Source organism: Exiguobacterium sp. s35, assembly GCF_018617535.1.
GTDB classification, from domain to species: Bacteria; Bacillota; Bacilli; order Exiguobacteriales; family Exiguobacteriaceae; genus Exiguobacterium; species Exiguobacterium aestuarii.
On sequence record NZ_JACSKI010000003.1, the window covers coordinates 1 to 57,671 of the forward strand.

Consider the following 57,671-nt stretch of genomic DNA (forward strand, 5'->3'; position numbering starts at 1 on the left):
GTTCCCATGCCGAACACGGAAGTTAAGCGTCTCAGCGCCGAAAGTAGTTGGGGGATCTCCCCCTGTGAGGATAGGACGTTGCCAGGCAAACGGTGGTTCTGGAGCATTCGCTCAAGGGCCGCCGTTTTTTCTTATCATCGATTCAGTTTAGTGGAAGAGAGGACGTAAGAAATGGCTAAGAAGATCAAAGTATATGTCGAACCAAATGAAACGGTCAGCGAATGTTTAGATCGAATCAACGAAATGGGTTATCGTCCTATACGCCGCATTGAAAAGCCCGTCTTTGAGCAAACGGGAGCCAAAGATGAACCTGTCCATTCCCATCAATCGATTTTATTTGAATGCGTCTCTAAAGAATCCTAATGCCAAGCCGTCACACGACTCTGTGTGACGGCTTTTTTTATGTCTCAAAATGAATGCTCACGCTCAAAGCATCGATCTCCAAGCGTATCCAATAAAGTTTGAGCACGTTTCTCTATCTTTATAGGAAGGTTTTCTTTACTAAAGTACTCAAGAGCCAAACTTTCACCATCTTCCATGACGAGTTCTCCAAGTACTCCTTTTGCTTGGTATAAATGAATGACACCGTATGTCTCGTCTCCGTTCGGATATTTAAAGTAACCGTCTGGACCGGAAAAGACTTGGATTAATTCAAATTGCTCAGCGAGAAGCCCAGTTTCTTCTTTCAATTCTCGTGCAGCGACTTCTTCCAATGTTTCCCCGAGTTCCATCGATCCTCCTGGTAAACCCCAATCAAGTGTATCCGATCGGAATTGCATCAGTACCTCTTGCTTTTGATTGATGACCAAAATGGTCGCTCCCACACTGATGATTGGGCGATTCCCAATCACTTCACGTAGACCTGCGATATAACTCATCTAACTCCCCCTTTTTCAATAGCATACATTATCAGAGAAACTTGCGCCGATAATATCAAAAAAGCGAACGATAAATATTCAGACAATTAAAATGTTCGCAGTTTATTGACATGTTTTCAAAGAACAAGGTACGATAGGCGTGTGAGATAGGAAAAATAAATAGTGCTCCATATAATCGCAAGGAAATGGCTTGCAAGTTTCTACCTGATCACCGACTCTGATCAGACTATGGGGTGTAGCTGACGTGTATTTGTCATGCCTATACCCTAAACTGATTGCTCGGTTTAGGGATTTCTTTTTGTAAGGGGGACATTTGGAATGAACGCAGTGGTTGGAGTAATTATGGGTAGTTCATCTGATTGGGAGACGATGAAACATACTTGTGACTTGTTAGATGAGTTACAGATTCCATACGAGAAACAAGTTGTCTCGGCTCATCGAACACCAGACCTTATGTTCGAATATGCGGAAGAGGCACGAAGTAGAGGCATTCAAGTTATTATCGCTGGTGCTGGTGGCGCAGCTCATCTTCCTGGAATGGTGGCTGCTAAAACGACACTCCCTGTCATCGGTGTCCCAATTCAGTCCAAAGCACTCAATGGAATGGATTCACTACTATCAATCGTTCAGATGCCTGCGGGAGTGCCAGTAGCAACTGTGGCAATCGGTAAGGCTGGCGCGACGAACGCGGGACTACTCGCTGCTCAAATTCTCAGTATTCACTCCAAAGAAATCACGCAGCGACTTGAATCGTTTCGGGAGAAAAAACAAGAGATGGCTATGCGAGGAACGGAGGAGTTAGTCTAATGAGAATCGGAATCTTAGGCGGAGGACAGCTCGGACGAATGATGTCTCTTAGTGCAAGTGCAATGGGATACACGACACTTTGTCTAGACCCAAACCCACATGCACCGACTGCTCAAGTGGCGGATTCAATCGTTGCTTCATTTGATGATGTTGATGCCGCAAAGAAACTTGCTGACCGTTCAGACGTTGTAACGTATGAATTCGAGAATATTGACACAGAAATGATTGCAGCAATTGAAGAGAAATGTCCACAAGGAATGGATGTATTGAAAGCGACGCAGCATCGCATTTTAGAAAAACAAATGATTGAGTCAGCTGGTTTACGAGTCGCGCCTTATTGTTCAGTCCGTACCGTTCGAGATGTTCGTGAGGCGAGAGAGGAGCTCGGGTTGCCATTTGTCATCAAGACGTGTCGCTTTGGTTATGACGGAAAAGGACAGACGGTCATTCGGACGGAGCAAGATGTTCAAACATTCATTGAACATTTCACTGAACAGGAATATGTTGCTGAAGCCTGGTTGCCGTTTAAAAAAGAGATATCGGTCATTGTGACACGAGGGGCAGAAGAAACGTCAACGTTCCCAATTAGTGAAAATATTCACCATAACAACATTCTACATCTATCGATTGTACCGGCTCGCGTAGCGGATGAGATTCAAGAAGATGCGAGACACCTTGCGCTTCAGCTTGCTGACCATATCGGATTAATGGGAACACTCGCTGTCGAGCTGTTTGTCATGTCAGATGGTCGCCTTTACGTAAACGAACTCGCACCACGTCCCCATAATTCTGGGCACTATACGATTGATGCTTGTGAAACCTCACAATTTGAACAACACATTCGAGCCGTGACGGGAATGCGTCTCGGACGGACAACATTGAAAACGCCTGTCGTGATGGTCAATCTTCTCGGCGAGCATATGCAACGACTCAATGTCAAAGCATTGCCTTCGAATGTTAAACTACATCTGTATGGAAAAGATGAAGCGAAGACAGGTCGCAAAATGGGACACTTGAATGTTCTCGGTGACACGGTCGAGGATGCGCTTCATACCATCGAACAACTGGCAATTTGGAAGGAGACCGTTTTATGATTTCACGCTACACCCGCCCAGAGATGGCGAACATTTGGACTGATCAAAACAAGTTCGAGGCTTGGCTAAAAGTTGAACTTTACGCTTGTGAGGCTTGGAGTGAACTTGGGATTATCCCGAAAGAAGATGTACAGGTCCTTTGGGACAATGCATCGTTTGATGTTGATCGTATTTTAGAAATTGAACAAGAGACGCGTCACGATGTGATTGCGTTCACGCGTGCGGTCTCCGAGACACTCGGAGAAGAGAAGAAGTGGGTACACTACGGATTGACGTCGACGGATGTCGTCGATACGGCACTCTCGTACTTAATCAAGCAGGCGAATGATATTTTAGAAGCCGATTTAGATCGCTTCATCGGCATTCTTGCAGAAAAAGCAAAAGCACATAAATATGACATCATGATGGGACGTACACACGGTGTACATGCGGAACCGACGACGTTCGGCTTGAAGCTCGCCCTTTGGTATGAAGAAATGAAACGCAACAAAAAACGTTTCATGGCAGCACGCGAAACGATTGAGTTTGGGAAAATGAGTGGGGCCGTTGGGACATTCGCAAATATCGACCCGTTCATCGAGTCATACGTATGTGACAAGCTCGGTATTCAAGCTGCACCAATCTCGACACAGACGCTACAACGCGACCGACACGCTGAATACATGTCGACGCTCGCATTGATCGCGACATCGATTGAAAAGATGGCAACCGAGATTCGTGGTCTTCAAAAAACAGAGACACGCGAAGTGGAAGAGTTTTTCGCAAAAGGACAAAAAGGATCGTCGGCAATGCCGCATAAGCGGAATCCAATCGGTTCTGAAAACATGACAGGTCTTGCACGTGTGATTCGCGGTCATATGGTGACGGCTTACGAAAATGTTCCGCTCTGGCATGAACGTGACATCTCGCACTCATCGGCAGAACGCATCATCATCCCGGACGCGACGATTCTTCTCAACTATATGTTGAATCGCTTCGGTAATATTGTGAAGAATTTGACGGTGTTCCCAGAGAATATGCGTCGTAACATGGACCGTACGTTTGGAATCATCTTCTCACAACGTATTCTACTCGGTCTCATCGAGAAAGGCTGGTCGCGCGAGGCTGCATATGACGCGGTTCAACCGAAGGCGATGCAGGCATGGGAAGAAGAGACGATGTTCCGGACATTGATTGAAGAGGACAAAGAAATGGGCGCACTCTTTACGAGTGAAGAGCTCGATGAGTTGTTCGACCCGCGTTATCATGTACGCCGTGTCGATACGATTTTTGAACGCTGTGGTTTGTAATCGTTGAGGGGCGATATGCCCCTCTCACTTTTAAGGGGGACGGTTCAGATGAAAGCAATTTATGAAGGCAAAGCGAAAGCGTTATTTGAGACAGAAGAAGCGGGTGTGCTTCGCGTATATTACAAAGATGATGCAACGGCATTCAATGGAGAGAAGAAAGAGTCGATTGATGGAAAAGGGATTCTCAACAACGCCATCACGACCCAGCTGTTCGAATTGATGCATGACAACAAGATTCCGACGCACTTTATCAAACGAATCTCAGAGCGGGAACAGTTAGTCCGCCGTGTCGACATCATTCCGTTAGAAGTGGTCGTTCGAAACGTAGCGGCCGGTAGTCTGGCGAAACGACTCGGTTGGGAAGAAGGGACGCCGCTCCTCGCACCGATTGTCGAGTTCTACTATAAAGATGATGCCCTTGGGGATCCGTTGCTTACGGAAGACCATATCCGTTTGTTGCAAGTCGCTACACATAAAGAAGTCGAAACATTGCGACAACTAGGTCTTTGGGTAAACGATGTATTGCTCGATTTCTTCGGCCAACATGGCATTGACGTGATTGATTTCAAACTAGAGTTTGGAAAAGTAGACGGAACGATCATCTTAGCGGATGAGATTTCACCAGATACATGCCGCTTGTGGGACAAAGAGACGAAACAAAAGCTCGATAAAGATGTATTTCGTCGCGATTTAGGTTCTTTGACTGAGACATATGGACAATTGTTAACACGCATAGGGGGAAACGGACAATGAAAAAAGTAAACGTGTATGTGACATTACGTGAAAGTGTACTCGACCCACAAGGAGTTGCCGTGAAAGGTGGACTCGAACATCTTGGATTCGCTGGGATTGAGTCGGTCCGCATCGGGAAGGTCATTGAGCTTCAAGTTGCTGACGAGACAACAGAAGACATGGTCAAAGAAATGTGTGAGAAGTTACTCGTCAACACGGTCATTGAGAATTATGAGATCGAGATGGGGGTACTCGCATGAAGTTCGCGGTCATCGTCTTTCCAGGATCAAACTGTGACCTCGACATGTACCATGCGGTAAAAGACGTGCTCGGGGAAGAAGCGGAATACGTGTTCCATACAGAAACATCACTTGAAGGATTCGATGGGGTCCTCTTACCAGGTGGCTTCTCATATGGCGATTACTTGCGCTGTGGGTCGATTGCTCAATTTTCACCGATCATGGCTGAGGTGAAGCGTTTCGCAGAAGAAGGACGTCCGGTTCTTGGGGTATGTAACGGATTCCAAGTACTCGTTGAAGCAGGGTTACTTCCAGGTGTATTGATGCGAAACCGTGATTTGAAATTCATGTGTAAGACAGTCGAACTCGTCGTCGAAAATAATGAGACGATGTTCACTAGTGATTATGCGGCACAGGAAACGATTCGGGTCCCAATCGCACACGGTGAGGGCAACTACTACTGTGACGAGGAAACACTTGAGACATTGAAGGCAAAAGGTCAGATCGCGTTCACCTATAAAGAGAATCCGAACGGGTCGGTCGAACAGATCGCTGGTATCACGAACGAGGCAGGAAATGTACTCGGCATGATGCCACACCCGGAGCGTGCGGTCGAAGCGCTACTAGGTGGGGAAGACGGTAAACGGTTATTCACGTCAATTGTAAAATGGGGGGCACGACATGTTACTTACAACTGAACCGACAGCTACACAAATCCGTGATGAAAAGATCTATGCCACGATGGGATTATCAGACGACGAATATGCACTCGTCGTCTCACTACTTGGTCGAGAGCCAAACTATACAGAAATCGGTCTCTTCTCGGTCATGTGGTCTGAACACTGTTCGTACAAAAACTCGAAACCTGTGCTCCGGAAGTTTCCTACAACCGGTAAGCACGTTTTACAAGGACCGGGAGAAGGGGCAGGAATCGTCGACATCGGAGACGGTCAAGCTGTCGCCTTTAAAATCGAGAGTCATAACCACCCGTCAGCAATCGAACCTTATCAAGGCGCCGCGACTGGGGTGGGTGGAATCATCCGCGATATCTTCTCGATGGGTGCCCGTCCGATTGCATTGTTGAACTCGCTCCGTTTCGGAGATTTGAACGAATCACGTGTGAAACATTTATTCGGTCATGTCGTATCAGGCATCGCCGGTTATGGAAACTGTGTCGGCATCCCGACTGTCGGCGGTGAAGTCGCATTTGACCCGGCTTACTCAGGAAATCCTCTCGTCAACGCGATGTGTGTCGGTTTCATCCGTCATGAAGATATTCAAAAAGGAATCGCAGAAGGTGTTGGGAACTCGGTCATGTATGTCGGTGCGACGACAGGACGCGACGGGATCCATGGTGCCACGTTCGCTTCTGAAGAACTCGGGGAAGACGCAGACGAGAAACGTCCAGCCGTACAAGTCGGAGACCCGTTCATGGAGAAGTTATTGATTGAAGCGTGTCTCGAAGTCATCAAGCACCCAGCGCTCGTCGGGATTCAAGACATGGGGGCAGCCGGATTGACATCTTCTTCGGCAGAGATGGCCTCAAAAGCTGGCATGGGGATCGAGATGAACTTGGACCTCGTCCCGCAACGTGAGACAGGCATGACGCCTTACGAGATGATGTTATCGGAATCGCAAGAACGGATGCTTCTCGTTGTCAAAGCCGGACATGAAGACGAGATTGAAGCGATTGTGACGAAGTGGGGACTTCACGCAATCAAGGTAGGAGAAGTCATCGAAGAGAAAGTGCTTCGCCTCGTTCACGAAGGAGAAGTCGCAGCCGAAGTACCGGTCGATGCGCTCGCGGAAGACGCTCCTGTCTATCATAAGCCGTCAAAAGTACCCGCATATTACGAAGCGTTCCAAGCAATGAATCCTGTCACACCAATCGTCGAGGATGTGATGGCGACATGGAAAGACGTCCTTGCGATGCCGAGTATCGCTTCGAAACGTTGGGTGTATGAGCAATACGACCATATGGTACAAACGTCGACAGTCGTCGCACCAGGCAGTGATGCCGCGGTCATTCGCATCCGTGAGACGGAGAAATCGCTCGCGATGACGACAGACTGTAACGCAAAATACGTCTATCTCGATCCTCGGGTCGGTGGGGCAATCGCTGTAGCTGAGGCGGCTCGAAACATCGTCGCAAGTGGTGCAGAACCACTCGCCTTGACGGACTGCCTCAACTTCGGAAGCCCAGATAAACCGGAAGGATTCTGGCAACTCGACCAAGCCGTTGAAGGGATGGCGGAAGCGTGCCGTACGCTTGATACACCTGTCATTGGTGGAAACGTATCGTTGTACAACGAATCGAACGGACAAGCGATCTACCCGACACCGGTCGTCGGAATGGTCGGACTCATTGAGAAGCCGGAACACATTACGACATCGTTCGCGAAACAAGCAGGAGACATCGTCTTCTTACTCGGAGAGACGAAAGCGGAATTCGGTGGAAGCGCCCTTCAAATGCTCCAAGATGGAAAAGTGAGCGGTCACGCACCGACACTCGATCTTCAGGAAGAGCAAATGACGCAAAAGGCATTGCTTCAAGCGATTCGTAAAGGTCTTGTCACGGCGGCACACGATGTGTCAGAAGGCGGTCTTGCGGCAGCGTTACCGGAACTTGTTTTCGGAACCGAGTTCGGTGTTGACGTCACAATCGATACAGACCTCGTCACTGCGTTATTCAGTGAATCACAGTCACGCTTCCTCGTGACGGTCGATCAAGCGCAAGCTGAGGCATTTGCGAGTATGACGAACGGAACAGCAATCGGAACGGTCACAGAAGCGGCAACCGTTGTCGTTCGTGCGAGTGACCGTTTGATTGAAATGGATGTGCAAGAGTTGGAACGTGTATGGGAAGGAGCTATTCCATGTTATATGACATCCGAGGCATGAATGAGGAATGTGGAGTCTTCGGTGTGTTCGGTCACATCGAAGCTTCACACCTCGCCTATTACGGACTTCACAGTTTGCAACACCGTGGCCAAGAAGGAACGGGAATCGTAACGGCGGATGGAGAACGTCTCCATGCGAAGCGCGGACTCGGTCTCGTCACCGAGGTGTTTGATGAGACGTCACTTGACGCACTCACGGGGAATCATGCGATTGGTCACGTGCGTTACTCGACAGCGGGAGGTAACACGCTAGAGAACGTTCAGCCACTTCATTTCAAATCGTTAACAGGTGATTTGGCGATGGCACATAACGGAAATCTCGTGAACGCGACAGAGTTAAAACATATGCTCGAAGCGGAAGGTGCCATCTTCCAGACGACGTCTGACACGGAAGTTGTAGCTCATTTGATTAAGAGAAGTCGTGGCAATTCGTTGAAAGAACGAATCGCGGATAGTTTGGCTCGCCTCGTAGGAGCGTTCGCTTTCTTGTTTTTGACGGAAGATGCGCTTTATGTCGGAGTCGACGTCCATGGGTTACGTCCTTTGTCACTCGGACAGACAGAAGACGGTGCGTACGTCTTCGCATCGGAGACATGTGCGTTTGATGTCGTCGGAGCAACGTACGTCCGAGATGTCGAGCCAGGGGAATTACTCATGATCACGAGTGAAGGCATCACATCCGAACGCTTCAGTGAAGCGGCGGTTCGTGCGATGTGTTCGATGGAATACATCTACTTCTCACGACCAGACTCGATTATCGACGGCATCAACGTGCATACAGCGCGTAAAGCCATGGGGAAAAAGATGTTCGAGGAATCGCCGGTCGAAGCAGATGTCGTCACGGGTGTACCCGACTCAAGTATTTCCGCGGCAATCGGTTACGCCGAGGCGAGCGGAATCCCATACGAGATGGGACTCATTAAGAATCGATATGTCGGACGGACCTTTATTCAACCGTCCCAGGAATTACGGGAGCGCGGCGTGAAGATGAAGTTGTCGGCGTTACGCGGTGTCGTGAACGGGAAGCGGGTCATCATGGTCGATGATTCCATCGTCCGAGGAACGACGAGTCGCCGAATCGTTACGTTGCTAAGAGAGGCAGGCGCGACGGAAGTGCATGTGCGCATCACGTCTCCACCTATCAAGCATCCGTGCTATTACGGAATTGATACATCGACGAAGGAAGAGTTAATTGCGGCAACCAAATCCGTTGAAGAGATTAGAGAAGAGATTGGTGCCGATTCACTATCGTTCCTCACATTGGATGGAACGGTCGAAGCTATCGATCGTCCATTCGAAGGAGCGCTACGCGGGCAGTGTGCTGCATGCTTCACGGGACTATATCCGACTGAACTTGCAGAACTCGTGACAGAGACAAAGGCTTAAGGGGGAAAACCGATGAGCGTACGATACGAACAAGCGGGTGTGAATTTAGAAGCAGGATACGAGGCCGTATCCCGCATGAAACGTCATGTCGCCCGGACGATGCGTCCGGAAGTGATGACAGGTCTTGGCAGTTTCGGGGCGATGATTGATCTCGGCTCGATGAATATGAAACATCCGATTCTCGTGAGTGGGACCGATGGGGTCGGGACGAAGCTGAAGTTGGCTTTCGCACTCGACCAACATGACACGATTGGAATCGATTGCGTCGCCATGTGCGTCAACGATTGCCTCGTCCATGGAGCAGAACCGCTCTATTTCCTCGACTATATTGCGACAGGAAAAGCTGAACCAGCTAAACTCGAGCGCATCGTCGCCGGTGTCGCCGAAGGATGTGTCCAAGCAGGATGCGCCCTTGTCGGTGGCGAAACGGCTGAGATGCCTGGCATGTACCCAGATGGAGAGTACGACATCGCCGGATTTGCGGTCGGAGTCGTAGAGAAGGAAAACCTGTTAGACGGTTCGACGATTCAAGCAGGAGACATTGTACTCGGACTCGCTTCTTCAGGTGTCCATTCAAACGGATTCTCCCTCGTCCGGCATATCGTCGACGCGCAACATCTCCAATACACGGATGAGATTGCGATGCTTGATACGACACTCGGGAACGCCTTACTTCTTCCGACACGAATTTATGCCGAAGCGGCGAAAGCGGCGATTTCAACAGGGAAGGTACAAGGGATGGCACATATTACGGGCGGCGGCTTTTATGAAAATGTCCCTCGCATGTTGCCGGAAGGACTCGGGATCACGTTCGATACATCAAGTTGGCCAAGCCTTCCTGTATTCGACTGGCTCGAACAGGTCGGAAACATCTCGAAACAGGAAATGTTCAACGTCTTCAATATGGGGATCGGTTATATGATTACCGTACGTGCTGAAGATGTAGAACTTGTCGAAGCGGCGCTCGAACGCGTCGGTGAGACAGCGCATCGAATTGGGAAAGTCGAGAGTCGTCCGGGAATCCGAATCTCAGGAGTCGACCAATGAAACGATTTGCCATCTTTGCGTCAGGATCGGGGAGTAACGCCGAAGCCATTTGGCAGGCGATTGATGAGGGGCATCTATCGGGCCAATGCGTGTTGCTTGTGACGGACAAACCAGAAGCGACGGTTCTCGATCGTGCGGAGCGTTACAACATCCCTAGCTTTTCTTTTACGCCGAAAACATATTCGTCCAAAGAGGAGTTCGAGGAAGAAATCCTCGTTCTTCTCGATTCACTTCAAGTAGACTATATTGTGTTGGCGGGGTATATGCGCCTAATCGGAAATGTGTTACTATCCGCATATCCGAACCGAATCATTAACATTCATCCCTCGCTCTTACCTGCGTTTCCGGGGAAAGACGCGATCGGTCAGGCACTTGACGCTAATGTGCCTACGAGTGGCGTGACGGTTCATTATGTGGATGCGGGAATGGACACGGGTCCAATCATCGCACAAGCGACTGTAGAGATTGAAGGATGCGATCGTACTGAGGCGACACGACGCATTCAAGCGATTGAACATCAACTGTATCCGCGCGTATTACAACAAGTGTTGAATCAACAGGAGGTTTTCAAGTGAGAGCATTATTAAGTGTTTCTGATAAAACAGGGATTGTGGAATTAGCAAAAGTCTTGCATGAGGCGGGCATTGAACTCATCTCGACAGGAGGAACCGAGGCGGCACTCCAACAAGCCGGTTTACCAGTCAAAAACATCTCTGAAGTGACATCGTTTCCCGAGATGTTAGACGGTCGTGTCAAGACGTTGCACCCACTCGTTCACGGTGGATTGCTCGGGCGTCGCGACCTCGAGACGCATGTCGCACAAATGAAAGACCATGATATCGAGCCAATTGATTACGTGGTCGTCAACCTCTATCCATTTAAAGAGACGATTGCAAAAGAAAACACGACTTATGAAGAAGCCATTGAAAACATCGATATCGGTGGACCGAGCATGTTGCGTTCGGCTGCGAAAAACCATGCGAGCGTCACGGTCGTCGTCGACCCAAGTGACTATACACTCGTTGCAGATGAGGTACGTGGAGGCGGAACATCGTTTGAGACACGTCAACGTCTTGCGACGAAAGCATTCCGTCATACGGCTGCTTACGATGCGTTGATTGCCGACTATTTAGGTCGTCAAATCGGGGAAACCTTCCCAGAACAGTTGACGGTCACGTATGAAAAAGTTCAAGACCTTCGCTACGGGGAGAATCCGCATCAACAAGCAGCGTTCTATAAGACGCCTTTATATGACGGGATGACACTTGCGAATGCAACACAGCTTCACGGGAAAGAACTTTCGTATAACAACATTCAAGATACGAACGCGGCGCTTGAAGCACTCAGTGAATTGAACGAACCGGCTGCCGTCGTCGTCAAACACATGAATCCTTGTGGTGTAGCAGTCGGACGGACGATTCATCAGGCGTTCGAACGTGCACATGCGGCTGACCCGGTTTCTATTTTTGGCGGGATTGTGGCCCTGAACCGCGAAGTCGATTTAGAAACGGCAGACGCCCTTCACAACATCTTTTTAGAGATCATCATTGCTCCATCCTTTAGTGAGGCAGCACTTGAACGATTGAAAGAGAAGAAGAATCTTCGCTTGTTAACGTTGGATATGGGACAAATGACAGGGATGCGCTTAACGGCTGTTGCTGGAGGATTGCTCGTCCAAGATGGGGATGACATGACGCTCGACGACGCCGCGTGCCAAATCGTGACGGACCGTCGCCCGACTGCATCCGAATGGGAAGATTTGAAACTCGCATGGCGTGTCGTCAAACACGTGAAGTCGAACGCCATTGTCGTAGCGAAAGATGAGACGACGATTGGAATCGGAGCAGGGCAGATGAACCGTGTCGGAGCTGCAAAAATCGCTTTCGAACAAGCGGGTGAACGTGCGACAGGTGCAGCGCTTGGAAGTGACGCGTTCTTCCCAATGGCAGACACGGTCGAAGCGGCAGCAGCGGCAGGTATTACAGCCATCATCCAACCAGGTGGGTCGATTCGCGATGCCGAATCGATTGAAGCGGCAAATCGTCATGGGATCACGATGGTATTCACATCCGTCAGACATTTCAAACACTGAGAGGGGTTCGCGTCATGAACGTAATGGTCATCGGTCGAGGAGGACGCGAGCATGCGCTCGCATGGAAATTAAAACAAGACGGACATCACGTCTTCGTTGCACCAGGTAATGACTTTATGGAGGGCATGACGTCTGTGTCAATCAATGAGACGGACGTCGAGGCGCTCGCTCAGTTTGCAGAAGAGACGGACATCGAGTGGACGATTGTCGGACCAGAATCTTCCTTGATGGCAGGGGTCGTCGATACGTTCCGTGCCAAAGGATTGAACATCTTCGGACCGACGAAAGCAGCGGCCTTGCTCGAAGGAAGCAAGGCGTTCGCAAAAGAGGTCATGATGGAGGCGGGCATCCCGACAGCGGCGTATGAGGCGTTTACGGACGCAGAGTCGGCGCTCACCTATATTCAGAAGCTTGGGGCCCCGCTCGTCGTCAAGGCGGATGGACTAGCTGCTGGGAAAGGTGTCACGGTCGCATTCACGGTGGAAGAGGCGGAATCGGCTGTACGTGATATTTTCACGACGGATAAATTCGGACAACAATCACAGGTCGTCATCGAAGAGTTCCTTGATGGGGAAGAGTTTTCACTCATGGCATTCGTCTCGGGAGAGCGTGTCATTCCGATGATTACGTCTCAGGATCATAAACGTGCTTATGACGGTGACCAGGGACCGAATACGGGCGGTATGGGTGCTTACAGCCCGATGCCGCATCTATCAGGGCATGTATACGAAGAAGCGGTGAAGACGGTGTTAGAACCGCTCGCTCAAACGATGGTCAAACGAGGGACGCCGTTTGAGGGATTCTTGTATGCTGGTCTCATCTTGACATCGACTGGTCCAAAAGTAATCGAATTCAATGCGCGCTTCGGTGACCCGGAAACGGAAGTCATCTTACCGAATTTGACATCACCACTCCTTGATGTGATTCAAGCGGTCGTCCGTCAAGAAACGTATCCGATTGAATGGATTGATGGGTATACGATGGGTGTCGTCATCGCAGCGAAGGGTTATCCGGATCGACCTGTTACAGGGCAAGTGTTGTCTGGGTTTGAGACGCTCCCGAAGGACGTTCTCGTCTTTCATGCGGGGACTGTACAACAGGAAGGTCAAGTCATTGGGAACGGTGGCCGCTTGCTCGTCGTTACCGCGACGAAACCGACGTTACTTGAAGCGAAGACAGCCGTATATGAAGCGATTGAACAACTCGATTTGCCGAAGACGTTCCATCGAACGGACATCGGGTCGCGAGCGTTTACACAGATTATTTAAAGGATGGGTCAACCCATCCTTTTTTTCATGCGAAAAAAAGGAAATCCCGATATCCTGTTCTACAATATTAAAGTAGTTTGAAGAAAGAGGGTGGTCGACCTGCGTGTTCAAACAAAATTATTCATTGCGATTGCCGTTAACATCGTACTCTTCATTGGTGTCATTCTGTTTGTCATCAAACCGTATTTTGTAGAAAAGAGCATTGAGCAGGATCAGGCGATGACCCGCGATCAAATCGAGAGCGTGTCAGAAGTGTTCGCCAATCATCGAAGCACACTCGAACGCATCCTTGTCGACTGGTCGGTTTGGACGAACGCTTACGATTTCGTACAAAACAAAAACGATGCCTTTATCGAAAATAATATGGGGGAAGAAACGCTCGACAATTTAGGAGTCGGGGCGATGATTTTCCTCGACCAAAATCGAGAGGTTGTCTACTCCGAATTCAATCAATTTTATGAATTGGACAATATAGAAGAAAAGAATGTTTTCCTGAACGAACTGGTGCGATACGTCAACTCGTCTGGAGTCACACAAAGTGCGGTATATGGTACCGACTATGGTCCCGTCGTTTTCATGAGCCATCCGATTGTGAAAAGTGATGGAACAGGCGAGCCGGGAGGGACGCTTGTCCTGATTCAAAAAATTGGTCCGGACTTCATGGCAGCTTTAAGTGTACAGGCAAAAACGAAATTATCCATCAGTCCGCTTTCGCATCAACGGTTAACGATTGAACAAGACAATCAGTTTGCCCGTGTCTCTTTACCACTGCAGTCGGTCTATCAAGATGCGAACTGGGAAGTCAATTTCTCAGTGAAACGTACGTACTATACCAACACGCAGACGATGCTTGAAACAGGCATGCTCGGGCTATTGGTCCTCGGTCTTGGTCTGTTGTTGACATTGTTTTGGACCGTGAACCAAATCATCACGAAACGATTAATGGCCATCGTCAAAGAATTGAAGTGGATTACGAAAGAGCGAAACAGTCGTTTACGAATTCGCTTAAACCCGAGCCAGCGGGATGAAATCGAAGAGATGGCCATCAGTATGAACGAAGTGCTCGATGCGCTGGAACAGACACAGAAAGAGTCGTTGACACGTGCCTTTCGAGATTCCTTGACACGTCTTCCGAACCGTTTGGCCGTCGAAGACATGTTTATGAATATACCGGATACTTCCCGTTCGATCGGGGTGATGGGGATTGACCTCGATAACTTCCGACGGATTAACGACCAGTTCGGTCAACGGACAGGTGATGCGATGCTGACCTTCTTTGCATCTCGGTTAATGTTTTACAAAGAGGAAGGTTTTGTTGCGCGGATTGGGGCCGATGAGTTTATTATGATTCATCCCGGATGGGCGACCGAAGAGTTACTGATTGTTGCGAATCAATTGGTGAAGGATTTGAGAGAATGGGGTTTGAAGCAAGGAATGAATCATCTGACATTAAGTATCGGAATCGATGAGTTGGAACCGTCCCATCATTCATACGAGGTCATGATGGCGCGTCTCGACGTCGTCTTACACGAAGTCAAGGCATCAGGGAAAGACAACATCCTTACGTATCAGGACATCGAGGATGGAAGCCATTACTTGCAGGCACTCGAGATGGAGCGAGATTTACGATATGCGCTACGTCACGATGAATTTGAACTGTACTATCAACCAATCGTTTCCCCGAAACCGTTTCAAGTGAGAGGGGTGGAGGCATTGATTCGTTGGAACCACCCTCAAAAAGGTTTCGTTTCACCGGGCATTTTTATTCCCGTCGCAGAACAACTCGGACTCATCTCAGATGTGGGGAGATGGGTACTCGTCCGAGCCATCACAGAGATTCAAGACTATGCGGAACGCTTTGATTTATTTTTGTCTGTCAATGTATCGAAACGCCAGATTTTAGATGGATCGTTTTTAGAGGCGTTGGAAGAAACGCTCGCCACAACGAGCTTTCCACCTCATCGACTGCATGTAGAAATCACAGAGAGCGAAGTCGGTGGGAATGTATATGAACTTCAACAGTTCATTCATGCGTTGAAGACAATTGGTGTCAAAATATCACTTGATGATTTTGGTGTCGGCACGTCATCGCTATCTTACCTTCAGTCCCTACGTCTCGATATCATTAAAATCGACCAGAACTTCGTCAAAGGGATTCCGGAGAATAAGTTTGATCGTGCGTTGTTAGAAGGTTTATATCAAACGTTCCATACACTCGGCCTCGATATCGTTACGGAAGGGGTCGAACGACCAGAACAATTAGCATTCGTATTAGAATATAGTGGTTCGCTCATCCAGGGATATCATTACAGTAAACCGATCCCGATGGAACAGTTGCATCACTATTTACGCAAAACGGTGATCACTCAAATTTGACGTAGGCGACTCTTCATGCGAAGAGCCGCCTTTTTTGTGAAAAATATATGTGAAATTTGTTACAATAGGGAACATAACTTGCGACCCTTTCAGAGAAAAGGTAAACTTGAAACAGGGAAAGAAAACGCTTTCAAAACTATTTCTTAATAGCATTGAAAGGGAAAAGGGAGGATTGGGTTCGATGCCAACAAAAAGAACGGCGCGGGCACCGTGGTCTAAAGTGATGATTCGTTCGCAACTTGAAGTCGTAGATCGAGTACGACCACCTTCGCTCGTCTTACAAAACGCGACCTATTTGAACGTATACGTGAAACAATGGAAAACGGCGAACATTTGGATTGAGGGAGACCGTATCGTATATGTCGGTCCAGATCTACCAGAATCGGCGGTCGAGACGGTCGATGTGTCAGGAAAGTATATTGTACCTGGTTATATCGAGCCTCACGCTCATCCATTTCAATTATACAATCCGGCGACGTTGTCTAAGTACGCAGGAGAGCGCGGAACGACGACGCTCGTCAACGACAATATGCTTCTTTTTTTACAAGAAAAAGAGCAAGCGTTTGCGCAGCTTGAGGCGATTCAACAGTTGCCAACAAGCACGTATTGGTGGGCAAGACTCGACACGCAGACCGAGCTCGATCGTGAGAGTGTCGCCGTCGATTCAGAACGGATTCACGAATGGTTCAATCATCCTGACGTCGTGATGGCCGGAGAACTGACAGCGTGGCCACGCGCCTTGAAGGGCGATGATGAAATGCTTCAGTGGATGCTTGACGCAGAGACATGCGGTTTACCGGTCGAAGGGCACTTTCCGGGTGCCTCACCAAAGACATTGACTAAAATGGCGTTGATGGGTGTTCACAGCGACCATGAGGCGATGACAGCGGAAGAGGCGCTTAGCCGACTCGAACTGGGCTACACGACGACACTTCGTCATTCTTCGATTCGACCGGACCTACCGGGAATGATTCGTGACCTGCTCGCGAACGGATTAACCGCATTCGATCATCTCATGGTGACGACGGACGGTTCGACCCCTGGCTTTTATGAAGACGGGATGCAGGACGCTCTCGTTCGCATCTTAATGGAAGAAGGGTTACCTGCGATCGAAGCGTATCGGATTGTGTCTCACAATGTAGCGCGTCATTTCGATCTCGATCATATTCTCGGTTCGATTGCTCCAGGTCGTATCGCCCATCTGAACATTCTTGACGCAATCGAGGAACCACGCCCGTCGGCTGTCATCGCGAAAGGGCAGTGGATTTTCCGAGATGGTGTGTCTCTGTTCCCGAACGAATTGGTGGAAGCGGTACTCGACAAGATGCCGTCAACAGACGTTTCGATTGAATTGACACCACAAGATTTGTCGTTCAGTATGCCTGTCGGTCTCGATATGGTCAACTCGGTCATCATGAAACTGTTTAAAATCAAGCACGATACAGGGCAAGACGAATTGCCGCGCGATGAGGATGAATCGTTCTTGATGTTACTTGATAAAGAAGGAAAGTGGCGATTGAACACGGTTCTGAAAGGATTTGCGAAAGACTTCGGCGGTCTCGTCAGTTCGTACTCAATTAGTGGAGACTATTTGATTTTAGGAAAATGTAAACAGGATATGTTACAGGCATTTGAACGGATGAACGAACTCGGAGGAGGAATTGTCCTTGTCGACAAAGGAGAAATCGTTGCTGAAATTCCGTTACCGCTTTGCGGCATGACCTCGACAGAGCCGCTCGAGACGCTCATCGGTCAAGAGAAACAACTACGTGAAGAGCTTGTGTCACGGGGGTATCAGTTCGAAGATCCGATTTACACGTTACTGTTTTTAGCATCCACACACTTGCCGTACGTTCGGGCGACTCCACTCGGTATTTATGAAGTGATGAAAAAACAAGTACTATTTCCTGCGATTTTGCGATGAATAGTTGAGTCCGAGCCGCCCCTGCTTTAGAATGATAAAGAAGTATGAGTAGAGAGGATGCTTGCGGATGCAACTCGATAAATTACGAGGTCGAGAGCTTGATCAATTGTTTGAGGCAATTTTGAAGCTCGATACGCTCGAAGACTGTTATCAATTATTTGAAGATTTAGCGACTGTCAATGAAATTCAGGCACTTGCGCAACGACTAGAAGTGGCGCGTCAAATACGTGAAGGCAATACGTATCATAAGATTGAGGACGCAACGGGTGCCTCAACGGCTACGATTTCTCGTGTGAAACGTTGCTTGAACTATGGGACAGGCGGATACGATCTCGCTCTTGAACGTCTACAACAAACAAAAGGTGACTCGTAAGAGTCATCTTGTTTTTGATGGAGGGGAGGGGCGAGATGCAACAAAAATTCATGAAGCGGAACTTACAATTGTTCTTTCGAAATTTAACACCAGTCCAAACACTCGTGTTAATCTATAGCGCGGCAGCCGTTTTATCCGTGTTGCTCCTCGCCTTACCGATCGCCCATAAACCAGGTGTGACGATTACGTTTACGGACCTCGTCTTCTTTGCGGTGAGTTGTGTCAGTGTCACCGGACTCACACCGATCGTGGTCACCGATACGTTTTCGACGTTTGGTTTATTTATTATCTTGTTCATCGTTCAGGTGAGCGGGGTCGGGTTGATCAGTTTGCATGTCATCATGTGGATTTTGCTCGGGAAACGGATTGGATTTCGGGAACGACAACTGATTTTACGTGACCAAAACCAGACATCGATGTCGGGGATTGTCAAATACATCACGGAAATCGTGATTACCGTTATCGCAATCGAGGCGGTTGGTGCCGTCTTACTCGGTGTCCATTACTTAAATTATTTCGATACCGCCGGGGAAGCCTTCTTGCAAGGGTTATTTGGGTCGGTCAGTGCGACGACGAACGCCGGTTTTGATATTACCGGTAGCTCGCTCGCGCCATTCCGTGAAGACCCATTTGTCATCTTCACGCAGATTGCGCTCATGACCGGTGGTGCCATCGGATTCCCCGTTCTTGTAGAGATTCGGACCTATTTGGTGAGTCGCATCACGCGGAAACGTCATACGTTCCCGAGTCGATTCTCTTTGTTCACGAAATTGACGGTCTCGACATTCTTTATTTTAATTGCTGTCGGAACGGTCGGCTTGTTCATTTTTGAGTACAACAATGCATTCAAAGACTTGCCACTTTGGCTATCTCTCTCGGATTCATTATTCCAGTCCGTGACGACACGTAACGGTGGATTATCGACGGTCGATGTCAACTTGTTCTCAGAAGCGAGCATGTTGCTCTTATCGATCCTCATGTTTATCGGAGCTTCCCCATCGTCTGTCGGTGGGGGGATTCGGACGACAACATTTGCCGTGGCCGTTCTCGGTGTCGTCGCGTTTATTCGTGGTGACTCGTCGATTAAAATTTTCGGTCGTGAGATTGTTCTCGAGGATATTTGGAAAGCATTCGTCATCATTACGGTGTCGCTTGCTGTCTTATTGTCTGGCGTCATGGTCATGGCTTATTTCGAAGATGCCTCATTGACACGAATCTTATTTGAGGCATGTTCCGCGTTCGGGACGACTGGACTCTCCGTTGGCCTCTCTTCTGAATTCAGTAACGTCGGGAAATGGGTGCTGACGATTCTCATGTTCATCGGTCGAATCGGGGTCATTGCCTTTATTCTCATCTTGCAACGGAGACAACCGAAGCGGATGTATAACTATCCGAAAGAATCAATCATCTTAGGATAAGGAGATCGTCATATGAAAGCCTTTTGGATTAACTTTGGATATGTTTTTATCGTTCCGGTCCTTCCGTTCATCGCGGTCGTCAATGGAACGGCGCTATGTTCGCCAGACTCACCATTACTCGATATTCCAGTGCTCGGATTCTTTTTAGCGAATCCGCTCTGGTTTGTCCCGGTGTATGCACTATTCGCATTGCTAGTTGCGAAATGGTTAACGGATCGGGAACGGAATCGTACGGCACGCTCGTGACTTGCTTCGGCAAGTCTTTTTTAATGGAGAGATGCACGCGATGCAAAAAATCGATACACTAGAGAAGGATTCGATGGGAGGGAACAAGTTGAAATTTCAGTCATGGCGACATGTGTTTAAATTAGATCCGAATAAGCATCTCGACGAGGAGGCGCTCCATGCGCTCATTCACTCGGGCACCGACGCTTTTTTGATTGGTGGGACGGACGGGGTCAATGCGGAGAATACATTCGCACTTTTTGCGAGAGTCCGGGATGCCGGATTACCGGTCGCCCTTGAAATCAGTCAACCGAGCCAGGTCATCGATGGCTTCGATCACTACTTTGTACCGACCGTGCTTAACGCCGGAACGCCGGAATGGATTGTCGGACACCATGCGCGTGCATTTGAGCGCTACGGTCATTTCTTTGATTCACGTCATGTCACGGCACAAGGCTATCTCGTCTTGAATCCAGACGCGAAAGTGGCGCACGTGACGGAATCAAGATGCGACTTGTCGCTAGAAGAAGCCGTGGCATATGCCGAAGTCGGGCATCATTTGTTCCGACTCCCGTCACTCTATATCGAATACAGCGGACGACTCGGCGATGTCGACGTCTTGAAAGAAATTCGATTGGCGTTACCACAGGCGCACCTTTTTTACGGAGGTGGCATCGATGGGGCGGAATCGGCTCAGTTGATGGGAGCGTACGCCGATACGATTGTCGTCGGCAATATCATTTATGAAGACTTAGCGGGAGCACTTGCGACTGTGCAAGCACTCCGATAAAATAAGAACAAACGTTTGGAACAAGGAAGGAAACGATTATGTATAATCTTAGCGAAGAATTAGTCAAAGGCATGAACCCGGAACAAGCGGAAGCGGTCAAGCACACGGATGGTCCTCTGTTGATCATGGCGGGTGCGGGGTCTGGTAAAACCCGTGTCTTGACACATCGTGTCGCCTATTTGATGGCGGCGAAGCAAGTGGCACCGTGGAACATTTTAGCAATCACGTTCACGAACAAGGCAGCACGCGAGATGAAAGACCGGATAGCGCGCCTCGTCGGTGGAGTCGCCGAAGACATTTGGATTTCCACATTCCACTCGATGTGTGTCCGTATTTTACGACGCGATATCGATCGCATTCGATATGACCGAAGCTTTTCGATTTTAGACGCCTCGGACCAATTGACGGCAATCAAACAAGTATTGAAAGAGTTGAACCTCGACCCGAAAAAGTATGAACCGCGTACACTTCTCGGGATGATTTCAAATCATAAGAACGAGTTGCGCACGGCAAAGGACGCAGCGGCTCTTGTCGGCAACAATCCATATGAACGAATCATCTCTGACGTCTACACGGCGTATGAGAAAAAGTTGAAACAGAACAACGTACTCGACTTTGATGACTTGATCATGAAGACGATTCATTTATTCCAAGAGGCGCCGGACGTCTTGGCGTTTTATCAAAAGAAATTCAAATACATTCACGTCGATGAGTATCAAGATACGAACCGGGCACAGTACACGCTCGTCAAACTTCTCGCACAAGCACACGAGAACCTATGTGTCGTCGGGGACTCAGATCAGTCGATTTATCGTTGGCGCGGTGCCGATATCGCTAACATCTTGACGTTCGAAAAAGACTATCCGAGCGCTCACGTCATCTTGCTCGAACAGAACTATCGTTCGACGAAGCGAATTTTGGAAGCGGCGAACGGCGTGATTCAGAACAACGCTTCCCGTAAAGATAAAAACTTGTGGACTGAGAACGATGAAGGAGAGAAACTCTTACTCCACGTCGCCTCCGATGACCGTGACGAGGCGTTCTTCATCATGAACCAGATGAAGGAACTGAAGATGGAAGGGATGGACTACGGTCAGATGGCGGTCCTGTATCGGACGAACGCCCAGTCACGTGGTCTCGAGGAGATGCTCCTTAAATCCAACATCCCGTATAAAATGGTCGGCGGGACGAAGTTCTATGAGCGAAAAGAAATCAAGGACGTCTTGGCGTACTTGCGCTTGATCGCTAACCCGGACGAGGACATCTCATTTGTTCGAGTCGTCAATGAACCGAAACGAGGCATCGGAGCCGCAACAATCGATAAATTAGGGGACTTTGCGGATATGCAGGGTGTCTCGCTCATGGATGCGATTCGTGACATCGAACTGTCTGGGATTGCACCGCGTACGGCGACGAAGCTCGCAGATTTCCGTCAGATGATGATGGACTTACGACAAATGGCGGACTATCTCTCGATTTCAGAGCTCGTCGAAGAAGTATTGAAGAAGACAGGTTATGAAGAGATGCTCAAGATCGAGAAGACGCTCGAAGCAGAGAGTCGACTTGAGAACTTACAAGAGTTCCTGTCGGTCGCTCAAAACTTTGAAAAAGAAAGCGATGAACAGTCACTCGTTGCCTTCCTCACTGATTTGACGCTCGTGTCTGACCTCGATTCGCTTGATGAAGTCGACGAGTCGCATCAAGTCACGTTGATGACGTTGCACTCGGCCAAAGGACTCGAATTCCCGGTCGTCTTCTTAATCGGGATGGAAGAAGGTCTTTTCCCACATAGCCGTGCATTAAACGATGAAGAAGAGATGGAAGAAGAACGTCGCCTCGCATACGTTGGGATCACGCGGGCCGAGAAACGTCTCTATTTGACACGTGCTCAGTCGCGGATGTTGTACGGTCGTTTCCAAAACAACCCGGAGTCAAGGTTCTTGCATGAATTGCCAGAAACGTTGTTAGAACGGTCCGGTAAGGCGAGAAAGCCGATGCCGTGGAACCCGGTTGAATCACCAGGGAAGTTGCCGGTGAACGGCTTTAGCTCAAAACCGAAGCCGAAGCTCGCTCAATCTTCAGGCGCCGAAACGGTCGGCTGGAACGTTGGTGACAAAGCGAATCATAAAAAGTGGGGACAAGGGACAGTCGTCCAAACGCGTGGAGAAGGCGACCAACTCGAAGTCGACATCGCATTCCCAGAAGTCGGCATCAAGCGTCTATTGGCTAAATTTGCCCCAATCGAAAAAGCATGAGGTGAAGATATGGAGATGGCAGAACGTGTAGAAGAGCTTCGCAAAACGTTAAACCAATATGGTTATGAATATTATGTGCTCGATCGGCCGAGTGTGCCGGATTCAGAGTACGACCGTTTGATGAACGAGCTGATTCAAATCGAAACAGACTATCCAGAACTTCGGACTCCGGACTCCCCGACACAACGCGTCGGAGGAGCCCCGCTCGACGCGTTCGTCAAAGTGACGCATGACACACCGATGCTTTCACTCGGGAACGTCTTTTCAAAAGAAGAGCTTGCAGAGTGGGTGGAGCGAATCGAGAAAGACCTTGGCTACACACCGACATTCGTAGCTGAACTAAAATTTGATGGTCTCGCCGTCTCTTTGAAATACGAAGACGGTCGTCTCGTTCGAGGCGCGACGCGCGGGGACGGTACGATAGGTGAAGACATCACGCAAAACTTGAAGACGATTCGCGCTATTCCGCTTCGTCTCCAAGAGGATGTGACGTTTGAGGTGCGGGGTGAGGCGTATATGCCGAAGCGTTCGTTCGAACAATTGAATGATGAACGGGAACGACTCGGTGAGCCATTGTTCGCCAACCCGAGAAACGCAGCGGCCGGTTCACTCCGACAGCTCGACTCTAAAATTGCCGCATCGAGAAATTTGGCTTTCTTCGCCTACGGTTTGGTGTCACAAGACGATCTCGTCGCGTCACACGATGAGTCACTCGCTTATTTGAAACGCCTTGGCGTCGCCGTAAGCGGAGACTATACGACATGTAAGACGGCAGATGAACTTTGGGACTATATCGAAACGTATGTGACGAAGCGTAGTGAACTCCCGTACGAAATCGATGGAATCGTCATTAAAGTGGCTGGATACGAAGAACAAGAACAACTCGGCTTCACAGCGAAAAGTCCACGCTGGGCCGTCGCGTATAAGTTCCCGGCAGAAGAAGTCGTGACGACAATTGAAGACGTCGATTTCAGCGTCGGTCGCACTGGGAAGGTCACACCGCGGGCACGGTTCGCTCCGGTATCTGTGGCAGGATCAACGGTAACGTATGCGACACTTCACAATGAAGATTTTATAAAAGAAAAAGACCTTCATATCGGTGACCGAGTCGTCATTAAAAAAGCTGGGGATGTCATTCCGGCTGTCGTATCAGCACTTGCTAGTGAACGAAGCGGGGAAGAACGAGCAATCGAATTCCCAACCCATTGCCCTGCGTGTGGGTCCGAATTGATTCGATTAGAGGGTGAGGCCGATCATCGCTGTGTCAATCCGGAGTGTCCGGCTCAACTGCTCGAAGGGCTAATCCATTTCGTCTCACGACAAGCGATGAATATCGACGGACTCGGTGAAAAAGTGATTACGCAACTCCATGAAGCAGGACTCGTCCATAACGTGGCCGACTTGTATCGTCTGAACCGAGACGATTTACTTGGACTCGAGCGTATGGGTGAGACGTCGGTGACGAACTTGCTCTCGGCAATCGAACAGTCGAAACAAAATTCGCTCGAACGTGTGCTCTTCGCCCTCGGCATCCGTCTCGTCGGACAAAAAGCAGCTTCGTTGATTGCAGAGCGGTTCGAGACGATGGAAGCCATCATCGATGCAACGGTCGAAGAACTGACGTCGATTGATGGAATCGGGACGAAGATGGCCGAGTCAATCGTTCTTTACTTTGAAAAACCAGAAGCACGTGAACTCGTCAGTGAACTAGCAGAATCGGGTGTGAACTTGTCTTTCAAAGGAACAAAACGCCCAACGGCTGAAGGGGCACCCCTTTCTGGTAAAACTGTCGTATTGACCGGGAAATTACATGAGATGACGCGGGGGGAGGCAGGGAAGCAGCTTGAACTCCTCGGCGCGAGTGTGACGGGAAGTGTGAGTAAAAATACAGACTTACTTGTCGCAGGTGAAAAGGCTGGTTCGAAGCTGACGAAAGCTGAATCGTTAGGCATCGAAGTATGGGATGAGGTAAAGCTTCTCGATTTTTTAAGTGAACATGCATAAGACGTTTCGCTACGGCGAACGTCTTTTTTTGTCGTGTCGTGTTGTAAAAATTTATGAGATTGAACAGGTTCGCACAAGCGTTCGAAGGGTATAGATTAACTATATCAAAATGCTAATATATTTTTGCGGGAGAACCCTTTGACACCATGACTTTCACACACACATCCCCTCATTCCTCTACGTGGTGAAATCCGTCATCGGGCAAACATCGATGCGCGCGCTCATTTTTCACCTTAGAGGAGGGACCGACACCATGACACATAACATCCAACGCTTCGTTGCTATATTCACCATCCTCATGCTCTTTTCAACACTGATCCCCTACCACGTCGCACATGCAGACACGACCACATTCCGATATATTCAAGTGGATTTGACAGACGAGGAAGTCGAGACATTATATGAATCAAGTCTTGTATACGAAGATGTCACGTATTATGGAGTTCGTGAATCAGCCAATGTTTGGCGATTTATGATCGATGCGGAAACAGTCGATGATTCGTTGATTGATTTGGTGACACTTTACAACGCTGAAGGCGTTCCATATACGTTCATCCCGAACTCCATCACGGAAGCGTATCCTGTCGAAGTGGAGGAACCACCTGTTGTCATAGAACCAGATCAACCGGAAGAGGTGACACCACCAACAGAACTAGAACCGGTGACACCACCAACAGAACCAGAACCGGTTATCGAAGAACCAGCAATCGAGCCAATCTTACCGGCGCTCGCGCTAGAAGCGCAGAACATTGCCGGGGTCGACAAAGCCGTTGTCGGAGGTGAACTGTCGTATACGTTCATCGTAGAGAATACAGGAGACGCACCGTTAACGGTGACGAACTTTTCCCACGAGTATGTGAGCGGGGACGTTGGCCGTCTTGCCATCAAATCGTTGAATCAACACGTGTTTGATCGCTTGTATGAATTGATAGGAGAAGATGGTCTCTTACCCGATGAACGAGTCGAGGTGACAGCTGTCTTATCCGTTCCGTCTGACTATTCATTCAGCACGCATCCTGAGATTGGTAGTCTGTTTCGCGTGACAGGAGTGGATGAATACGACCGCATCGTCACAGCAGAAAGTCAACAAATCGTCCTTTTGCAACAACCTGATTTTACAGTGACAGGGACGAGTGAGATGGCGACCGTTCAGCCAGGTGAACCAATCCGATACACCTATACAGTGACCAACACTTCTAACGTTACCTTGTTTTTGTCTGACGTGATGCTCACTTGGCCGAGTGGTGCCTTGACGTATGAGGAGCAACAGATGGCGAATGAACGATTCGTGAAGCAAGTCGAAGCCATCCCTGAATTCGTAAACGGGTTCGGACCGGAAGAAGTGGTCACCATTTCATTTGAACTCCCACTGCTCCCGTCCTATGACACACGAGCTGGGGCAGAATTAGTACAACAGGCAACGTTTACCCTCCAAGTGAATGAAGGGGTGAACGTGATCCGTTCCGTCGATGTACCGGTTGCGGTGAAACAACCCGTTCCGGTAAAAGAGGATGAACCGAAGCAAGTGCCTGAGAAAGAAGAAACAAAGATGGAACCACCAGTCGTGAAAGTGGTTGTAAAAGAGCGAGAAGCTCCTCGAGTGAAGCCTGACGATGAAGTCGACACGTATTCGCAAGATGTACTCCCGATGACCGGGGAGACGAACGAGACGTGGCATATGATGATTGGACTCCTCTTGTTTGCATCTGGACTCCTTTTGATGATTCGTCGTAAGCACCCATCTACAAAATAATAATCGTGTGTCCCTTCTTGTTTGATCAAGGAGGGATTTGTTCTGATTCCGCTTCGATACTTTTTTCGTGGAACGATTTTGTTATAATGGACAAAGTGAAATAGGAAACGATGTTCAAAGGAGCTAGACATAGATGAAATGGAAACAACTCGTCATCCCGACAATCGCCTCTGCGCTTTTGTTAAGCGGATGTTCAATGAAAATCCCGATGGGTGAAGAAGAAGCGACACCGACCGGCGAAGAAACAGCAACAGAAGGCGTCACACAAGCGATCGAAGCACGTGATTCCTACTATCAAATGGTCATTCCCTTCAAAGCCGCAGCAGCGCGAGGACTTGCCCAGCGTCAAGTGAGTTCGTCGTTAGAGCTTGAAGAAGTCGAACTCGGTCTCATGCGCCATTCGACAGATGCGTTTGACCCAGACAAATTCGCTTATCAAGAGGGGCAACTTCTAAACGCGGAAGACGTATCCAATTTACTCGGACGTAAAGGCGGGAGTAACGAAGGTTTGACGCCGCTCAACCCGGCTTATGCGGACGGGAAGGCAGAAGTCGAAGACGACAAGTTCGTCGATGCGAACAAGAAGTCACCTCTATATTTGGCTTCGATCGTAGAACAGAACTATATGACTAAAGAGGATAGCGGATATCAGCTTGGCGGTGTGTCGTTTGCACTCATTTTGAACCGTGAGTATGTCTTCCAGGCACCGAACTACGGACCGACCTATACGGTGAAACTCGATCAGAAGAAAGTGATCGCGGAAGGGGAACGGATGGCGAACGAACTCGTCGCTCAATTGCGGAAGCGAGAAGACTTTAAAGATTTGGATGTAAACGTCGCGCTTTATATGAAGTCGACGCAAGGTTCACCGACGCCGGGGAACTATATTAAATCCGCTTTCGTCGGAACGGATGATGAGGTCACATCGGGTGACTGGGAAGCCATCGATGAGAAGTACTACTACTTCCCATCTGCGACGGCAACGAATGACGTACGCGAGGATGCACAGAAATTTACGCTCTTCAGTGACCGAATTGCCGACCTGTTCCCAGACTATAGCGGGATGATTGGGAAAGGCTTTTATCAGAACGGCGATTTGTCACGACTTGAAATCGATATCCCGATTCAATTCTATAGTCGTGCCGAACTTGTCGGATTCACCCAACACGTTGTCGGTTTGCTTGAAAACCGATGGGAATATAGCCGGAATGTGCCAGTCCGCATCAACGTGACATCACTCGGTGGCGACCCTGAAGTGACGATTGTGTTCGAGGATGGCATGGATAGTCCAAAAGTATACTTCTAATTCAGAAGAGGTTCGTTTTTTGAAACGAACTTCTTCTTTTTTTCGTATGAAAAGTGAAAGGATTATCTTTGACCTTATTTGACCAATTGAGTAGAATAGAGTTAACAGAAACGGGAAAGGGATAGGTGAGGTGAATCCATATGGCTAAAAACTATTATGACGAGCTCGGTGTCTCAAAAGGGGCGAGCGAACAAGAGATTAAACGTGCATACCGGAAGTTGGCGAAACAGTACCATCCGGACGTCAATAAAGATCCTGGCGCACAAGAGCGATTCAAGTCAGTCCAAGAAGCGTTTGACGTGTTGAGCGACCCAGAGAAAAAAGCGAACTATGATCGATATGGTAGCCCGGATGGACCGTCGTTCGGACAGGGGTTTGGTGGCGGTGGAGAAACTTACGGGGAAGGTTCGTCCCAGTTCGAAGATTTATTCCGACAATTCGGAGGTGGGTCGCGTACGACTTCGCGAACATTCGGATTTGAAGATATGTTCGGGAGCTTCTTTGATCAAGCTGTCGAAGAAGACTTGGATGAGACCGTTCGTGTGAATATCCCACTCAGCCAATTGACGAAGGAATCGAAAGTGAGCCTTCGACTTCAAACAGGCACGGTGAATGTCAAAATTCCACAGGGTGCCTATGAAGGTCAGAAGTTGCGGTTGAAAGGAAAAGGCAGCCGAGTCGGACAATCAGGGAACCGAGGAGATGTATACGTCGAGCTTCATTTTGCGGATGACGATACGTACCGACGTGAAGGAGAGCATATCGTGACGTTGAAACGATTGCGTCCGCTCGAGTTTTTAGATGGATCGAGCGTCATCATTTCAACACTCGACGGAGGACGGGTGAAGTTGAAAGTGAAACCTGGAAGCCGACCGGGGCAACGGATGCGCATTCCAGGTCGCGGTGTCATGACCGGTTCGAAAGTACGTTCTGACTTATTCGTACAACTCGAGGTCGACCTGCCTCTTGATGAAACATACCGTTCTGTCTATGAGCAAATCGAACGTTAATGGATAAGGAGGAATCGTGATGGACTTTAATCGTTTTACAGATAAAGCACATGAATGCATTGTCAGTTCACAGGCGTTAGCAAAACAATATCATCATAGTGAAATCAATGAGTGGCACGTCTTGGCATCTATGATTTCCCAGACAGACGGGATTGCGCCGTTGCTGTTTCAAAAAATGGAGATCAACGTATCTGAGATTGAAGGAGAAGTCGCGCTTTCTTTGAAAAATGCGCCAAAACTTCAAAATCCGACGACACCGATGATTTCTGCTTCTTTGTTAGGCGTGTTGACGACGGCCGAGCGGGAAGCGACAGGGATGAACGATGAATACGTATCGGTCGAACATATCTTACTCGGGATCTTGTTGAACAGCAGTCAGGCGCAGGCGATGCTTGAGCGAAAAGGCATCACGGAAGAACGACTCCGCGAGGCGCTCGTCGCCGTACGTGGCAATCGCTGCATCACATCGAAATCGCCTGAAGCGACGTATGACGTCTTGACGAAATACGGACGAGACCTCATTCAAGAAGTGAAGACTGGGAAAATTGATCCGGTCATCGGACGCGATAGTGAGATTCGTCGCGTCATCCGGATTTTGAGTCGGAAAACGAAAAACAATCCGGTCCTCATCGGGGAACCGGGTGTCGGGAAAACGGCGATTGTCGAGGGACTCGCTCAGCGGATCGTTCGCGGAGACGTGCCGGAGAGTTTGAAAGACAAAACAATCTTCAGTCTCGACATGAGTTCACTCGTCGCTGGTGCGAAATATCGTGGTGAATTCGAGGAACGACTTCAAGCCGTCCTATCAGAAGTGAAGGAAGCAGAAGGCACGATTATCCTCTTCATTGATGAACTGCATACGATTGTCGGAGCTGGGAAGTCGGAGGGGTCGATGGATGCCGGAAACATGTTAAAACCGATGCTCGCCCGTGGGGAATTGCACTGTATCGGTGCTACGACGTTAGACGAGTATCGCCAATATATCGAGAAGGACCCTGCACTCGAGCGGCGTTTCCAACAAGTGCTCGTCGCTGAACCAGACGTCGAGGATACGGTTTCCATCTTGCGTGGCTTAAAAGAACGTTTTGAGATTCACCACGGAGTACGCATCCACGATAACGCTCTCGTCGCGGCGGCGATGCTATCAAATCGCTATATCACCGACCGGTTCATGCCGGATAAGGCTATCGATCTCGTCGATGAGTCGTGTGCGATGATTCGGACTGAGATGGAATCGATGCCGGCTGAGCTCGATGAATTGGTCCGTCGGGTCATGCAACTTGAAATCGAAGAAGCGGCGCTTAAAAAAGAGAGTGACGCGGCTTCCATGAAGCGTCTCGAAGCACTTCAACAAGAATTGGCATCACTCCGTGAACAGTCTGACTCGTTACGTCTTCGTTGGGAAAATGAGAAAGAGTCAACGCACCGCGTGCAACAAATCCGGGGAGACCTTGAAAAAGTACGTCTCGAATTACAAGAGGCAGAAAGTCGCTACGACTTGAATCGGGCTTCAGAACTGAAATATGGACGAATCCCAGAACTCGAGCGAGAACTAGAAGAAGCGGAACAGCTAGCGAGTTCGGTGACGCGTGAACTCGTACGCGAAGAAGTGACGGAAGAAGAAATTGCCGAGGTCGTCTCGAAATGGACCGGCATTCCGGTGACCAAACTGACAGAAGGAGAGCGAGATAAACTGCTCAACTTAGAAACGGTGCTACACAAGCGTGTCTTCGGTCAAGATGATGCGATTCGCTTGGTCAGTGACGCGGTCATCCGGGCTCGGGCCGGAATCAAAGACCCGAACCGCCCAATCGGTTCTTTCCTCTTCCTTGGACCGACGGGTGTCGGTAAAACCGAGCTCGGGAAAGCGCTAGCGGAAGCGATGTTTGATTCAGAAGATCATATCGTTCGTCTCGATATGAGTGAGTATATGGAGAAACATGCCGTATCACGACTTGTCGGTGCACCTCCAGGATATATCGGTTACGAAGAAGGCGGGCAGTTGACGGAAGCCGTTCGCCGTAACCCTTACTCCGTTCTCTTGTTAGATGAGGTCGAGAAGGCACACCCAGACGTTTTCAATATTTTGTTGCAACTGCTCGATGATGGTCGATTGACCGATTCGCACGGTCGCATCGTCGACTTCAAAAATACGATTGTTATCATGACGTCGAACATTGGAGCAGACATTTTGCTCGAAGCGGCGAAAGATGGTGTGATCGATGAGGACGAAGAGCGTCAAGTGCTTGATAAGCTCCGCCGACATTTCCGTCCTGAATTCTTGAACCGGGTCGATGAAACGATTTTGTTCCATCCACTTACGAAAGATCAAATCGGTCAAATCGTCGAGAAAGCAGTCGGTCGAATGAGTGAACGGCTCACGACACGCTCGATTCATATTGAAATCACGGATGCAGCTAAAACGTTCGTCGCCGATGAAGCGTACGAGCCTCAATTCGGTGCTCGTCCAATCAATCGTTACGTGCAACGAACGATTGAGACGAAGCTTGCCCGGAGTATCCTAGCGGGAGATGTCGAGGATGGCCAAACGGTCGTCATCGATGTCGAAAACGGGGAATTGACGTTACGTCCGTCGACGGTCAATGCATAAGAAAAGAGGAATCCGATCGGATTCCTCTTTTTATGTATGCCGAGGTTGTCGTTTCAAGAGTAGAAAACTGATGCCTACAAAGATGAGGTAGAGCACCGTTCCGAAAAATAAATTGAATAGCCACGGGATGGTCCCCATGAACAAGGCGCGTGTCGCTTCCTGGAACCAAAGCAGTAACCAAAAGAATAAACCAAGACTCGTTGCGAGTAGGACATAAAACCCCGTCCTGCCATGTTTCGTCAATCGTTTGATCCCGAACCCGAGTAAAGCCGTTACAAGAAAAATCGTACCTAGCCCAATATAGAACAATCCATCAATCGGCAAAGACTGCATCTACATGTCTCCTCTCACACCATAAGAACCATATAGTTTCACCTTACACCTTGAGGGAATAAATGGGAATCAAAAAGGTGAAGCGTTTCGTCGCTCAGGTTGATAAATACAATATGGCTCTGATTCCTTATAGTCTCCCGTAACTGCGTATGCCCGCGCCCGTGAACCACCACAAAGATAGCGATATTCACAATAGCCACATTTCCCTTGGTGTGTATCGGGGTCACGTAGCTCCTTGAACGTCGGATGGTGACGATAAATATCAGCGAGGGGTGTCGTTCTTACATTTCCGCAATGGATCGGTAAAAACCCGGAAGGCTGTACGTCTCCTGTGTGCGAGATGAAGACAAACCCGTTCCCGTCATTCGTCCCACGTGGTGCCTTGGCTAAATCATCATGCGGATGTCCGATTGGGGGGAGCCCATCTGCTTTTCGCCGCTGATTTTCTTGTCGTGCCACCCGCCGATAGAACTGGGCTTCTGTTGTCGAGATGATGAACGGTGCCGTCTCCTGTAGTGAGAACGCCCACTTGAGCACTTCTTCATGTCGCTCGGGAGAAATGGGCTGTAACAGTGAACCGCGTCCGGTCGGGACGAGGAAAAAGAGCGTCCAGACGGATACACCGAGGGACTCTACGAGTTTCGCCATTTCGGGCAAGCGATCGACGTTGTATTCGGTCACCGTCGTGTTGATTTGAAAAGACATCCCTTCTTCTCGGAAGTAGGAAATTCCTCGGATGGTACGGTCAAAACTGCCACGTGTCCCTCGAAAGTAATCATGCGTCTGTGCATCCGGGCCATCGATAGAAAACGCCCAGCGTGACAATCCGGCAGCTTTTGCTCGTTTTACGGCGTCATGCGTGACGCGCGGTGTGGCAGAAGGTGTCATCGAGACTCGCATCCCGAGAGAAGAAGCGTACGCGGTCAATGCAAACAAATCTTCACGCATGAGGGGGTCGCCACCTGTGAAGACGAGAATCGGATTATCCATCGCATGAATCTCTCGAATGAGCGCCTTTCCTTCTTCCGTGTCGAGTTCATTTTCGTATCGGTGAAACTGTGCCTCGGCCCGGCAATGTACACAGGAGAGCGCGCAGGCACGCGTTACTTCCCAAATGACGATAAACGGGTTCTCGTGATAGTCGATGTGCTTCATACCATCACCCCCTGCTTGAGGTTTAGGTTGTTAACCGCTTGTTTTGCCGAGTCGACGCAATCCGGCAAGCCGACGCCATGGAGGATGGCGCCACAAGCTTCGACACCGTTCCACTTCGAGAGTGCTTCTTCAAAGGCTCGAACATCTTGTTTATGGCCGACCTCATATTGGGGCATCGTTTGAACGTGGCGTTCGACTTTCGTAAAGAGTGGTGTCCCGACTTTTTGAATACGGCGGAGCTCGCGTAAGGCGAACGACGCAATCGTGTCATCGTCCTCGTGCAACAAAGGTGAAACATACTCAGAACCGATATACATCCGAATCAACGCCTTTCCTTGAGGTGCCATATGTGGCCATTTTTTATGCATCCAACTGCAAGCGGTCAAGGCGTTGCCTTCAGATTTAGCAATGACATATCCTGTCCCATCTAACGCCTCCACTTCTGATTCGTCGAATGCGGCAAGGACAGTCATCGAAGATGTACGTTTTAATGACGATAAACGCTCAGCTTCTGGCAACCCGAGCAGCGGTCCGAGCATGTTTGGGGAAGTCGCAAGGATGATGCCGTCAAACTGCTCGACCGTCCCATCCGCCAATATGATTTCATGCGGTCTTACGGACTTGACGAATGTATTCAGCACGAGGCGGTCGATGGAAGGACGGAGCGCCTCGACGAGCGCACCGAGCCCTTGGTCGATGGATAAAAACTTTCCGGTCTCGGACGGCTTCACCCCAGCCTGAACAGGTGGTGTGAGTGCTTTCATCCCGAGAATCAGACTGCGAGTTTTTTGTTCAATCGTGATAAACTGAGGGAAAGTAGACTCGATGCTCATATCATCAAGCGTTCCGTTGTAAATCCCGGACAGAAGGGGTTCGATCATCGTGTCGACGACTTCTGAACCGAGTCTCGTCCGAAAGAAGCGATCGAGCGAGATGTCCTCCCCTTCATACACACGCGGAATCACGAGGTCGAGTCCGGCACGAAATTTTCCTCTCCACGTAAAGAGATCCGTTTTAACCATCGGCCAAAACTTAGTCGGAATCCCCATGACCGACCCCTCTGGCATCTGTCTCAGTTGTTGACGAACATAAATGTAAGAGGTCCCGGTTTTAGAACGAACGAGTTGGTCCTCAAGACCGAGGTCGGTAATGAGAGTCGTCAAAGTTGGCTTTCGTGCCATATAGCCATCCGGTCCGGTCTCTAATGTGAATCCGTCTCGATAGATGGTTCTGATTTTTCCACCGAGACGGTCCTGTGCCTCGAACAGTGTGACGTGTGCGCCGGCGACCTTGGCATAATGTGCCGCGGCCAGCCCGGCGATGCCACCTCCGATAATTGCAATCTGATTCAATCGATTCACCCATTTCTTTAAAATTCTTTTCTTACTAACGGTACCGAGAATGTAGACGCAGACATAGGATAAGTGTCACGGAGTTCTAGACAAATTTGTCACGAATTCGAAAGGGGACGATGAGATGATCGCCTTCATCATTGTCGCGACTGTCATTGTGTCAGGTGTGATTGGGTTTATTGTGACGATGAATCGACATGGGGAAAAATTGGTCGGGGACGAGGAAAGTCCATCGATGATTTGGGCGGATGAGGACTGGTATAAAGAAGATGGACCGCCAGACGGGTAATATGATAAGATGACCCGGTTGAAATTTGATGGAACATGAGGTGATCGAATGAATGTACTCGAACAACAGTTGAACCACTTGATTGATGAGTGTCGTCCGTACACAGCTCAAGGGAAAGTAGCGGACTATATCCCGGAACTGGCGCATGTGAAAAATGATTTACTCGGGGTGGCGATTTGTTTGCCAGACGGTACGTATATTCACGCTGGGGACGTTCATCATAAGTTCACGATTCAAAGTGTATCGAAGGCGCTGACGCTTTGCTATGTGCTGATGGAGTTTGGGGAAGACTATGTGTTTTCAAAAGTAGGGATGGAACCGACGGGCGATGCGTTCAACTCGATTGCGAAACTCGAGGAGACGGTCCCGTCAAAACCGCTGAATCCGATGATCAATGCGGGGGCGTTAGCAGTGACGAGTATGATTTTAGGGGAGACGGCTGAGTTAAAGATTTATCAGTTCCGTCAATTTTTAGCGACGTTGTTAAATCGACCGGTGGAGGAAATTACGTACGATGAAAAAGTCGCCCGCTCTGAATACGAGACGACCGACTTGAATCGCGCACTCCTCTATTTTATGCGTCATCATGGGATTGTAGAGGGAGACGTCGATGAAATTATTGACGTGTATACGAAACAGTGTGCCATTGAAATCGACTGCTTTGACTTGGCACGAATCGGACGTGTCTTCGCTGGGAACGGGGAGGACCCGGATACAGGGGAAGAATTGATTCCGCGTCGTGTTGTTCGGATCGTCAAAGCCATCATGACGACATGTGGCATGTACGATGCTTCGGGGGAGTTTGCCGTCCGTGTCGGTCTTCCAGGTAAGAGTGGAGTGTCCGGCGCCATTTTAGCGGTTGGGAACCACGAACTAGATTTGAGTAACGTCGGGTTTGGCATCTTCGGTCCAGCGCTCGATTCAAAAGGGAACTCGATTGCGGGGATGAAGTTGCTCGAACTTTTGATTGAACGGTATACATCGCGCTAAATGGTTAGATGTTCAACGGATGTATCCAGTTCGTGCTGCAACGTTTTGATTTTTGTATCATACGCAGACTGTAGGTCGACAGGCGGTGTGAACGAACGCCAACGCTTCAACAGTTGGTCATGGTCGTTCATCTCACCGAGTTCGGTTTGCATCTTTTTTAACGTACGGACGGTGTCCATGGACGCGTCCGACTCGTAGTTTAACAAGTATTCATGTAAGTATCGCTCACGTTTCACGGCCAAGCGGACTTTATGGAGCGCTTCGATTTGATCTTTCCCATTGGTTTGTTCATGATAGATGCGAATACGCTGTTTGCGCTCGCTTTTCGCCTTTTCTAACTTCGGAGAGGCGTTCGTTTTTTTAAACGCACGAAATAAAGGTCCTCCGATGAAACGGCGGATTTGTTGATCGAGTGAAGGGGTCATCTTTTCACTGACTCGAGTCGAGAGAATCGTACGTTCGATGGCACGTTGCTTTTCCATCGCTTGAAGAAACGCTTCATCGAGATTCGTTTCGGCATCAAACTGTTCGACAAGTACGTCGAGGTCACGCACATTACCAAGTGCTTCCATCAATTGTTTGAGTTGCCGGAACGTCGCAGGCTTCGTCTCAAAGATTTGCATGAACGTGATCAGCTTTCGTAAATGAACGCGGGCGCGGTGAATATCCTCGGAATTGTTGAACGTGAGAGCTTCGGTCACGTAGTGATTGAACGTGTTCCACGTTTCTAACAGCTCAAATTTAAGTTTTTCTGCATGCCGTTGATTCATGATATTGTTTCCTTTCTGAAAAAGAGATGAGGGTTGTCCATGTACCAAACACATTCATTAAACGAAAAAATAAAACTATTCTTTACGATTTTCTTCCCAATCCTAGTCACGCAAGTGTCTTTTTATTTGATTAGCTTTTTCGATACCGTCATGTCCGGACGCGCGGGTGCGGTCGATCTGGCAGGCGTCGGTGTCGGATCAAGCTTATGGATGCCGGTGTATACCGGACTTAGCGGAATCTTGCTGGCGGTGGCTCCGATTGTATCGCAAGCGCTCGGCGCACGGGATCGTCAACAGATTCAACGCACGCTATTTCAAGGTATCTACTTAGCCGTCATACTGAGTATTGTTACGCTGACATTAGGGTCTTTCCTCGTGCCGATTGCAATCGAGGGAATGGGGCTCAGTACGGAAGGGAAGCGAATCGCGACCCAATACTTACTTGCACTTGGTTTCGGCGTCTTACCGATGTTTTTGTTCAACGTGCTTCGCACACTCATGGATGCGCTCGGCAAGACGAGGGTCTCGATGATCCTCATACTATTAGGGTTACCCATTAATGTCGGATTAAATTACATCTTCATCTTTGGAAAACTCGGTGTTCCAGCGTATGGCGGCGTTGGGGCAGGAATTGCCTCGAGCATCACCTATTGGTTGCTCTTTTTCATGGCTTTCTTTTTCGTCAGAAACGGAAAACCATTCCGTGAATATAAGTTTTTACGGACGACTGAGCGCATCATCTGGCTCAGACAAAAAGAGTTGTTGCAACTCGGGACGCCAATTGGGCTTGCCATTTTTGCGGAGGTCAGTATCTTTGCGGCGGTCACGCTACTGCTTAGCTCATACGGGGACCAAATCGTCGCGGCACACCAAGCAGCCATTAATTTCGCCTCGTTCGTATATATGCTCCCGCTTTCGGCATCGAGCGCACTAACGATTGTCGTTGGATACGAACTCGGCGCGAGACGGCTGCAAGATGCCGTTCGATATGCGAAGATTGGAATCTCGCTTTGTCTCGCTGTCTCCATCTTTTCTGGTGCATTGTTGTTTTGGCAAAATGAGCGGGTCGCTGCCATTTATACGAATGATCCGACGGTCGTGGACCTCGCAGCCCACTTCATGATTTTCGCCGTGTTCTTCCAGTTATCAGATGCAGTCGCCGCACCGATTCAAGGGATTTTACGAGGGTTCAAAGACGTCAACATCACGTTGGTCCTTTCTCTTGTCGCCTATTGGGTCATCGGTTTGCCTCTCGGTTATGTATTGGCGGAACACGCTGGATTCGGACCAGACGGTTATTGGATCGGATTGATTGCCGGGCTGGCCGCCGGAGCGGTCTTATTATTCCTCCGACTCGTATGGATTGTCCGACGCTACGGGACGCTCCAATCGACATAAGGACGTAAAGGTTGTTCGCAATTGTGAACAATCTTTTATTTATTATAAATTGGTCTATACAACTATACTTTTATCCAGTATGATAACATGGAGGAAAACAAAAAGGAGTGGTGAACCGGTGGGGACATTGATCAATGCTCATATCGTGTCAGCAGAACAAACATGGGAGCGAGGGTATATCAGGTGGAATGGCCAATCGATTGACGAAATCGGATCGATGGAACAGTTTGTACAACGAGATGAGAACGTGATTGATGTCTCGGGTGCGCTCGTGACCCCTGGTCTCATCGATATCCATATTCACGGGGGATATGAAGTCGATACGATGGACGCGGACGAGTCACGGCTTCGTCAATTGAGTGAAGACATGCTACAAGAAGGCGTCACGTCATTCTTTGCGACAACAATCACTCAATCGAAAGAGGCGATTGAACAAGCGTTGACGGCCGTTCGAAACGTCATGGCAACAGAGGATACGACCATCGCCGGAATTCATTTGGAAGGGCCATTCGTTAACGTAGAGATGGCGGGGGCGCAACCGGCGGAATATATCATCGACCCAGATGCGGAACAGTTTCGAAAATGGCAACAGCTTGCTGGAGGCCATATTCGACTCGTCACGTATGCACCGGAACGACCAGGAGCCCGTGAATTTGAAGAAGCGCTTCGCGAGTCAGGAGCAATCGGTTCTGCGGGACATACGAGTGCGACGTTTGAAGAGAATAAGCAAGCGGGCGTTAAACATGGAACACACTTATATAACCAAATGCGAGGCTTGCATCATCGGGAACCGGGAACGGTTGGATATTGTCTGTTAGAGAAAGGTGTCATGGCCGAAATCATTCCAGACGGGATTCATAGCCGCCCTGAAATGGTTGATTTTGCTTACCGTTTAAAAGGAGCAGATGAACTCGTCGTCATCACGGATGCGATGCGAGCGAAGGGTTTGCCTGACGGACAGTATGAATTGGGAGGACAACCGGTCATCGTAGAAGGCGGCGCTGCCCGCCTTGAAGCCGGCAATCTCGCAGGGAGTGTGTTGACGATGGATGCAGCATTCCGAAACATTCAAGCGTATACCGGATGTACGGTGGAAGAGGCGGTCAAGATGACTGCGACGAATGCGGCAAAAGAATTCGGGTTAACGACAAAAGGAGACATCAAATCGGGGTTTGATGCGGACCTTGTCGTCTGGGATGACACAGCACATGTTCAGATGACAATCGTCAAAGGAAACATCGCATATGAACGGGAGGATCAAAGATGAACGTATTAGTCGCCAAATCAGCGAACGACGCGGAACGAATCGCATATTTGCTCATCAAAGAACGGATTTCAGGGAAGCATGACTTCGTACTCGGTCTCGCCACAGGTAGCACGCCAGTCGGAATGTATCAAATGTTTAAACAAGACGCGCTCGATTGTAGCCATGTGACGAGCGTCAATCTGGATGAGTATATCGGACTGTCACCCGAGCACCCCCAAAGCTACAACCGCTTTATGAAAGACCGACTGTTTGACGAAGTACCATTCAAGCAAAGCCATCTTCCTCAAGGCGATGCGCCAGATCCCGAAGCGGAAGCGGAACGGTATGAAGCACTCGTCCGAACACTTGGTGTCGACTTGCAACTCCTTGGAATCGGGGAAAATGGACACATCGCATTTAATGAACCGGGTACAGCGCTTGACGCGAAGACGCATGTGACTGAACTCACCGAATCAACACGGGAGGCAAACCGTCGCTTTTTTGATCGGCTTGAAGATGTACCGACCCACGCCATCACGATGGGACTCGATACAATCATGAATGCGCGGGAGATTGTTCTCGTAGCGACAGGCGAGCGGAAGGCGGAAGCTGTACAACATATGATTGAAAGTGTACCGACGGTCGACTGGCCGGCGACGATTCTGCAAGCACATCCTGGTGTAACGGTCGTACTCGATGAAGCGGCGGCATCGCGCTGTGCAGAGGCCCTTCAAGCTCGAGGGCAAGAAGCGGCAACGCGATTCTTCACGATTCGGGCTTAACTAACCTGCGGAGACATCTCCGCAGGTTTTTCTGTTTTCAACTGTGGGAAAATGTAAAGAAATGAATTTGTCATCAAAACGTTTTCGACAAATTTCACACTTTCCTCTATAATGAGTGAAGCTTATTACTTTGACTCGAAGGAGACCATTATGAATTCTAGAACACATACTCGTAGACAGCGCAAAGGTCCGTCTGCGTTTTATAAGGTATTTAGTGCCCTCGTGCTGATTGCGATTATTGCTGGGTCTAGCATTTACGGTACCGCATTTTATAAAGCCCACAACATGTTGTCCGGTACTCAGGTCACGTTAGAGGACGACCCAACAGTCGAACCGACTCGCTTTGATAAAGAAGACACAGAGTCGTTTTTGATTTTAGGGACTGACCTTTCTCCACAAAAGAAAGCGCGTGGAGAGTTTGGACGCTCGGATGTCATGATTGTCGTCATTTTGAACAAGAAAGAAAAACAGACGACGATGCTCAGTATCCCACGTGATTCGTACGTGAATATCGATTACACGGGATACAACATCCCTTATGGAAAGACGGGTCTTGATCAAGATAAGATTACGCACGCCTATTACTTTGGTTCGATGGATGAATCGAATCCGAACAACGGGATGCGCATGGCAACGAACACAATCGAGGACTTGGTCGGCGTTGAAATCGACCATGTCGTCTCGCTCAACTTCCAAGGGTTTGTTGATTTCATCGATGCGGTAGGTGGTGTTGAGATTGACGTACCGTTCTCATCACAACAAAACAGTTATGACGCCTCGCGTGAGACCGTTCAAATCGAAGAGGGACTTCAGCAACTTTCTGGTGAAGAGGCACTCGCCTACGTCCGAAACCGATATGACGACCCACGTGGTGACATCGGCCGTGGACAACGCCAAATGGAAGTCATCAACGCCGTACTCGAACAATCACTTGGCACGTCACTGATCAATAACTACGATAAAGTCTTGAAAGCCGTCGGTGACAACATGCAGACGACGCTCGGACCGAATGATTATATGCGTTTGATTGAAGATGTCGGTGCGTTGCACAATACGGTGCAATATCAATTGACAGGTGAAGGTGCCCGCGCAGCTGACGGCCACTTCTACTATTTCTTGAATGAACCGCTTCTTGAAGAAGTACGCTATCGTGTACAACAAGCGGACGCAGGCAATCCTGTGGAGCCGATGACGGACACGGAGTTGGAGTCTTACACGTTAGACCCGAACGGAATAACGTACGAAGCACAATAAAAAAAGTTTGCCTCTCTCGGGGCAAACTTTTTTTATATGCGATCCATCGCGACGGTCAAGGAGTAGGAGTCTCCGCGGAAGAGTGAACGACTATACTCGAACATGTCACCGTTCTCGAGATAAGTACGTTGATCGATCAGCAATACCGGTGCGTTTGGAGAAATGGTTAGCAGTCTTGCTTCCTCGGGACCAGCGCTACGGGCTTCAAGTGTCTGTGTTGCATTTTTCAAACGTAAACCGTGCTGTTCGGCGTACGCATAAATGGAACCGGTCGCGTCTTCTTTCGTCAGGTCAGGCAATAAACGGACAGGAATGTAGGCGGTCTCGAGCGCGAGAGGATGATCATCTGCAAGTCGGAGTCGCTTCATTTCGTATACCGGCGTTTGATTCGGGATACTCAGTTGCTGGGCGATTCGATCCGTTGCCGGGATGACCTCGTAGGACAAAAGACGACTGAGCGGTCGCATACCTCGATGTTTGATTTCTTCAGAGAAACTCGTCAATCCGGACAATGTCATCGCAATCTTTTGACTCGCAACGAATGTGCCCCGGCCTTTTTGCCGACTCAAATAACCAGCGTTGACGAGGTTCATGATGGCTTGACGAATCGTCATACGACTCACTTGAAATTGTTCGGAAAATTCACGCTCTGAAGGTAAGGTGTCTCCTGGTTTTAACAATCCGTCATCAATTTGTTGCTTTAAGTACGCTTCAATTTGATAATAAATAGGTAACGGAGATTGTTTATCGATTTCTAACATATCATTTCGCTCCTGACTGAGAAGATGTATGTTTCATTATAGACGAAATAAGACTAGTTGTCTGAACAGATTTATAGAGAGAAGGTGGAGGACAAGATGGATCAACATACAGTAAATACAATCGTGACCTCAGTAAAACAGGACAATAAAGGGAATTGGCATACGCTCGAGAATAGTCCTTTTTATGCGGAAGGCGGCGGTCAACCGGCTGACCGTGGATCAATCGGTTCGCATAATGTATTGGATGTGCAAATTGAAAATGGTGAAGTGTGGCACCTCTTGTCAGAAGGATTATCTACGGGTACACCTGTAGCGGTTCGAATCGATGAGGACGTGAGGAGAGACCATTCCATCCAGCATACTGCCCAACACTTGTTAACGGCGATATTAGAAGACCGACATGGGATTCGTACGCTCAGCTTTGGAATCGGGGAAGAGGATTCATCCATTGAGATTGAGACGGCAGCGATGGACTGGACGCAAATTGAAGCACTCGAGCAAGAGATCCAGCAACTCATCTTTGACAATCATCCGGTTCATGTCTATGAAATCCCCGACGAAAAAGTCGATCGGACACGTTTGCGGAAAGCGACCGATCGAACAGGAAAGATTCGAATCGTCGAAATCGAAGGGATTGATTACAACGCGTGTGGCGGCACACACGTTGAAATGACAGGGCAACTTGGCACGATTCAAGTCACCTCGCTCAAAAAAGTGAGAGGCAACATCCGCTTGACGTATGTTGCTGGAAATCGTGCGTTAAAGGCGACGCAACGAGCACGTGAAGCGCTCCGGACGATTCACCATACATTCTCGACGACGAATGAAACGGTGGCGGCACGTGTGATTGAAGAGCATACGATTCGACTAGAACGTGAAAAAGAAATCAAAACACTTGAGGAACGGATTGCGAAAGCGAAAGTAAAGGCAGTTTTACAAGAAGATAATTATGTAGCGTTACATGTGGGACGGACCGAGGCCGAAACATTGACGACCGCAATTATTGAACGGATTGCCGCGACAGGACGCATTGCGGTCGGGGCCAACTACAGTGCGCAAAAATTATTTGTCATGCATGATGGGACTCACGATATCGCGGTAGGGACGTTCCTCCGAGCGGCACTTCAAGAAATGCAGATCGGTCGCGGTGGTGGAAACCATAAACAAGCACAAGCTCGATTCACTTCCGTATCGGAACTAGAACGGGGGATGGAAGAAATCGTGAGACGATTGCAAGAGGGGGTTTTACCATGTTGACCATTCAATCGGGAAAAGAAGCACAGTTGATTGACCAGGCCAGATACGTGCGAGAAGTCGTATTCATTCAGGAACAAGGAATCGATGCTAGTCTCGAATACGATGACTTAGACGATGTCTGTACGCATGTTGTTGGTCTCATTGACGCTCAACCGGTGACGACAGCACGCCTTCGCCCCGTGGATGCGACGGTCGGGAAAGTGGAGCGAGTGGCGACGATTCAGGCGGCTCGAGGTCATGGATATGGAAAAGAAATTATGAATGAAGTCGAACGTGTCGCAAAACATCAAGGATTAGGTGAGTTGCGCTTAGGCGCACAACTAACGGCGCTCCCATTTTATGAAAAACTCGGGTACGAGGCGTTCGGAGATGAGTTTTTAGATGCGAATATCCCACACCGAATGATGCGGAAAACGTGGTAATCCTTTTTTGAAATATCCCATTTTTCTAAAAAAAGGTTGGCAAGAAGATTTCGATTTGTTATAACTAATACTAACAACTGACAGATAGAGGTTGCGAATGACATGAGTAAGCTTGATTGAAACGGACGCACTCCGGATCGAGCCGAAAGGGGAAATTCGCCGAAGTCAACGTTCACGTGCGTGTGAACGGAGGCTGGGGTAGTCGTGAATAACGCCTACACTGCCATGGTCAACTACCATGGAGCGCTATCTACGGAACGATTTTTTAATCGTTTTTCAACTGCGCGTACAAGCGGCAGACCGTAGGGAGAGTGCTTCCTACCGGTCTGCCGCTTTTTCTGTTGGTGGACATCTTGAAAGTGGGGAACTTGATGACAACCGTACTGAAATTTGGAGGCAGCTCTGTTGCCACAATCGAACAAATACAAGCCATTTCGGACTATTTACAAACACGTGTGGCGACCGGTGAAAAATTGGTCGTCGTCGTTTCGGCGATGGGCAAGACGACGGACTCGCTCCTGTCGCTTGCTAAACAAATCACGGAGCGCCCGATGATTCGTGAACTCGATCGCCTACTCGCCATCGGGGAAGAACAGACGATCAGTTTACTCAGTATCGCCTTGAACTCGCGAGGCGTACCGGCCATTTCACTCACCGGGCAACAAGCTGGGATTGATACGATGGGCATCCATACGAAAAGCAAAATTAAAGCGATTCGTAAAGAAGTGTTGCACGAGAAGTTACGTCAGTACGATGTCTTAATCGTCGCTGGTTTCCAAGGTGTGAATGAAGCGGGAGACGTCACGACACTCGGGCGTGGCGGTTCGGATACGACAGCAGTCGCACTAGCAGCCGTCCTCAGTCAACGTTGTGAAATTTATACAGATGTGGCTGGGGTGTATACGACAGACCCGCGGATTCATCCGACGGCGAAGCGTCTAGACACGGTGTCTTACGACGAAATGATGGAGATGAGTGCACTCGGCTCCAAAGTCATGGAGATGCGAAGCGTCGAGCTCGCCAAGAAGTATGACGTGAATATTTTTGTTGGAAAGACGCTCTCGAGCGAAGGAGGAACATGGATCATGGATACGACACAAGCAATGGAACAGAAAGCAGTCACGAGTGTGAGTGTTGTCAAAAACGTACTCAGTGTCTCAATCAAACACATCCCGCACACGGCAGCCGGAGTCGCGGACATCTTTGAAAGATTATCAGAACGCCACGTCAACATTGATATGATTTCGCAGACGGCGTTCGATGGAGAAGTATTCCTTTCGTTCACATGTCCACTCGATGAAGAAGCGTTTTTGGAAGAGGCGCTCGCAGAATTGACAGCGACCTTACCACAAATCAAAATCGATCGTCACACAGAACATGCAAAAATTTCTGTCGTCGGAATCGGCATGCGAGACGCAACAGGCGTCGCATCAGAACTGTTCGCGACATTCCGCGAGATGGGCATCCCGTTCTATCAAGTCACGACTTCTGAAATCAGCATTTCCTATACGATTCAAGAACAAGACGTGGAAGCGGCCGTCGCAGCCATTGCGGCTCGCTTCAACTTATAAGGGGGAAGCACCATGTATAACGTAGCTGTCGTCGGCGCAACTGGCGCCGTCGGACAAAAAATGATTGATGTATTAACAGAGTACGAATTTCCAATCAGTGAACTGAGACTATATGCTTCAGCCCGTTCAGCAGGAAAGACGGTTGAGGTGAACGGACAACCGGTCGTGATTCGCGAGCTGAACGATTCGATTTATGCGGACCCGATCGATATCGCCTTGTTCTCTGCCGGTGGTAGCATCAGTGAACAGTATGCGCCACGCTTGAGTGAACAAGGGGTCATCGTCATCGACAATTCAAGCGCATTCCGAATGCAAGAAGGAATTCCGCTCATCGTGCCGGAAGTGAATCGGGTCGAGCTCAGCCCAGAGAAGACGCTCATTGCGAATCCGAACTGCTCGACGATTCAATCGGTCGTCGCGCTCGCACCGCTTTCGGAAGTGTATGGACTGACACGTGTCGCCTATACGTCTTATCAAGCTGTATCGGGTTCGGGTCAAAAAGGGATTGATGACCTTGAGCGCGGGGCGCGTGGCGAGGAACCGACGAATTATCCGTATCCGATCTATGATAACGTGTTGCCGCAAATCGATGTATTTTTAGAGAATGGCTATACGAAAGAGGAACAAAAAATGATTGAGGAGACGCGTAAGATTTTGAATGCGCCGAACCTCGGTGTGACGGCTACGTGCGTCCGCGTACCGGTGCGAAACAGTCATGCGGTATCTATCACGGTGACGCTCGAACGGGATGCGACGGTCGCAGAAGTCAAAGCCGTACTCGCAGATGCGCCTGGTGTCGTGGTTATGGACAGTCCGGCCGACCTATCATATCCGACACCGCTTGATGCGAACGGGACCGATGAGGTGTATGTCGGTCGAATTCGCCGAGATGATTCTCAGCCGAATACGTTCCACCTATGGTGCGTCGCGGACAACGTTCGAAAAGGGGCAGCGGCGAACGCGGTACAAATCGCACAATGCATGATCAGTCAAACAGCGACAAAATAAGGAGGGGATGACATGTTCACAGGAGTTGCGACAGCACTAGCGACCCCATTCCAAGAAGATGGGCAGTTAAACTTAGAGGCATGGACGGCATTGATTGAAGACCAAATCCAAGAGGGAGTGAGTGGACTCGTCATCGGTGGAACGACCGGCGAAGGCATGACACTGACGAATGAGGAATTCGAGACATTGCTCGTTCGAGCAGTGGAGGTCGCGAACGGACGAGCGGTGATCATCGCGGGAACCGGATCGAATAACACGGCTCTCAGTATCGAGAAAACGAAACGGGCCGCAGAACTTGGGGCAGAGATGGCGATGGTCGTCACCCCGTACTATAACAAGTCAACACAAGCCGGGCTTCTCGCTCACTTTACAGCGATTGCGGATGCATCACCGATTCCGCTCATGCTATATAACGTCCCGTCACGGACAGGTGTCGCGTTAGCACCTGAAACGGTTGGGGAGTTAGCGGAACATCCGCGCATCACGGCCTTGAAAGAGGCGAGTGGGGACATCTCGGTCATGGCACAGATGATGGCTCATCTTCCGGAAGGATTCACCGTTTACTGCGGGAATGACGATCAAATCTTGCCATATATGGCATGGGGCGCTCAAGGTGTCGTTTCGGTCTTGTCAAACATCTACCCAGGGGCGACCGTCGCCTTGGCAGAAGCACTTCTAGCAGGTGATCTCCAGACGGCGCGTACATGGCAGCTACGCCTGCTCCCGGTCATCGACGAACTCTTCGCAGAAGTGAATCCGATTCCGGTGAAGGCGGCACTTCAAGCGAAAGGCTTTGCCTTCGGCGCGCCACGTCTGCCGCTCGTCCCGATGAGCGCGACGGCCGAAGCAAAATTACTATCGGCGATGGAGCAGTTTAACGAGGTGAGACAATGAATGTATTGATTCACGGATTTGGTGCGATGGGACGAATCGTCGAAGAAGTCGCCAACATGCAAGACGTGAACGTCTCGGCAATCGTGTCACCGGGAAGTGACGAGCATCTGGCCTCATTAGATAAGGTAGATGCACCAGTCGACGTTGTCATCGATTTTTCAAATCCGGCATTACTTCCTGACTTGCTCGCATTCGGGCGGTCACGCAACATTCCGCTCGTCATCGCAACGACAGGGTTCACACCTGAGGAGCTTACAAAGATTGAAGAAGCATCAACAGACATTCCGATTTTTCAGTCTTATAACACATCGTACGGGATCGCGTTGCTGAAGCAGTTGCTCGATCAACTCGTCCCGCTCACACTCGGTTATGACATCGAGGTGATTGAGGCGCACCATCGGAAGAAAGTAGACGCGCCAAGCGGAACGGCGGAGCTATTAGCCCGTGCCATCGAAGCGAAACGAGAGGTGACACCGATTTACGAACGAACGTCACGCCGAGAAGCGCGTGGCGCCGAAGAGTTGGGGATGCACTCGATTCGTGGTGGTACGATCTTCGGGGAGCATACCGTGCTCTTCGCTGGAGATGATGAAATGATTGAATTGAAACATACCGCGTTATCGAAACGCGTCTTTGCAAACGGGGCACTTGCCGCGGCAGCGACGATCATCGACCGCCCGGCAGGACTTTATAATCTATCGAACTTATACGAGGAGGCTACTCATGTTACTCACAAACGCTTATGAAATCGCACAATATATTAAAGATGCAAAAAAGGAAACACCGGTAAAACTTTATGTCAACGGCCAATTGGCAGGTCTTGAAATCGAGGAAGCGAAAGCGTTCGGAACGGATGAATCGAAGCTGTTCTTGACGACTGCGGAGCGCGCAGCCGCTTTCTTAGAAGCGAACGCGTCGGTCATCACCGATTCACACCTTGAGTATGATCGTCGTAACAGTGCCGTTCCAATGCTCGACACGACACAACTCAATGCACGAATCGAGCCAGGTTCATTCATTCGTGACCATGTACAAATCGGGAACAATGCCGTCGTCATGATGGGTGCTGTCGTCAATATTGGTGCAGTCATCGGAGACGGTTCGATGGTCGACATGAATGCCGTCATCGGCGCCCGTGGAACGCTTGGGAAGAACGTCCACCTCGGAGCAGGTGCCGTGGTCGCAGGTGTCCTCGAGCCACCTTCAAAAGATCCGGTCATCATCGAAGATGGCGTCATGATTGGAGCGAACGCTGTCATCTTGGAAGGGGTTCGCGTCGGGGAAAATGCGGTAGTCGCAGCTGGGAGTGTCGTCACGCAAGATGTTCCTCCAGGTGTTGTCGTCGCGGGTACGCCGGCACGCGTCATCAAACAGAAAGATGAAAAAACTTCTGAAAAAACGCAACTTGTTGATGACTTACGCTCTCTCTAACGTATAATAGACAGAAAATATAAACAATGAGGAATGGGAGAGTTGCATTATGGAACAGTATGGACAATGGATGTGGAAAGACGGGGCTTGGATTGAGCCGACTGACGCAAACACGAGTATCATGACACACGCGATTCATTACGGAAGTGGGTTCTTTGAAGGGATTCGCGCGTATCACACGGAGGAAGGCCCAGCCATCTTCCGCTTACGTGAACACTTGGAGCGACTCGTTCGCTCGTGTGCATACTACCACGTCACACTACCTTATACGGTAGATGAACTCGAACAAGCTACGATGGAATTGATTGAGCGAAACGGATTTGAAGCATGTTATATCCGCCCGTTCGTCTTCCTCGGAACACCTTGGCAGGCGCTTATGCCGACAGCAGAAACGAAGGTACACGTTGCCATCTCGTGCTGGCCGCTCGGTGAATATTTCAGTAAAACAGTTGGGATTCGGGCAAAAGTAGCTTCATATCGCCGTGTGTCTTCGACAATGATGCCGATGCAAGCGAAAGCAGCATCGAACTATATGAACTCACAGTTACTAAAAGGAGAGGCACTTCGTGACGGATTTGATGAAGCGATTGCCCTCGATATGAACGGAAACGTCAGCGAGGCGAGTGTCGCGAACATCTTCCTCGTCAAAGGGAAGACGATCACGACACCGTCACTCGATTGTTCCGTACTCGATGGCATCACGCGTCAGACGGTCATGCAACTTGCGCGTGATGGAGGTTATGAAGTCGTAGAACGTCACATCGGGCGCGATGAGTTATATGTAGCCGATGAGATTTTCTTGACGGGAACGGCAGCCGAAGTGACGAGCGTCATCGAGGTCGACCACATCTCGATTGGTGGAGGCGTCCAGAAGGTTGCGACAGAAATGTTGACACGTTATCGTGAGGCCGTGACAGGACAACTTCCGGAACACCGCGATTGGGTCACGTTCGTGAAATCAGCAGTTAAAGAGTAAAGGAGTTTTGAACGATGGGAGTCACAATTGACTTGAATGCGATTCGCGAGAACAAACGTCGGATTGAAGCGCTCGGGCGCCCCGTGTTTGCAGTCGTGAAAAACAACGCCTATAACCTAGGGATGGAGCCAGTTGTGACGACTTTGTATGATGAAGGGGTCCGTCACTTCATGGTGACAACAATCGAAGAAGCGATCGAGGTTCGGACGTATGCGCAATCGGCTCGTGTCCTCGTCATGAACCCGGTCTATACGTGGCAACACGTGCATGCCCACGATTTTGACGTCGCCATCGGGTCATATGAGTGGCTCGTCTCACAGCGAGAGCATCTCGATGGCGTTCGTCTGCATCTAAAACTAGATGTCGGGATGAACCGATTCGGTGCTAAAACGTTTGAAGAAGCACTACAAATCGTCGCTTTCTGTCAAAATGAAGGACTGAACCTCGTCGGATTATGTACGCACTTCCCGCTCGCGGACGCAGACAATGCGGAAGTCGAGCACAGCGTTCAAGTCGAACGGTTTGCTGATTGGTCGACACGATTGATGGAACGTCATACGTTTGAATTGATCCATGCAGCGAACAGTGCGGCCACGCTTCAAGACGATTCGCGTCTGCATCATTGCACACATGTACGTGTCGGGATCTTCTTATATGGCTATTCATCGGTCGAACCGGTTGAATGGTTAGTTCCTGCTTTCTATTGGGAGACGGAAGTGGTCGCGGTCCATGACATTGAAGCGGGGGCTCATGTCGGATATGGGACGGGATACACAGCCGAAACGAAGGAACGCATCGCCGTACTTCCGGTCGGATACGGAGATGGATTGATGCGGGCGAGACGTCACTTGCCTGTTCATATTGACGGGAAAGCCTATCCGTTCGTCAGCAACATCTTTATGAGCCATAGCTTCATCAAAGTCGATGAGAATGTGCAGATCGGCGACCGTGTGACGTTGTATGGCATAGAAACGAAAATCGATGACGTGACACGCGTTGGCTATGCCAACAACTCAGAACAGCTCTGTGCCCGTTCGTGGCGTGTCCCACATCGCTTTGAAGGAGGAATTGTATGTACACCACCAATCAATCAGAATGTTTGATCGAAGGCGTGTCCGTCCGTGAACTTCAAGCGACGTACGGGACACCTTTATATATGATGAGTGAGCCAGAACTAGAGCGTCGCCTTGGGATCGTTCAAGACGCGTTTCTAGACAAGTATCCGAACACATATGCGTTGTACGCGTCAAAAGCATTATCGATTGCGGCCGTGTATGAAAAAGTGATGGCGGCAGGATTAAGTGTCGACGTCGTCTCACGGGGTGAAATGTACGTGGCACTGCATGCCGGTGTACCGGCGGAGCGCATTCACGTCCACGGGTCGAACAAGACGATCCTTGACATCACGTTCGCGCTCGAACAGGGGATTACACACTTTACCATCGACAACATGCGTGAAATCAGCCTCTTGTCAGGACTTGCGGCTGAATACAATCGTGAAGTCGATGTCCTTCTCCGCATCGTGCCTCAAGTTGTTGGAGGTGCTCATGCGGCGATTCAAACGGGTGGGGTTGATACAAAATTCGGTTTCCCGACGCATGACGATACGTATTTAGATGCGGTTCGTGCGACGTTAGAAGCGGAACATTTACAGTTGAAGGGGATTCACTGTCATGTCGGCTCTCAAATTCAAGATCCGACCCTCTTCATCAATACGGTGAAGACGATGGTACGGTTCATGGATACGATTCGTCAGGAGACGGGCTATACGACGGATGTGCTGAACATCGGTGGTGGCTTCGGTGTCGCTTACTTAGACGAAGACGAGCGTCTCGACTTCGCACAGACGATGGAGCGGGTGATGGAAACGTTAATCGACGAGGTAGAGGCTCGTGAGTTGCCACTCCCAAAAATCGGGATTGAGCCAGGCCGTTGGCTCGTTGCCAATGCCGGTGCCACACTGTATGAAGTCGGAACCGTCAAAGAAGTGAATGGCGTACGCACGTTTGTGTCCGTCGATGGGGGGATGACGGATAACATTCGTCCGGCGCTATATGACGCGGAATACGAAGTCGTGGCAGCGACTCGGATGAATGAAGAGAAGACGCTCGAGGCAAAAATTGTCGGAGCGTGTTGCGAGTCGGGAGACATCATCTCGAACCGCTCTTTGATTCCTCCTGTCACACCGGGTGATTTGCTACTCGTCAAAGCCACGGGAGCATATAATTTCTCGATGGCGAGCAACTATAACCAAATGCTTCGTCCCGCAGTTGTTTTCGTCAAGGATGGGAATCACCGCCTTGTCGTACGTCGCCAAACGTTTGAAGATTTGGTGGCATGTGAGGTTATTGGACAATCGATTTAAGGCTACAGAGCAATCTGTAGTCTTTTTTTTGATTTTGAAATGAGAACGTTTTTCAATTATGATAGAGGAGAGAAAAGAAGGGGAAGTGACGGTCATGACAAAGACAGCAGCACAACAATTAATTGAGGAAAGACGGACGGTTCGGATGTTTAAGGAAGAACCGATCGATACGAAAGTGCTCTATGAGGTGTTGCAATCGGCACATCACGCACCGTTTCATAATAAGATCGAGCCATGGAACGTGTACGTGTTCAATGGGGATGGGAAACAGGTATTACTCGACGCGCTCGAGCCAGCCTTCACGGAGGCGTCGGAAGGGCAACGTGAAAAGGTGACAGGACGAATCTTAAATGCCGCCACGTGTATGTATGTGACGGCAAAACGATTTGAGACGGATAAAGGAAATCGGGATGCGATGCTCGCGACGGCGACATTTATTCAAAATGTTCAACTTTTGTTCAGTGAACGTGAAATCGGGATGGTCTGGCGTACAGGTGGGCTATTTGACGATGCGCGTTTGAAGGAAATGATTGGAGCAGAAGGAGAAACATTTATCGGTCTTCTGCAAATCGGGAAATATGACACCGGGGACATTCCGACACCAAAAGCACGGCAACCGATTGATGCACATCTGACCATTTTCGAATAAAAAAGCGAGCGTGGGGATTACCCTCGCTCGCTTCATCTATATATCGTTTATTTTTTTAATTTAATTGCGAGCCAATCTTGAATTACAGGTGTTGGAATCATCCAGCCGTTCCTCCATTTTTAGAATCTTCTTCTCTACTATTATCCAAATGCATGCGTTCCCAAACCTCACGATGTGCACCATGGAGCGTGTCATCGAAAGAGTCATCGATATGAAGACCATAACTTGGGTTGATCGAAGAAGCGTACAAATCTAACATGAGTTGATCGTGGTTCGGATACATAGAGTGGGCTCCTTTCAATACGTCAGCTTGGCTACATCATCAGTATACAAAGGAACTGTGTAGAAAATTCGAGAGAAACGTTAACATTTTATGAATCTTGTAAACGCTTTCACAAACTGTGCGTTTCGCTTAAGGGCACACACGTTTGTTTATATTGTTCGGCGCGTTTCGCGTACTTCTTAACGGTTCTCTCCATGATGAAACGATCCTCGTCATTCAATGGACGAACAACTTTTGCGGGGACGCCCATTACCATTACCCCTTCAGGAATTTGCATATTTGGTGTGACGAGAGCACCCGCAGCTACGAATGATCCTTTCCCAATCTTGGCACCATCGAGCACAGTAGCGTGCATCCCAATGAGGCAATCCTCCTCAATCTCACAGCCATGAATCATCGCCATGTGACCGATTGAGACACGGTCATGGATGATTGTCGGCGACCCTTCATATTGATGGATCATCGAACCGTCCTGAATATTCACATAAGCACCGATTTGAATCGGACCTTCATCTCCACGGATGACGGTATTGAACCATACCCCCGAGTGTGCCCCAATCGTCACATCTCCAATCACATGTGCTCCTGGTGCGAGATAAGTCGTCGGGTCGACGTGTGGTGTCAGTTCTCCTAGTTTATATTGCATCGTTGTAACCCCTTTCAGATCGATATGCTATCATTGTCGCACAACTTGAAAAAGAAATTGCAACGAAAAGAATATTCTTGGTAAGATAGTTAAAATACGTTGAATAAGGAGATCGAGAGATGGAGAAACAACATTTGATTGACATCGCCGCAAAGAAAAAGAAAGCGGCCGTCGTCTTTAAAGACGTCGCTGTGATTGACGTGTACAGTCGTGAGACGATTCGTACGGACGTCGCCATCGATGCTGGGTATATTGTGGCAATTGGGGATGGATACGATGGAGAGGTCGAATATCATGATCCAACTTGGACGCTTGCCCCGTCCTTCATCGATTCGCACGTCCATATCGAATCGTCGATGGTCCCGCCACATGAGTTTGCGAAGGCGGTCTTGCCACTCGGTGTCACGACAGTCATTGCGGACCCGCATGAGATTGCGAACGTGAACGGGGCACTTGGAATTGAGTATATGTTAGCGGATGCGAAAGGCCTTCCACTCGACGTCCGGATGATGTTACCAAGCTGTGTGCCGGCGACGCCGTTTGAACATGCAGGTGCAAAATTGTATGCAGAGGACTTGGCGCCGTTTCTAGGAGATCCCGGTGTCCATGGATTGGGTGAGGTCATGGACTATCCATCGGTCGAAGCAGGAAGCGAAGACATGCTTCAAAAGATCGCACAGACGGAACAAGCGGGCAAAGTCGTGGATGGACATGCTTCAGGTCTCAACCCTGATCAATTGAACGTATATCGTTCAGCAGGAATCATGACGGATCATGAATGTACGACAGCAGAAGAGGCGATTGAACGGGTACGACGTGGATTCTACGTTCAAATTCGGGAAGGTTCTGTCGCTCGGAACGTGGAGAAGGTCAGTCTTGCCGTGACAGAGAGCAACGCCCATCGCTTCCTCTTCTGTACAGACGATAAGCATTTGGATGATTTAGTCGCGGAAGGTGGGATTGACTACAACATTCGTACGGCGATCAAGCAAGGGGTCAAACCAGAGACGGCCTATGCGATAGCGAGTTTACACGCCGCAGAAGCCTACGGGTTAAAGGAAATTGGTGCCATCGCACCTGGCAAGAAAGCGAACTTCGTCATCTTGTCAGACGTCGAATCGGTAAAAATCGAACAAGTGTATGTCAACGGTACACTCGTCGCCGAAGCAGGGAATGCGACATTTGATGCTGAAGGAATTGAAGTGCCAAAACCGATGAAAGGCGAACTCGAGTTACCTGAATTGACGGCTGACTCGTTCCGACTTGCCCCTAGCGAAGAGGAAGTGGATGTCATTCAAGTGCTTCCGAACAGCTTGTTGACGAAACGACAACGTCTCACGTTCCAACCGGATGCATCAGGCGCAGATTTAGCACAGGATATCGCAACGCTTGCTGTCATCGAACGTCATCACGGAACAGGTCACATGGCGCTTGCTCCCGTTACAGGATTCGGGTTGAAACGAGGTGCACTTGCGGCTACGGTAGCCCATGACAGTCACAACTTGGTCATCGCTGGGGTCAGCCCGGAAGATATGTTGCTCGCAGCGAGAACGCTTGAAAAAGTAGGCGGTGGGGTCGTCGCTGTATCGGAAGGGGAAGTGCTCGCCGTGCTCCCGCTTGAAATCGGTGGTTTGATGACGAAACGCCCTTACCGTGAGGTGGCAGATATTCTCGAACAGCTAAACGATGCGCTCGATGTTGTCGGGGCACACCGTCATTTCAATCCGTACTTGACGATGTCATTCCTTGCCTTACCGGTCATTCCAGATTTGAAATTGACCGATATGGGATTGTTCGACGTGACGACCTTCTCATTCATCAACACTTGACTCGGTCTAACGTATGATTTTTGTTAAGAACGGTCGATAACGATTGAATGCCTGACTGGAAGTTGGTATAGTTACGACAAGTTTCATCGGGTCAAATTTGAAAGGGGGGATATTACAGATGGAACAAGTTGCTTACAATCGGTCGTATGATGAACATGAGGAATTGATCAATTCTGTATATCGTGCTTTCAAGGACCGATGCGAAGAACTGCCAGAAGAAACACAGACGAAACGACGTCTGCGGCGCCTCATCTTCTCTACAATTAAAGAACAGACGAAGTCTCACGCTGACCGATTCGTGTTGTATCACTTCTTCAACGACTTCTTTAAAGCCGTAGAGACGAATGACCAAGAAGCACTTGCTGTTTTGAAACGAATCATTCGTGATGAAAAAAACTATTGATATGTGACGTCAACTTGTGATAATTTAGACGTAACTTTAAATGAATATTCGTGCTATCGATGAGGTAGAGGTGCGATGCTGATGAGTAAGTAGTCGGAGGATGACAACGATGAGGACTACAAAAAGGCAGGATCGCCGAAGTGCAACACCATGTCCGTGGGGTTGTGCTGGGCTGACGGGAAATACCCGTCGGACTGCCATACATATTTACGTATGGAGCGCTCCAAGTCGGCTAAGAAAGACGGAACATCCAGCGAGGGTGTCGGCTTTGTTGCCGATGCCCTCGCTTTGCGTTTTTTTAAGCATAGGGGGGCCTCATCCTAATTAAAAAAGGAGGAATTCAGCATGGTAGATTATTCAACTTCGGTACTTTCACTCGTACCGGCATTACTCGCAATTATTATGGCAATTACAACAAGAAAGGTCATCCCATCACTCGGTGTCGGGATTGTCGCAGGGGTACTTCTCTTGCATAGCTTCAATCCGCTTGATTCGATTCAATATTTATGGTCGAACATTATCGCTTTATTCTGGTCGGACGGAGCCATCAATGAATGGAACGTCTTGTTGATCGCATTCTTGCTCTTGCTCGGGATTTTATCGTCAATCATTCAAACGTCAGGTGGTGCACGCGCATTCGGTGAATGGGCTGCTGCGAACGTCAAGACAGCACGCGGTGCGCGTCTCGTATCGTTTGGACTTGGTATTTTGATCTTTATCGATGACTACTTCAACAGTTTGGCAGTTGGGAACATCAGTCGTCCGCTTACAGACCGTAAAAACATCTCGCGTGCGAAACTTGCGTACACGATTGACTCAACGGCAGCACCTGTCTGTGTCATCAGCCCGCTTTCAAGTTGGGGTGCGTACATCATCGCCATCATCGCTGGGATTTTGACGAAATATTCGATTGATAGTTACTCATCGTTCTCTGCATTCATTCAAATCATTCCGATGAACTTCTATGCCGTCTTCGCACTCTTGTTGACAGCGTATGTCGCCTTCACTGGACTTGCCATCGGCCCGATGCGCACACATGAACTTCGTGCCCTTCAAGGTGAATTGTATGATTCGGCAAAAGGGAAGCCGATGGGTATGAGCGAAGACTTGCATGAACATGAAGGCGGAAAAGTTCGTGATTTAATCGTTCCAATCATTACGCTCATCATTGCGACAGTATCAGCGATGCTTTATACAGGTGGTCAAGCACTGGCTGCAGACGGTCAAGATTTCTCATTGATTGGGGCGTTCGAATCGACAGACGTGACACGCTCACTCGTCGCGGGTGTTGTCATCAGTTTGATTGTCGCATTCCTTCTACTTGTCGGACGTAAAATCCCGGCACGTGATTATGGTAAAGCAGCATGGGAAGGCGTCCGTGCGATGTGGCCGGCTGTTCTCATCCTCTTGTTTGCTTGGACAATCATCGCAGTCATCAGTGATATGAAGACCGGTGAATACTTGGCGAGCTTCGTCACAGATACAATTGCCGCTTCTTACTTGCCGCTACTTCTCTTCTTGATTGCGGGTATCATGGCATTCTCGACAGGGACGAGTTGGGGAACGTTTGGTTTGATGCTTCCAATCGGGGCAGACTTGATCATGGCGGTTGAACCAGAGCTTCTCCTCGCATCACTTGCTGCTGTATTGGCCGGTGCGGTGTTCGGTGACCACTGTTCACCAATCTCGGATACAACGATTCTCAGTTCGACCGGTGCAGGTTCGCACCACATCGATCACGTGTTGACACAGTTGCCATACGCGATTCTCGCGGCAGTCGTCTCAGCAATCGGATATTTGGTGCTCGGAATCACAGCATCGATTTGGATC

The 57,671-nt window shown here is 49.3% G+C and carries 53 protein-coding genes, 1 rRNA gene and 3 riboswitches (1 of these 57 running past the window's edge); of the genes, 46 read left to right on the forward strand and 8 right to left on the reverse strand.

Annotation, left to right across the window (positions count from 1 at the left end; translation table 11 throughout):
- Positions 1-87, forward strand: a 5S ribosomal RNA gene (gene rrf, locus KNO75_RS12050); the annotation flags it as partial.
- 84 nt (positions 88-171) lie between these two features.
- Complete coding sequence (locus KNO75_RS12055; protein ID WP_015880702.1) at positions 172-363, forward strand: NETI motif-containing protein; 192 nt, start codon at positions 172-174, stop codon at positions 361-363.
- Positions 364-407: 44 nt separating this feature from the next.
- Here KNO75_RS12055 and KNO75_RS12060 read toward each other — a convergent pair whose 3' ends face one another.
- Positions 408-878 carry an NUDIX hydrolase gene (locus KNO75_RS12060; RefSeq protein ID WP_214822034.1) on the reverse strand — a complete coding sequence of 157 codons (471 nt, stop codon included), beginning with the start codon at positions 876-878 and terminating at the stop codon, positions 408-410.
- A gap of 147 nt (positions 879-1,025) precedes the next feature.
- A riboswitch (purine riboswitch) is annotated at positions 1,026-1,127 on the forward strand.
- Positions 1,128-1,196: 69 nt separating this feature from the next.
- Between KNO75_RS12060 and purE the strand changes: the two genes are divergently transcribed.
- From purE to clpB, 24 genes are all read left to right on the forward strand, one after another.
- Positions 1,197-1,685, forward strand: a complete 489-nt coding sequence (purE, locus tag KNO75_RS12065; protein ID WP_214822035.1) for a 5-(carboxyamino)imidazole ribonucleotide mutase — start codon at positions 1,197-1,199, stop codon at positions 1,683-1,685.
- On the forward strand, positions 1,685-2,779 hold the full coding sequence (gene purK / locus KNO75_RS12070; RefSeq protein WP_214822037.1) for a 5-(carboxyamino)imidazole ribonucleotide synthase: 1,095 nt from the start codon (positions 1,685-1,687) through the stop codon (positions 2,777-2,779). Before purE ends, purK begins: the two co-directional genes overlap by 1 nt.
- Positions 2,776-4,068 carry an adenylosuccinate lyase gene (purB, locus tag KNO75_RS12075; RefSeq protein ID WP_214822038.1) on the forward strand — a complete coding sequence of 431 codons (1,293 nt, stop codon included), beginning with the start codon at positions 2,776-2,778 and terminating at the stop codon, positions 4,066-4,068. The genes purK and purB overlap by 4 nt, the downstream gene beginning before the upstream one ends.
- 48 nt (positions 4,069-4,116) lie before the next feature.
- Positions 4,117-4,821: a phosphoribosylaminoimidazolesuccinocarboxamide synthase gene (gene purC, locus KNO75_RS12080; RefSeq protein WP_147536348.1), complete on the forward strand. Its 705-nt coding sequence runs from the start codon at positions 4,117-4,119 to the stop codon at positions 4,819-4,821.
- The gene (gene purS, locus KNO75_RS12085) at positions 4,818-5,060 is read left to right on the forward strand and encodes a phosphoribosylformylglycinamidine synthase subunit PurS (protein WP_074032936.1); all 243 of its coding nucleotides are present in this window, start codon (positions 4,818-4,820) and stop codon (positions 5,058-5,060) included. The genes purC and purS overlap by 4 nt, the downstream gene beginning before the upstream one ends.
- Positions 5,057-5,737 (forward strand): phosphoribosylformylglycinamidine synthase subunit PurQ, encoded by a 681-nt coding sequence (gene purQ / locus KNO75_RS12090; protein ID WP_214822040.1) that lies wholly within the window; start codon positions 5,057-5,059, stop codon positions 5,735-5,737. The genes purS and purQ overlap by 4 nt, the downstream gene beginning before the upstream one ends.
- Positions 5,721-7,940, forward strand: coding sequence for a phosphoribosylformylglycinamidine synthase subunit PurL (gene purL / locus KNO75_RS12095; protein WP_214822042.1), 2,220 nt, complete (start codon positions 5,721-5,723; stop codon positions 7,938-7,940). The genes purQ and purL overlap by 17 nt, the downstream gene beginning before the upstream one ends.
- Positions 7,916-9,325, forward strand: coding sequence for an amidophosphoribosyltransferase (purF, locus tag KNO75_RS12100; RefSeq protein WP_214822044.1), 1,410 nt, complete (start codon positions 7,916-7,918; stop codon positions 9,323-9,325). Before purL ends, purF begins: the two co-directional genes overlap by 25 nt.
- Before the next feature lie 12 nt (positions 9,326-9,337).
- Positions 9,338-10,372: a phosphoribosylformylglycinamidine cyclo-ligase gene (gene purM, locus KNO75_RS12105; RefSeq protein ID WP_214822046.1), complete on the forward strand. Its 1,035-nt coding sequence runs from the start codon at positions 9,338-9,340 to the stop codon at positions 10,370-10,372.
- Complete coding sequence (gene purN, locus KNO75_RS12110) at positions 10,369-10,947, forward strand: phosphoribosylglycinamide formyltransferase (RefSeq protein ID WP_214822048.1); 579 nt, start codon at positions 10,369-10,371, stop codon at positions 10,945-10,947. Before purM ends, purN begins: the two co-directional genes overlap by 4 nt.
- Complete coding sequence (purH, locus tag KNO75_RS12115; RefSeq protein WP_214796230.1) at positions 10,944-12,464, forward strand: bifunctional phosphoribosylaminoimidazolecarboxamide formyltransferase/IMP cyclohydrolase; 1,521 nt, start codon at positions 10,944-10,946, stop codon at positions 12,462-12,464. Before purN ends, purH begins: the two co-directional genes overlap by 4 nt.
- 14 nt (positions 12,465-12,478) lie before the next feature.
- A complete protein-coding gene (gene purD / locus KNO75_RS12120) occupies positions 12,479-13,732 on the forward strand; it encodes a phosphoribosylamine--glycine ligase (RefSeq protein ID WP_214822050.1) in 1,254 nt (417 codons plus the stop codon).
- A 90-nt stretch (positions 13,733-13,822) separates the two neighbouring features.
- Entirely contained in the window at positions 13,823-16,108 is a 2,286-nt protein-coding gene (locus KNO75_RS12125; RefSeq protein ID WP_214822052.1) for a bifunctional diguanylate cyclase/phosphodiesterase, read from the forward strand.
- Positions 16,109-16,289: 181 nt separating this feature from the next.
- Positions 16,290-18,032 carry an adenine deaminase C-terminal domain-containing protein gene (locus KNO75_RS12130; RefSeq protein WP_214822060.1) on the forward strand — a complete coding sequence of 581 codons (1,743 nt, stop codon included), beginning with the start codon at positions 16,290-16,292 and terminating at the stop codon, positions 18,030-18,032.
- A 67-nt stretch (positions 18,033-18,099) separates the two neighbouring features.
- Positions 18,100-18,405 carry a YerC/YecD family TrpR-related protein gene (locus tag KNO75_RS12135; protein WP_026826878.1) on the forward strand — a complete coding sequence of 102 codons (306 nt, stop codon included), beginning with the start codon at positions 18,100-18,102 and terminating at the stop codon, positions 18,403-18,405.
- 35 nt (positions 18,406-18,440) lie between these two features.
- Positions 18,441-19,823: a TrkH family potassium uptake protein gene (locus tag KNO75_RS12140; RefSeq protein ID WP_214696732.1), complete on the forward strand. Its 1,383-nt coding sequence runs from the start codon at positions 18,441-18,443 to the stop codon at positions 19,821-19,823.
- A 12-nt stretch (positions 19,824-19,835) separates the two neighbouring features.
- A complete protein-coding gene (locus KNO75_RS12145) occupies positions 19,836-20,069 on the forward strand; it encodes a hypothetical protein (RefSeq protein ID WP_214790791.1) in 234 nt (77 codons plus the stop codon).
- A gap of 88 nt (positions 20,070-20,157) precedes the next feature.
- Positions 20,158-20,838: a heptaprenylglyceryl phosphate synthase gene (pcrB, locus tag KNO75_RS12150; RefSeq protein WP_214796240.1), complete on the forward strand. Its 681-nt coding sequence runs from the start codon at positions 20,158-20,160 to the stop codon at positions 20,836-20,838.
- Positions 20,839-20,876: 38 nt separating this feature from the next.
- Positions 20,877-23,093 (forward strand): DNA helicase PcrA, encoded by a 2,217-nt coding sequence (gene pcrA / locus KNO75_RS12155; RefSeq protein ID WP_214818324.1) that lies wholly within the window; start codon positions 20,877-20,879, stop codon positions 23,091-23,093.
- Between the two features lie 9 nt (positions 23,094-23,102).
- Entirely contained in the window at positions 23,103-25,097 is a 1,995-nt protein-coding gene (gene ligA, locus KNO75_RS12160; protein ID WP_214796244.1) for an NAD-dependent DNA ligase LigA, read from the forward strand.
- Positions 25,098-25,350: 253 nt separating this feature from the next.
- On the forward strand, positions 25,351-26,850 hold the full coding sequence (locus KNO75_RS12165; protein WP_214822062.1) for an LPXTG cell wall anchor domain-containing protein: 1,500 nt from the start codon (positions 25,351-25,353) through the stop codon (positions 26,848-26,850).
- A gap of 133 nt (positions 26,851-26,983) precedes the next feature.
- Positions 26,984-28,156, forward strand: coding sequence for a CamS family sex pheromone protein (locus KNO75_RS12170; protein ID WP_214822063.1), 1,173 nt, complete (start codon positions 26,984-26,986; stop codon positions 28,154-28,156).
- 140 nt (positions 28,157-28,296) lie between these two features.
- The gene (locus KNO75_RS12175; RefSeq protein WP_214796250.1) at positions 28,297-29,166 is read left to right on the forward strand and encodes a DnaJ C-terminal domain-containing protein; all 870 of its coding nucleotides are present in this window, start codon (positions 28,297-28,299) and stop codon (positions 29,164-29,166) included.
- 19 nt (positions 29,167-29,185) lie between these two features.
- Positions 29,186-31,777: an ATP-dependent chaperone ClpB gene (gene clpB / locus KNO75_RS12180; protein WP_214822064.1), complete on the forward strand. Its 2,592-nt coding sequence runs from the start codon at positions 29,186-29,188 to the stop codon at positions 31,775-31,777.
- A 30-nt stretch (positions 31,778-31,807) separates the two neighbouring features.
- Here clpB and KNO75_RS12185 read toward each other — a convergent pair whose 3' ends face one another.
- From KNO75_RS12185 to hemG, 3 genes are all read right to left on the reverse strand, one after another.
- Positions 31,808-32,110 carry a hypothetical protein gene (locus tag KNO75_RS12185; protein ID WP_214822065.1) on the reverse strand — a complete coding sequence of 101 codons (303 nt, stop codon included), beginning with the start codon at positions 32,108-32,110 and terminating at the stop codon, positions 31,808-31,810.
- Positions 32,111-32,179: 69 nt separating this feature from the next.
- Complete coding sequence (locus tag KNO75_RS12190; RefSeq protein WP_214822066.1) at positions 32,180-33,265, reverse strand: TIGR04053 family radical SAM/SPASM domain-containing protein; 1,086 nt, start codon at positions 33,263-33,265, stop codon at positions 32,180-32,182.
- Complete coding sequence (gene hemG / locus KNO75_RS12195; RefSeq protein WP_214822067.1) at positions 33,262-34,626, reverse strand: protoporphyrinogen oxidase; 1,365 nt, start codon at positions 34,624-34,626, stop codon at positions 33,262-33,264. Before hemG ends, KNO75_RS12190 begins: the two co-directional genes overlap by 4 nt.
- A 115-nt stretch (positions 34,627-34,741) precedes the next feature.
- Here hemG and KNO75_RS12200 point away from each other — a divergent pair, with 115 nt between their 5' ends.
- Positions 34,742-34,906, forward strand: a complete 165-nt coding sequence (locus KNO75_RS12200; RefSeq protein ID WP_214790769.1) for a hypothetical protein — start codon at positions 34,742-34,744, stop codon at positions 34,904-34,906.
- A gap of 48 nt (positions 34,907-34,954) precedes the next feature.
- The gene (gene glsA, locus KNO75_RS12205) at positions 34,955-35,896 is read left to right on the forward strand and encodes a glutaminase A (RefSeq protein ID WP_214790767.1); all 942 of its coding nucleotides are present in this window, start codon (positions 34,955-34,957) and stop codon (positions 35,894-35,896) included.
- Here glsA and KNO75_RS12210 read toward each other — a convergent pair.
- Positions 35,893-36,666 carry a CHAD domain-containing protein gene (locus tag KNO75_RS12210; RefSeq protein ID WP_214822069.1) on the reverse strand — a complete coding sequence of 258 codons (774 nt, stop codon included), beginning with the start codon at positions 36,664-36,666 and terminating at the stop codon, positions 35,893-35,895. The two genes, glsA and KNO75_RS12210, sit on opposite strands and share 4 nt — an antisense overlap.
- A 39-nt stretch (positions 36,667-36,705) precedes the next feature.
- On the opposite strand from KNO75_RS12210, the gene KNO75_RS12215 reads away from it, so the two are divergent.
- The 4 genes from KNO75_RS12215 (at position 36,706) to KNO75_RS12230 (ending at position 41,346) form a co-directional block, all read left to right on the forward strand.
- The gene (locus KNO75_RS12215) at positions 36,706-38,064 is read left to right on the forward strand and encodes an MATE family efflux transporter (protein ID WP_214796262.1); all 1,359 of its coding nucleotides are present in this window, start codon (positions 36,706-36,708) and stop codon (positions 38,062-38,064) included.
- A gap of 79 nt (positions 38,065-38,143) precedes the next feature.
- The gene (gene nagA, locus KNO75_RS12220) at positions 38,144-39,331 is read left to right on the forward strand and encodes an N-acetylglucosamine-6-phosphate deacetylase (RefSeq protein WP_214822071.1); all 1,188 of its coding nucleotides are present in this window, start codon (positions 38,144-38,146) and stop codon (positions 39,329-39,331) included.
- Complete coding sequence (gene nagB, locus KNO75_RS12225) at positions 39,328-40,092, forward strand: glucosamine-6-phosphate deaminase (protein ID WP_214822073.1); 765 nt, start codon at positions 39,328-39,330, stop codon at positions 40,090-40,092. The genes nagA and nagB overlap by 4 nt, the downstream gene beginning before the upstream one ends.
- Before the next feature lie 150 nt (positions 40,093-40,242).
- Positions 40,243-41,346 (forward strand): LCP family protein, encoded by a 1,104-nt coding sequence (locus KNO75_RS12230; protein WP_214822075.1) that lies wholly within the window; start codon positions 40,243-40,245, stop codon positions 41,344-41,346.
- A 32-nt stretch (positions 41,347-41,378) separates the two neighbouring features.
- Here the strand turns inward: KNO75_RS12230 and KNO75_RS12235 are convergent, their stop codons facing one another.
- Positions 41,379-42,107, reverse strand: coding sequence for a GntR family transcriptional regulator (locus KNO75_RS12235; RefSeq protein WP_214822076.1), 729 nt, complete (start codon positions 42,105-42,107; stop codon positions 41,379-41,381).
- Between the two features lie 96 nt (positions 42,108-42,203).
- Here KNO75_RS12235 and KNO75_RS12240 point away from each other — a divergent pair, with 96 nt between their 5' ends.
- From KNO75_RS12240 to KNO75_RS12290, 11 genes are all read left to right on the forward strand, one after another.
- Positions 42,204-43,364 carry an alanyl-tRNA editing protein gene (locus KNO75_RS12240; RefSeq protein ID WP_214822078.1) on the forward strand — a complete coding sequence of 387 codons (1,161 nt, stop codon included), beginning with the start codon at positions 42,204-42,206 and terminating at the stop codon, positions 43,362-43,364.
- Positions 43,358-43,786: a GNAT family N-acetyltransferase gene (locus KNO75_RS12245; protein ID WP_214796273.1), complete on the forward strand. Its 429-nt coding sequence runs from the start codon at positions 43,358-43,360 to the stop codon at positions 43,784-43,786. The genes KNO75_RS12240 and KNO75_RS12245 overlap by 7 nt, the downstream gene beginning before the upstream one ends.
- A 77-nt stretch (positions 43,787-43,863) precedes the next feature.
- A riboswitch (Lysine riboswitch) is annotated at positions 43,864-44,043 on the forward strand.
- A 114-nt stretch (positions 44,044-44,157) separates the two neighbouring features.
- A complete protein-coding gene (locus KNO75_RS12250) occupies positions 44,158-45,357 on the forward strand; it encodes an aspartate kinase (RefSeq protein ID WP_483298009.1) in 1,200 nt (399 codons plus the stop codon).
- Positions 45,358-45,369: 12 nt separating this feature from the next.
- A complete protein-coding gene (locus tag KNO75_RS12255) occupies positions 45,370-46,365 on the forward strand; it encodes an aspartate-semialdehyde dehydrogenase (protein ID WP_214790745.1) in 996 nt (331 codons plus the stop codon).
- A 12-nt stretch (positions 46,366-46,377) separates the two neighbouring features.
- Entirely contained in the window at positions 46,378-47,259 is an 882-nt protein-coding gene (gene dapA / locus KNO75_RS12260; RefSeq protein ID WP_214822082.1) for a 4-hydroxy-tetrahydrodipicolinate synthase, read from the forward strand.
- Positions 47,256-48,005 carry a 4-hydroxy-tetrahydrodipicolinate reductase gene (dapB, locus tag KNO75_RS12265; protein ID WP_214818308.1) on the forward strand — a complete coding sequence of 250 codons (750 nt, stop codon included), beginning with the start codon at positions 47,256-47,258 and terminating at the stop codon, positions 48,003-48,005. The genes dapA and dapB overlap by 4 nt, the downstream gene beginning before the upstream one ends.
- A complete protein-coding gene (gene dapD, locus KNO75_RS12270) occupies positions 47,983-48,690 on the forward strand; it encodes a 2,3,4,5-tetrahydropyridine-2,6-dicarboxylate N-acetyltransferase (protein WP_074032983.1) in 708 nt (235 codons plus the stop codon). Before dapB ends, dapD begins: the two co-directional genes overlap by 23 nt.
- A gap of 49 nt (positions 48,691-48,739) precedes the next feature.
- Entirely contained in the window at positions 48,740-49,666 is a 927-nt protein-coding gene (locus tag KNO75_RS12275) for a branched-chain amino acid transaminase (RefSeq protein ID WP_214790734.1), read from the forward strand.
- Between the two features lie 14 nt (positions 49,667-49,680).
- Positions 49,681-50,769, forward strand: coding sequence for an alanine racemase (gene alr, locus KNO75_RS12280; protein WP_214796277.1), 1,089 nt, complete (start codon positions 49,681-49,683; stop codon positions 50,767-50,769).
- Entirely contained in the window at positions 50,739-52,031 is a 1,293-nt protein-coding gene (gene lysA / locus KNO75_RS12285) for a diaminopimelate decarboxylase (RefSeq protein ID WP_214822084.1), read from the forward strand. The genes alr and lysA overlap by 31 nt, the downstream gene beginning before the upstream one ends.
- A gap of 94 nt (positions 52,032-52,125) precedes the next feature.
- The gene (locus KNO75_RS12290) at positions 52,126-52,680 is read left to right on the forward strand and encodes a nitroreductase family protein (protein ID WP_251126191.1); all 555 of its coding nucleotides are present in this window, start codon (positions 52,126-52,128) and stop codon (positions 52,678-52,680) included.
- A gap of 97 nt (positions 52,681-52,777) precedes the next feature.
- Here the strand turns inward: KNO75_RS12290 and KNO75_RS12295 are convergent, their stop codons facing one another.
- Positions 52,778-52,963, reverse strand: coding sequence for a hypothetical protein (locus KNO75_RS12295; RefSeq protein WP_214696806.1), 186 nt, complete (start codon positions 52,961-52,963; stop codon positions 52,778-52,780).
- 109 nt (positions 52,964-53,072) lie between these two features.
- On the reverse strand, positions 53,073-53,609 hold the full coding sequence (locus KNO75_RS12300) for a gamma carbonic anhydrase family protein (protein ID WP_214796283.1): 537 nt from the start codon (positions 53,607-53,609) through the stop codon (positions 53,073-53,075).
- Positions 53,610-53,728: 119 nt separating this feature from the next.
- Between KNO75_RS12300 and ade the strand changes: the two genes are divergently transcribed.
- The 3 genes from ade to KNO75_RS12315 all read left to right on the forward strand — a co-directional run.
- Positions 53,729-55,438 carry an adenine deaminase gene (gene ade, locus KNO75_RS12305; RefSeq protein ID WP_214796284.1) on the forward strand — a complete coding sequence of 570 codons (1,710 nt, stop codon included), beginning with the start codon at positions 53,729-53,731 and terminating at the stop codon, positions 55,436-55,438.
- 118 nt (positions 55,439-55,556) lie between these two features.
- On the forward strand, positions 55,557-55,841 hold the full coding sequence (locus KNO75_RS12310) for a hypothetical protein (RefSeq protein ID WP_015880753.1): 285 nt from the start codon (positions 55,557-55,559) through the stop codon (positions 55,839-55,841).
- A 57-nt stretch (positions 55,842-55,898) separates the two neighbouring features.
- Positions 55,899-56,073: riboswitch (Lysine riboswitch) on the forward strand.
- A 113-nt stretch (positions 56,074-56,186) separates the two neighbouring features.
- Positions 56,187-57,671, forward strand: the 5' portion of a protein-coding gene (locus tag KNO75_RS12315; RefSeq protein ID WP_214822086.1) for a Na+/H+ antiporter NhaC family protein. It continues 108 nt past the right edge of the window; only the first 1,485 of its 1,593 coding nucleotides appear in the window; the start codon lies at positions 56,187-56,189; its stop codon lies beyond the right edge, outside the window.

What these genes read in the sequence shown, in the direction of transcription:
- glsA (WP_214790767.1), top strand. Translation starts at nt 34,955, where the DNA reads ATGAATGTACTCGAACAACAGTTGAACCACTTGATTGATGAGTGTCGT.
- purE (WP_214822035.1), top strand. Translation starts at nt 1,197, where the DNA reads ATGAACGCAGTGGTTGGAGTAATTATGGGTAGTTCATCTGATTGGGAG.
- KNO75_RS12250 (WP_483298009.1), top strand. Translation starts at nt 44,158, where the DNA reads ATGACAACCGTACTGAAATTTGGAGGCAGCTCTGTTGCCACAATCGAA.
- KNO75_RS12255 (WP_214790745.1), top strand. Translation starts at nt 45,370, where the DNA reads ATGTATAACGTAGCTGTCGTCGGCGCAACTGGCGCCGTCGGACAAAAA.
- alr (WP_214796277.1), top strand. Translation starts at nt 49,681, where the DNA reads ATGGGAGTCACAATTGACTTGAATGCGATTCGCGAGAACAAACGTCGG.
- KNO75_RS12130 (WP_214822060.1), top strand. Translation starts at nt 16,290, where the DNA reads ATGCCAACAAAAAGAACGGCGCGGGCACCGTGGTCTAAAGTGATGATT.
- KNO75_RS12295 (WP_214696806.1), bottom strand. Translation starts at nt 52,963, where the DNA reads ATGTATCCGAACCACGATCAACTCATGTTAGATTTGTACGCTTCTTCG.
- KNO75_RS12300 (WP_214796283.1), bottom strand. Translation starts at nt 53,609, where the DNA reads ATGCAATATAAACTAGGAGAACTGACACCACACGTCGACCCGACGACT.
- nagA (WP_214822071.1), top strand. Translation starts at nt 38,144, where the DNA reads ATGATAACATGGAGGAAAACAAAAAGGAGTGGTGAACCGGTGGGGACA.
- KNO75_RS12240 (WP_214822078.1), top strand. Translation starts at nt 42,204, where the DNA reads ATGGATCAACATACAGTAAATACAATCGTGACCTCAGTAAAACAGGAC.
- dapB (WP_214818308.1), top strand. Translation starts at nt 47,256, where the DNA reads ATGAATGTATTGATTCACGGATTTGGTGCGATGGGACGAATCGTCGAA.
- KNO75_RS12210 (WP_214822069.1), bottom strand. Translation starts at nt 36,666, where the DNA reads ATGAATCAACGGCATGCAGAAAAACTTAAATTTGAGCTGTTAGAAACG.
- KNO75_RS12145 (WP_214790791.1), top strand. Translation starts at nt 19,836, where the DNA reads ATGAAAGCCTTTTGGATTAACTTTGGATATGTTTTTATCGTTCCGGTC.
- purF (WP_214822044.1), top strand. Translation starts at nt 7,916, where the DNA reads ATGTTATATGACATCCGAGGCATGAATGAGGAATGTGGAGTCTTCGGT.
- ade (WP_214796284.1), top strand. Translation starts at nt 53,729, where the DNA reads ATGGAGAAACAACATTTGATTGACATCGCCGCAAAGAAAAAGAAAGCG.
- KNO75_RS12275 (WP_214790734.1), top strand. Translation starts at nt 48,740, where the DNA reads ATGGAACAGTATGGACAATGGATGTGGAAAGACGGGGCTTGGATTGAG.
- KNO75_RS12190 (WP_214822066.1), bottom strand. Translation starts at nt 33,265, where the DNA reads ATGAAGCACATCGACTATCACGAGAACCCGTTTATCGTCATTTGGGAA.
- dapA (WP_214822082.1), top strand. Translation starts at nt 46,378, where the DNA reads ATGTTCACAGGAGTTGCGACAGCACTAGCGACCCCATTCCAAGAAGAT.
- purN (WP_214822048.1), top strand. Translation starts at nt 10,369, where the DNA reads ATGAAACGATTTGCCATCTTTGCGTCAGGATCGGGGAGTAACGCCGAA.
- purK (WP_214822037.1), top strand. Translation starts at nt 1,685, where the DNA reads ATGAGAATCGGAATCTTAGGCGGAGGACAGCTCGGACGAATGATGTCT.
- KNO75_RS12215 (WP_214796262.1), top strand. Translation starts at nt 36,706, where the DNA reads ATGTACCAAACACATTCATTAAACGAAAAAATAAAACTATTCTTTACG.
- purD (WP_214822050.1), top strand. Translation starts at nt 12,479, where the DNA reads ATGAACGTAATGGTCATCGGTCGAGGAGGACGCGAGCATGCGCTCGCA.
- KNO75_RS12165 (WP_214822062.1), top strand. Translation starts at nt 25,351, where the DNA reads ATGACACATAACATCCAACGCTTCGTTGCTATATTCACCATCCTCATG.
- purC (WP_147536348.1), top strand. Translation starts at nt 4,117, where the DNA reads ATGAAAGCAATTTATGAAGGCAAAGCGAAAGCGTTATTTGAGACAGAA.
- KNO75_RS12310 (WP_015880753.1), top strand. Translation starts at nt 55,557, where the DNA reads ATGGAACAAGTTGCTTACAATCGGTCGTATGATGAACATGAGGAATTG.
- KNO75_RS12290 (WP_251126191.1), top strand. Translation starts at nt 52,126, where the DNA reads ATGACAAAGACAGCAGCACAACAATTAATTGAGGAAAGACGGACGGTT.
- KNO75_RS12175 (WP_214796250.1), top strand. Translation starts at nt 28,297, where the DNA reads ATGGCTAAAAACTATTATGACGAGCTCGGTGTCTCAAAAGGGGCGAGC.
- KNO75_RS12185 (WP_214822065.1), bottom strand. Translation starts at nt 32,110, where the DNA reads ATGCAGTCTTTGCCGATTGATGGATTGTTCTATATTGGGCTAGGTACG.
- purS (WP_074032936.1), top strand. Translation starts at nt 4,818, where the DNA reads ATGAAAAAAGTAAACGTGTATGTGACATTACGTGAAAGTGTACTCGAC.
- KNO75_RS12170 (WP_214822063.1), top strand. Translation starts at nt 26,984, where the DNA reads ATGAAATGGAAACAACTCGTCATCCCGACAATCGCCTCTGCGCTTTTG.
- lysA (WP_214822084.1), top strand. Translation starts at nt 50,739, where the DNA reads ATGTACACCACCAATCAATCAGAATGTTTGATCGAAGGCGTGTCCGTC.
- KNO75_RS12140 (WP_214696732.1), top strand. Translation starts at nt 18,441, where the DNA reads ATGCAACAAAAATTCATGAAGCGGAACTTACAATTGTTCTTTCGAAAT.
- KNO75_RS12060 (WP_214822034.1), bottom strand. Translation starts at nt 878, where the DNA reads ATGAGTTATATCGCAGGTCTACGTGAAGTGATTGGGAATCGCCCAATC.
- ligA (WP_214796244.1), top strand. Translation starts at nt 23,103, where the DNA reads ATGGAGATGGCAGAACGTGTAGAAGAGCTTCGCAAAACGTTAAACCAA.
- purB (WP_214822038.1), top strand. Translation starts at nt 2,776, where the DNA reads ATGATTTCACGCTACACCCGCCCAGAGATGGCGAACATTTGGACTGAT.
- purM (WP_214822046.1), top strand. Translation starts at nt 9,338, where the DNA reads ATGAGCGTACGATACGAACAAGCGGGTGTGAATTTAGAAGCAGGATAC.
- purL (WP_214822042.1), top strand. Translation starts at nt 5,721, where the DNA reads ATGTTACTTACAACTGAACCGACAGCTACACAAATCCGTGATGAAAAG.
- clpB (WP_214822064.1), top strand. Translation starts at nt 29,186, where the DNA reads ATGGACTTTAATCGTTTTACAGATAAAGCACATGAATGCATTGTCAGT.
- pcrA (WP_214818324.1), top strand. Translation starts at nt 20,877, where the DNA reads ATGTATAATCTTAGCGAAGAATTAGTCAAAGGCATGAACCCGGAACAA.
- KNO75_RS12230 (WP_214822075.1), top strand. Translation starts at nt 40,243, where the DNA reads ATGAATTCTAGAACACATACTCGTAGACAGCGCAAAGGTCCGTCTGCG.
- KNO75_RS12135 (WP_026826878.1), top strand. Translation starts at nt 18,100, where the DNA reads ATGCAACTCGATAAATTACGAGGTCGAGAGCTTGATCAATTGTTTGAG.
- KNO75_RS12235 (WP_214822076.1), bottom strand. Translation starts at nt 42,107, where the DNA reads ATGTTAGAAATCGATAAACAATCTCCGTTACCTATTTATTATCAAATT.
- KNO75_RS12055 (WP_015880702.1), top strand. Translation starts at nt 172, where the DNA reads ATGGCTAAGAAGATCAAAGTATATGTCGAACCAAATGAAACGGTCAGC.
- nagB (WP_214822073.1), top strand. Translation starts at nt 39,328, where the DNA reads ATGAACGTATTAGTCGCCAAATCAGCGAACGACGCGGAACGAATCGCA.
- KNO75_RS12200 (WP_214790769.1), top strand. Translation starts at nt 34,742, where the DNA reads ATGATCGCCTTCATCATTGTCGCGACTGTCATTGTGTCAGGTGTGATT.
- KNO75_RS12245 (WP_214796273.1), top strand. Translation starts at nt 43,358, where the DNA reads ATGTTGACCATTCAATCGGGAAAAGAAGCACAGTTGATTGACCAGGCC.
- dapD (WP_074032983.1), top strand. Translation starts at nt 47,983, where the DNA reads ATGTTACTCACAAACGCTTATGAAATCGCACAATATATTAAAGATGCA.
- purQ (WP_214822040.1), top strand. Translation starts at nt 5,057, where the DNA reads ATGAAGTTCGCGGTCATCGTCTTTCCAGGATCAAACTGTGACCTCGAC.